General features: G+C 60.2%; 53 protein-coding genes and 5 pseudogenes (1 of these 58 only partly in view). 24 read left to right on the top strand and 34 right to left on the bottom strand.

Translation table 11 applies throughout. The annotated features are described in order from the left end of the window. Nucleotides 1–334 carry the beginning of a 3,4-dihydroxy-2-butanone-4-phosphate synthase gene (gene ribB / locus XH80_RS29815; protein ID WP_057753632.1) on the bottom strand. 743 nt of this gene lie to the left of the window's left edge, so 334 of the gene's 1077 nt are visible here — the first part of the coding sequence; the start codon lies at nucleotides 332–334; its stop codon lies off the left edge, out of view. A 287-nt stretch (nucleotides 335–621) separates the two neighbouring features. On the opposite strand from ribB, the gene XH80_RS29810 reads away from it, so the two are divergent. Both XH80_RS29810 and XH80_RS29805 read left to right on the top strand, forming a co-directional pair. Then, nucleotides 622–1152 carry a DUF3124 domain-containing protein gene (locus XH80_RS29810; RefSeq protein WP_271601954.1) on the top strand — a complete coding sequence of 177 codons (531 nt, stop codon included), beginning with the start codon at nucleotides 622–624 and terminating at the stop codon, nucleotides 1150–1152. A gap of 256 nt (nucleotides 1153–1408) precedes the next feature. After that, entirely contained in the window at nucleotides 1409–2641 is a 1233-nt protein-coding gene (locus XH80_RS29805) for an aminotransferase-like domain-containing protein (protein ID WP_271601669.1), read from the top strand. A gap of 250 nt (nucleotides 2642–2891) precedes the next feature. On the opposite strand, the gene XH80_RS29800 is transcribed toward XH80_RS29805, so the two are convergent. Continuing rightward, nucleotides 2892–3164: a helix-turn-helix domain-containing protein gene (locus XH80_RS29800; protein WP_271601668.1), complete on the bottom strand. Its 273-nt coding sequence runs from the start codon at nucleotides 3162–3164 to the stop codon at nucleotides 2892–2894. Between the two features lie 162 nt (nucleotides 3165–3326). On the opposite strand from XH80_RS29800, the gene XH80_RS29795 reads away from it, so the two are divergent. Continuing rightward, the gene (locus XH80_RS29795; RefSeq protein WP_271601667.1) at nucleotides 3327–3791 is read left to right on the top strand and encodes a hypothetical protein; all 465 of its coding nucleotides are present in this window, start codon (nucleotides 3327–3329) and stop codon (nucleotides 3789–3791) included. A 93-nt stretch (nucleotides 3792–3884) separates the two neighbouring features. Continuing rightward, nucleotides 3885–4103, top strand: a complete 219-nt coding sequence (locus tag XH80_RS29790; RefSeq protein ID WP_271601666.1) for a hypothetical protein — start codon at nucleotides 3885–3887, stop codon at nucleotides 4101–4103. A 230-nt stretch (nucleotides 4104–4333) separates the two neighbouring features. Here the strand turns inward: XH80_RS29790 and XH80_RS29785 are convergent, their stop codons facing one another. The 4 genes from XH80_RS29785 to XH80_RS29770 form a co-directional block, all read right to left on the bottom strand. Beyond that, nucleotides 4334–5152, bottom strand: a complete 819-nt coding sequence (locus XH80_RS29785) for an aldo/keto reductase (RefSeq protein ID WP_271601665.1) — start codon at nucleotides 5150–5152, stop codon at nucleotides 4334–4336. 423 nt (nucleotides 5153–5575) lie between these two features. Continuing rightward, complete coding sequence (locus tag XH80_RS29780; protein WP_271601664.1) at nucleotides 5576–6010, bottom strand: hypothetical protein; 435 nt, start codon at nucleotides 6008–6010, stop codon at nucleotides 5576–5578. Nucleotides 6011–6118: 108 nt separating this feature from the next. Further along, on the bottom strand, nucleotides 6119–7120 hold the full coding sequence (locus XH80_RS29775) for an NAD(P)H-dependent flavin oxidoreductase (protein WP_271601663.1): 1002 nt from the start codon (nucleotides 7118–7120) through the stop codon (nucleotides 6119–6121). A 65-nt stretch (nucleotides 7121–7185) separates the two neighbouring features. Continuing rightward, the gene (locus tag XH80_RS29770; RefSeq protein ID WP_057753882.1) at nucleotides 7186–7923 is read right to left on the bottom strand and encodes an SDR family oxidoreductase; all 738 of its coding nucleotides are present in this window, start codon (nucleotides 7921–7923) and stop codon (nucleotides 7186–7188) included. A gap of 162 nt (nucleotides 7924–8085) precedes the next feature. On the opposite strand from XH80_RS29770, the gene XH80_RS29765 reads away from it, so the two are divergent. Further along, a complete protein-coding gene (locus tag XH80_RS29765; RefSeq protein WP_271601662.1) occupies nucleotides 8086–8550 on the top strand; it encodes a winged helix-turn-helix transcriptional regulator in 465 nt (154 codons plus the stop codon). 183 nt (nucleotides 8551–8733) lie between these two features. Here the strand turns inward: XH80_RS29765 and XH80_RS29760 are convergent. After that, nucleotides 8734–9477 (bottom strand): annotated as a pseudogene (locus XH80_RS29760) (MFS transporter); the annotation flags it as partial. Here XH80_RS29760 and XH80_RS29755 point away from each other — a divergent pair. The 3 genes and pseudogenes from XH80_RS29755 to XH80_RS29745 form a co-directional block, all read left to right on the top strand. Then, nucleotides 9467–9841, top strand: a pseudogene (locus XH80_RS29755) (helix-turn-helix domain-containing protein); the annotation flags it as partial. The pseudogenes XH80_RS29760 and XH80_RS29755 overlap by 11 nt on opposite strands. A gap of 970 nt (nucleotides 9842–10811) precedes the next feature. Further along, nucleotides 10812–11813, top strand: a complete 1002-nt coding sequence (locus tag XH80_RS29750; protein WP_271601661.1) for a sensor histidine kinase — start codon at nucleotides 10812–10814, stop codon at nucleotides 11811–11813. 355 nt (nucleotides 11814–12168) lie between these two features. Then, a complete protein-coding gene (locus XH80_RS29745) occupies nucleotides 12169–12462 on the top strand; it encodes a hypothetical protein (RefSeq protein ID WP_225895068.1) in 294 nt (97 codons plus the stop codon). Nucleotides 12463–12522: 60 nt separating this feature from the next. On the opposite strand, the gene XH80_RS29740 is transcribed toward XH80_RS29745, so the two are convergent. From XH80_RS29740 to XH80_RS29715, 6 genes are all read right to left on the bottom strand, one after another. After that, the gene (locus XH80_RS29740; RefSeq protein ID WP_271601660.1) at nucleotides 12523–13821 is read right to left on the bottom strand and encodes a glycoside hydrolase family 130 protein; all 1299 of its coding nucleotides are present in this window, start codon (nucleotides 13819–13821) and stop codon (nucleotides 12523–12525) included. A 33-nt stretch (nucleotides 13822–13854) separates the two neighbouring features. Continuing rightward, the gene (locus XH80_RS29735; protein WP_271601659.1) at nucleotides 13855–16140 is read right to left on the bottom strand and encodes a glycosyltransferase family 4 protein; all 2286 of its coding nucleotides are present in this window, start codon (nucleotides 16138–16140) and stop codon (nucleotides 13855–13857) included. Next, the gene (locus XH80_RS29730; RefSeq protein WP_271601658.1) at nucleotides 16137–17075 is read right to left on the bottom strand and encodes a class I mannose-6-phosphate isomerase; all 939 of its coding nucleotides are present in this window, start codon (nucleotides 17073–17075) and stop codon (nucleotides 16137–16139) included. Before XH80_RS29730 ends, XH80_RS29735 begins: the two co-directional genes overlap by 4 nt. Before the next feature lie 197 nt (nucleotides 17076–17272). Further along, nucleotides 17273–17707 carry a hypothetical protein gene (locus tag XH80_RS29725; RefSeq protein WP_442869187.1) on the bottom strand — a complete coding sequence of 145 codons (435 nt, stop codon included), beginning with the start codon at nucleotides 17705–17707 and terminating at the stop codon, nucleotides 17273–17275. After that, nucleotides 17688–17936 (bottom strand): hypothetical protein, encoded by a 249-nt coding sequence (locus XH80_RS29720; protein ID WP_271601656.1) that lies wholly within the window; start codon nucleotides 17934–17936, stop codon nucleotides 17688–17690. Before XH80_RS29720 ends, XH80_RS29725 begins: the two co-directional genes overlap by 20 nt. A 10-nt stretch (nucleotides 17937–17946) precedes the next feature. Then, a complete protein-coding gene (locus tag XH80_RS29715) occupies nucleotides 17947–18126 on the bottom strand; it encodes a hypothetical protein (protein WP_271601655.1) in 180 nt (59 codons plus the stop codon). A gap of 820 nt (nucleotides 18127–18946) precedes the next feature. Here XH80_RS29715 and XH80_RS29710 point away from each other — a divergent pair. Beyond that, a complete protein-coding gene (locus XH80_RS29710; RefSeq protein ID WP_271601654.1) occupies nucleotides 18947–19174 on the top strand; it encodes a transcriptional regulator in 228 nt (75 codons plus the stop codon). A 1673-nt stretch (nucleotides 19175–20847) separates the two neighbouring features. After that, nucleotides 20848–21126, top strand: a complete 279-nt coding sequence (locus XH80_RS29705) for an amidase family protein (RefSeq protein WP_271601653.1) — start codon at nucleotides 20848–20850, stop codon at nucleotides 21124–21126. Nucleotides 21127–21385: 259 nt separating this feature from the next. Here the strand turns inward: XH80_RS29705 and XH80_RS29700 are convergent, their stop codons facing one another. Beyond that, the gene (locus XH80_RS29700) at nucleotides 21386–22543 is read right to left on the bottom strand and encodes a calcium-binding protein (RefSeq protein ID WP_271601652.1); all 1158 of its coding nucleotides are present in this window, start codon (nucleotides 22541–22543) and stop codon (nucleotides 21386–21388) included. A 60-nt stretch (nucleotides 22544–22603) separates the two neighbouring features. On the opposite strand from XH80_RS29700, the gene XH80_RS29695 reads away from it, so the two are divergent. Next, entirely contained in the window at nucleotides 22604–22891 is a 288-nt protein-coding gene (locus tag XH80_RS29695; RefSeq protein ID WP_271601651.1) for a hypothetical protein, read from the top strand. A gap of 657 nt (nucleotides 22892–23548) precedes the next feature. Here XH80_RS29695 and ppk2 read toward each other — a convergent pair. Next, a complete protein-coding gene (gene ppk2, locus XH80_RS29685) occupies nucleotides 23549–24337 on the bottom strand; it encodes a polyphosphate kinase 2 (RefSeq protein ID WP_271601650.1) in 789 nt (262 codons plus the stop codon). Nucleotides 24338–24704: 367 nt separating this feature from the next. Here ppk2 and tnpC point away from each other — a divergent pair. Further along, nucleotides 24705–26349 (top strand): annotated as a pseudogene (tnpC, locus tag XH80_RS29680) (IS66 family transposase). A 2-nt stretch (nucleotides 26350–26351) separates the two neighbouring features. Further along, complete coding sequence (locus XH80_RS29675; protein WP_271601649.1) at nucleotides 26352–26594, top strand: hypothetical protein; 243 nt, start codon at nucleotides 26352–26354, stop codon at nucleotides 26592–26594. Between the two features lie 791 nt (nucleotides 26595–27385). Here XH80_RS29675 and XH80_RS29670 read toward each other — a convergent pair. Continuing rightward, nucleotides 27386–27679, bottom strand: a complete 294-nt coding sequence (locus tag XH80_RS29670) for a hypothetical protein (RefSeq protein ID WP_271601648.1) — start codon at nucleotides 27677–27679, stop codon at nucleotides 27386–27388. A gap of 337 nt (nucleotides 27680–28016) precedes the next feature. Here XH80_RS29670 and XH80_RS29665 point away from each other — a divergent pair, with 337 nt between their 5' ends. Then, entirely contained in the window at nucleotides 28017–28193 is a 177-nt protein-coding gene (locus tag XH80_RS29665) for a hypothetical protein (protein WP_271601647.1), read from the top strand. Between the two features lie 121 nt (nucleotides 28194–28314). Here XH80_RS29665 and XH80_RS29660 read toward each other — a convergent pair whose 3' ends face one another. Next, the gene (locus tag XH80_RS29660; RefSeq protein ID WP_271601646.1) at nucleotides 28315–28668 is read right to left on the bottom strand and encodes a phasin family protein; all 354 of its coding nucleotides are present in this window, start codon (nucleotides 28666–28668) and stop codon (nucleotides 28315–28317) included. 426 nt (nucleotides 28669–29094) lie between these two features. Between XH80_RS29660 and XH80_RS29655 the strand changes: the two genes are divergently transcribed. Further along, the gene (locus XH80_RS29655; RefSeq protein WP_271601645.1) at nucleotides 29095–29301 is read left to right on the top strand and encodes a response regulator; all 207 of its coding nucleotides are present in this window, start codon (nucleotides 29095–29097) and stop codon (nucleotides 29299–29301) included. 550 nt (nucleotides 29302–29851) lie between these two features. Here the strand turns inward: XH80_RS29655 and XH80_RS29650 are convergent. The 6 genes and pseudogenes from XH80_RS29650 to XH80_RS29625 all read right to left on the bottom strand — a co-directional run bounded on the left by XH80_RS29650 (nucleotide 29852) and on the right by XH80_RS29625 (nucleotide 38968). Continuing rightward, nucleotides 29852–31795 (bottom strand): glycosyltransferase, encoded by a 1944-nt coding sequence (locus tag XH80_RS29650; protein ID WP_271601644.1) that lies wholly within the window; start codon nucleotides 31793–31795, stop codon nucleotides 29852–29854. Beyond that, nucleotides 31792–33057 (bottom strand): HlyD family secretion protein, encoded by a 1266-nt coding sequence (locus XH80_RS29645; RefSeq protein ID WP_442869186.1) that lies wholly within the window; start codon nucleotides 33055–33057, stop codon nucleotides 31792–31794. Before XH80_RS29645 ends, XH80_RS29650 begins: the two co-directional genes overlap by 4 nt. A gap of 271 nt (nucleotides 33058–33328) precedes the next feature. Next, nucleotides 33329–35230, bottom strand: a complete 1902-nt coding sequence (locus tag XH80_RS29640) for a putative bifunctional diguanylate cyclase/phosphodiesterase (RefSeq protein ID WP_271601643.1) — start codon at nucleotides 35228–35230, stop codon at nucleotides 33329–33331. Between the two features lie 96 nt (nucleotides 35231–35326). After that, the gene (locus XH80_RS29635; RefSeq protein ID WP_271601642.1) at nucleotides 35327–36331 is read right to left on the bottom strand and encodes a TRAP transporter substrate-binding protein; all 1005 of its coding nucleotides are present in this window, start codon (nucleotides 36329–36331) and stop codon (nucleotides 35327–35329) included. A 579-nt stretch (nucleotides 36332–36910) separates the two neighbouring features. Continuing rightward, nucleotides 36911–37946 (bottom strand): annotated as a pseudogene (locus tag XH80_RS29630) (fatty acid desaturase). An 83-nt stretch (nucleotides 37947–38029) separates the two neighbouring features. Further along, nucleotides 38030–38968, bottom strand: coding sequence for a slipin family protein (locus XH80_RS29625; protein WP_271601641.1), 939 nt, complete (start codon nucleotides 38966–38968; stop codon nucleotides 38030–38032). A gap of 656 nt (nucleotides 38969–39624) precedes the next feature. Here XH80_RS29625 and XH80_RS29620 point away from each other — a divergent pair. Further along, nucleotides 39625–39912 (top strand): DUF1488 domain-containing protein, encoded by a 288-nt coding sequence (locus XH80_RS29620; RefSeq protein ID WP_442869185.1) that lies wholly within the window; start codon nucleotides 39625–39627, stop codon nucleotides 39910–39912. Between the two features lie 337 nt (nucleotides 39913–40249). Here XH80_RS29620 and XH80_RS29615 read toward each other — a convergent pair whose 3' ends face one another. From XH80_RS29615 to XH80_RS29605, 3 genes are all read right to left on the bottom strand, one after another. After that, complete coding sequence (locus tag XH80_RS29615) at nucleotides 40250–40633, bottom strand: hypothetical protein (RefSeq protein ID WP_271601640.1); 384 nt, start codon at nucleotides 40631–40633, stop codon at nucleotides 40250–40252. A 407-nt stretch (nucleotides 40634–41040) separates the two neighbouring features. Further along, the gene (gene groL, locus XH80_RS29610) at nucleotides 41041–42690 is read right to left on the bottom strand and encodes a chaperonin GroEL (protein ID WP_271601639.1); all 1650 of its coding nucleotides are present in this window, start codon (nucleotides 42688–42690) and stop codon (nucleotides 41041–41043) included. A gap of 141 nt (nucleotides 42691–42831) precedes the next feature. Beyond that, entirely contained in the window at nucleotides 42832–43149 is a 318-nt protein-coding gene (locus XH80_RS29605) for a co-chaperone GroES (protein WP_271601952.1), read from the bottom strand. Between the two features lie 686 nt (nucleotides 43150–43835). Between XH80_RS29605 and XH80_RS29600 the strand changes: the two genes are divergently transcribed. Then, on the top strand, nucleotides 43836–44066 hold the full coding sequence (locus tag XH80_RS29600) for a hypothetical protein (protein WP_271601638.1): 231 nt from the start codon (nucleotides 43836–43838) through the stop codon (nucleotides 44064–44066). 254 nt (nucleotides 44067–44320) lie between these two features. Here XH80_RS29600 and XH80_RS29595 read toward each other — a convergent pair whose 3' ends face one another. Further along, entirely contained in the window at nucleotides 44321–44701 is a 381-nt protein-coding gene (locus tag XH80_RS29595) for a hypothetical protein (RefSeq protein ID WP_271601637.1), read from the bottom strand. Nucleotides 44702–44737: 36 nt separating this feature from the next. After that, nucleotides 44738–45061 (bottom strand): helix-turn-helix domain-containing protein, encoded by a 324-nt coding sequence (locus XH80_RS29590; protein ID WP_271601636.1) that lies wholly within the window; start codon nucleotides 45059–45061, stop codon nucleotides 44738–44740. Between the two features lie 551 nt (nucleotides 45062–45612). Here XH80_RS29590 and XH80_RS29585 point away from each other — a divergent pair. Next, nucleotides 45613–45897 carry a hypothetical protein gene (locus tag XH80_RS29585; protein WP_271601635.1) on the top strand — a complete coding sequence of 95 codons (285 nt, stop codon included), beginning with the start codon at nucleotides 45613–45615 and terminating at the stop codon, nucleotides 45895–45897. A 502-nt stretch (nucleotides 45898–46399) separates the two neighbouring features. Continuing rightward, nucleotides 46400–46939 (top strand): YfbU family protein, encoded by a 540-nt coding sequence (locus tag XH80_RS29580; protein WP_271601634.1) that lies wholly within the window; start codon nucleotides 46400–46402, stop codon nucleotides 46937–46939. A 268-nt stretch (nucleotides 46940–47207) separates the two neighbouring features. Here the strand turns inward: XH80_RS29580 and XH80_RS29575 are convergent, their stop codons facing one another. From XH80_RS29575 to XH80_RS44135, 3 genes are all read right to left on the bottom strand, one after another. Beyond that, on the bottom strand, nucleotides 47208–47594 hold the full coding sequence (locus XH80_RS29575) for a hypothetical protein (protein WP_271601633.1): 387 nt from the start codon (nucleotides 47592–47594) through the stop codon (nucleotides 47208–47210). 53 nt (nucleotides 47595–47647) lie between these two features. Next, nucleotides 47648–48757 carry an FRG domain-containing protein gene (locus XH80_RS29570; RefSeq protein ID WP_271601632.1) on the bottom strand — a complete coding sequence of 370 codons (1110 nt, stop codon included), beginning with the start codon at nucleotides 48755–48757 and terminating at the stop codon, nucleotides 47648–47650. A gap of 98 nt (nucleotides 48758–48855) precedes the next feature. Next, nucleotides 48856–48999 (bottom strand): hypothetical protein, encoded by a 144-nt coding sequence (locus XH80_RS44135; protein WP_442869184.1) that lies wholly within the window; start codon nucleotides 48997–48999, stop codon nucleotides 48856–48858. 864 nt (nucleotides 49000–49863) lie between these two features. Here XH80_RS44135 and XH80_RS29560 point away from each other — a divergent pair. The 5 genes and pseudogenes from XH80_RS29560 to XH80_RS29540 all read left to right on the top strand — a co-directional run. Beyond that, nucleotides 49864–50700: a DUF6946 family protein gene (locus tag XH80_RS29560; protein ID WP_271601631.1), complete on the top strand. Its 837-nt coding sequence runs from the start codon at nucleotides 49864–49866 to the stop codon at nucleotides 50698–50700. A 39-nt stretch (nucleotides 50701–50739) separates the two neighbouring features. Further along, nucleotides 50740–51156: an HNH endonuclease gene (locus XH80_RS29555; RefSeq protein ID WP_271601630.1), complete on the top strand. Its 417-nt coding sequence runs from the start codon at nucleotides 50740–50742 to the stop codon at nucleotides 51154–51156. Nucleotides 51157–51235: 79 nt separating this feature from the next. Next, nucleotides 51236–51730, top strand: coding sequence for a hypothetical protein (locus XH80_RS29550; protein ID WP_271601629.1), 495 nt, complete (start codon nucleotides 51236–51238; stop codon nucleotides 51728–51730). Between the two features lie 55 nt (nucleotides 51731–51785). Then, the gene (locus XH80_RS29545; RefSeq protein WP_271601628.1) at nucleotides 51786–52280 is read left to right on the top strand and encodes a hypothetical protein; all 495 of its coding nucleotides are present in this window, start codon (nucleotides 51786–51788) and stop codon (nucleotides 52278–52280) included. Nucleotides 52281–52301: 21 nt separating this feature from the next. Then, a pseudogene (locus tag XH80_RS29540) lies at nucleotides 52302–52667 on the top strand (ATP-dependent DNA ligase); the annotation flags it as partial. 809 nt (nucleotides 52668–53476) lie between these two features. Here the strand turns inward: XH80_RS29540 and XH80_RS29535 are convergent. From XH80_RS29535 to XH80_RS29525, 3 genes are all read right to left on the bottom strand, one after another. Then, the gene (locus XH80_RS29535; RefSeq protein ID WP_271601627.1) at nucleotides 53477–54193 is read right to left on the bottom strand and encodes a hypothetical protein; all 717 of its coding nucleotides are present in this window, start codon (nucleotides 54191–54193) and stop codon (nucleotides 53477–53479) included. Nucleotides 54194–54304: 111 nt separating this feature from the next. Then, nucleotides 54305–54526, bottom strand: coding sequence for a hypothetical protein (locus XH80_RS29530; RefSeq protein ID WP_271601626.1), 222 nt, complete (start codon nucleotides 54524–54526; stop codon nucleotides 54305–54307). Beyond that, the gene (locus XH80_RS29525) at nucleotides 54523–55623 is read right to left on the bottom strand and encodes a hypothetical protein (protein WP_271601625.1); all 1101 of its coding nucleotides are present in this window, start codon (nucleotides 55621–55623) and stop codon (nucleotides 54523–54525) included. Before XH80_RS29525 ends, XH80_RS29530 begins: the two co-directional genes overlap by 4 nt. Between the last annotated feature and the right edge of the window lie 1026 nt (nucleotides 55624–56649).

The raw sequence follows: 56649 nt of genomic DNA, 5'->3' as shown, positions 1-56649 counted from the left end.
TGGCGAGCGCACGGCAGCAGGAGGCGCGCTCCTCGGCCGAGATGCCGGTGCCGCCGTCCGGCTTGTAGTCGATCGAGACCGTAAAGGCGGTGGTGTGCGCGGAATCGTTGTGGGCGACCATGGGATCGAGCCGCAGCCGGCGCGCATCGTCGGGGGTAATGGGCGCGCAGACGATGCCGGAGGTGTGACGGATGATGAAGGCCATCTTTTCCGCCGTGCAGAATGAGGCGGCGACGATCAGATCGCCCTCGCCCTCGCGGTCCTCGTCGTCGGTCACGACGACGAGCTCGCCCCGGGCAAAGGCCTGCAAAACTTCCTGAACGGTATCGGGCATTTCCCAATCTCTTAATGGTGTGGGCGGGAGGCTTAGCCGGACTCCGATCCATGCGCTAGTGCCCCGGCCGCAACCGCATATGCGCCCGTACCGGCCTTGAGCCTTGTACCGGCGGATACCAGCCATATAGGCGTGGCGGGGGCGCGCGGAAGGTGTCCGAGCCCCCCTGACCAGACCCGCTCCGCGCCTGATAGAGCTGTGCAATCCCCGGCAATAGGGTAGTCAGGATCGTGGCTGCCGGGCAAACTACGCCAAGGGTGACAAGGGTGAAACGGGCAATGCACCAGATGAGATTCGTCGCTCCGATCCTCGCGGGCCTCTTGTGCCCCCTCGTCCTGGTCACGCCGGCGCTCGCACAAAGCAAGGTCGAGATCGAGCAGACCTTCGCCGGCTCGCTCACAGCGATGCCGAAGGAGGAGCTCACCATCTCCGGTGGCTTCTATGTGCCGGCCTATTCCAGCGTGGCGATGAGCCAGGGCAAGCTGCGGGTCGACTTCTCGGTGACGCTGAGCGTCCACAACGCCTCGGAGACGCAAGCACTGGTGGTCAGGCGCATCGCCTATTTCGACACCGCCGGGAAACAGGTCGAGAGCTATCTGAAGGCGCCGGTCGCGGTGAAGCCGCTCGCCACCATCTCGATCGTCATTCCGACCGACGATGTGCGCGGCGGGACCGGAGCCAATTTCATCGTCGACTGGGCCGCCACGGGCGAGATCGCCGAGCCCGTCGTCGAGGCCTTGATGGTTGGCGGCGTCGCCAATGCGCATTACGCTTTCATCAGCCAGGGACGTCCGACCAGGACGGTGGGCAAGAAGTAACGCGGCCGCTGCTTCGAGCGGGTGCCGTCGCGACCGCCCACCGAAACCACGAAAACAACCCCATGCACAGTAGCCGCATCAGTGAAATCAACGCATTGTTCCCATGCGCGATGAGGATGCGGATTTTACGAATTTCGTTTGACGCGTCGGGCAAAACACTGGCATGATGTCATGATCGACATCGCGGCGCCCGGTCGGCACCACGCCGGCCTGCCTAATAAAAACAACACTTAATAAAAAACAACGAGGAACCCCCATGACGTCCAGCTTTGACTTCGCGCCCCTGTTTCCCGCAGGGCTGCCGGCCCCTTCTGCGCGCTGGACGGGCCTTGCCAAATACAGCTTTGTCGGCGGCAACAACGATTCCGAGCAGCTGCCGCTCGACGAGCTGATCGAGGCGGCCGATCAAGCCTTGCGACGCGAGGGCCGTTCGCTTGCGACCTACGGGCTCGCGCACGGCCCACAGGGTTACGTGCCCCTGCGCGAATTCCTGGTGACAAAGCTGAAGCGCGATGCCGGCATCAGCTGCACGGTCGACGATCTCATGATCGTCTCCGGCTCGCTGCAGGCGCTCGACCTCGTCAACAACACGCTGCTTTCGCGCGGCGACACTGTGATCGTCGAGCAGGAGACCTATCAGGGGGCGTTGCAGCGGCTGACGCGGCTGGGCGTCAACACCGTCGGTATTCCCCTCGACGACGACGGCATGCGGATGGATGCGCTGGCCTCGACGCTGGCCGACCTCAGGAGCCGCGGCATCCGGCCGAAATACATCTACACCATCCCGACCGTGCAGAACCCGACCGGCAGCATCATGCCGGAGAGCCGCCGCGCCGAGCTGCTGCGCCTGTCGGCCGAACATGGCGTGCCTGTCTTTGAGGACGATTGCTATGCCGACCTGGTCTGGTCCGGAGAGCGCCCGCCGGCGATCTACGCGATGAGCCGGAACGGCGGGGTGATCCATATCGGCTCGTTCTCGAAGTCGATCGCGCCGGCGCTGCGCGTCGGCTTCATCGTGGCGCCCTGGGATGTGATGTCGCGGATGCTGGCGCTGAAGACGGATGCCGGCTCCGGCGCGCTGGAGCAGATGGTGCTTGCCACCTATTGCAAGCCGCATTTCGCCAGCCACGTGCCGGCGCTGTCCAAGGCGCTGCGCACCAAGCTCGACACGCTGATGGAAGCCCTCAACGATCAGTTCGGGACCGCGGCCGAGTTCAGGGAGCCCAAAGGCGGCATCTTCCTGTGGGTGAAGCTGCCCGACCAGGTCGATACGCTCAAGCTCTATCAGGCTGCGCTCGCTGCCGGGGTCTCGATCAATCCGGGCCCGGAATGGTCGACCAACAAAGGCTATTCAAGCTCGCGCCTGCGGCTATGCTTTGCAAGTCCGTCGCATCAGCAGATTCGCGAGGGCGTCGCCGTGCTGGCCGAAATCTGCCGCAAGGAGTTCGGCGTGCCGGCCCGCAGCGCCAATGTGGAGAAGCGCGCGTAGCGCGCATTGGACTCAGGTAGGATCGACGTATGAGATCACCTCTCCCCGACGGGGAGAGGTCGGATTGCTTTGGGCGCGCAATTGCGCGCCCGAGCAATCCGGGTGAGGGGGCTGCGGCACCCAGTGAGACCAGAACCCCTCACCCGGACCGCATCTTCGATGCGCTCCGACCTCTCCCTACGGGAGAGGTGAACTGGAGCGCTCGGTTCGCATCGATTTTACCAACGCAGGTTTCGCCTTTGGCGGCACATCAGGCCGCCTGAGGCTGGCTGCCGTGGATCGCGGAGGCCAGCCGCAGCAACAGGACAATCGAGACGTTGCCCTTGCCGGCCTCGATCTGGGCGATGTAGCGCTCCGAAATCCCGGAGCGTCGGGCCAGCTCCCGGCGCGACAGCTCGCAGCGGGCGCGGGACGACTTCAGGCGCTCGCCCAGCTCCGCCAGAAACGCGGTCTCGGAACTAGGCGGTGCGGCACAGCTCCCCGGCAGCACCTCACCCGCAAAATCCATGACTTGATTCAGCATCGCTCTCACCACGCATCGCCTTCGGGAGCGTCATCTTACCCCGTCAGCGCAGAGCCTCATTGACGCGGATCAAATTCGCGCGCGATCGGGACCTGCCGTGGACGATCGCGACGGGGATGCTAGAGTCTGTTTGAAATTGTTCGAGGCGGGGCCTTTCGGGACATGATGCGTCATTTGAGCCGCTGGACCAGCGCGGCGGTGCTTTGGGTTGCGTTCACTTCGCTCGCGCGTGCCGAGACGCTCGCGGCGACGATCGAGCAATGGGGCCTGCTCGGGTCATGGGCGGTCGACTGCGCTATCAGGCCCGACCGCGACAAGGGCGCGGTGCTGACTTACGAAATCCGGAAGGACGGCCGCGTGATGTACCGGCGCAATTTCGGCGACACCAAAGACGAGAACGAGGTGGTGTCCGCCTCCGTCGACGCCGAGGGCCTGCTCAACCTGATGGTCTACTTCGCATCGTTGCATCAGACGCGCGAATTCGGATTGCTGCATGCGAATGACGGCAGCCTGCGCGCGATCTATAATCGCAGCGATCGGGGCGAATACACGATCAAGGTTGGCAAATACGTGAAGACTGGCGCGCCGACGCTTCCACAGCAACGCTGCACACAGCCATCGTCCTGATCCTGAACATCCATTCAGAATTCTCTTCCCGTTTCGCCGGAACGTTCATGCGGATGCGCGGTTTAGATTTGCATTCGATTGGAGGAGGACATCATGAAGAAGCTTGGTTATGTCGTTGCCGCTCTGGGTGCGCTCGCGGTTGCGGCGCCGACGCTGGCAAGTGCTGAGACTGTGATCGTCAAGCACGGCCATCACGGCCCGTACGGCGCCCGCGCCGAATTCCGCGAGCATCGCGACTATGGCCTGCATCGCGGCTGGCGCCATCACGACCGCGTCGTGGTGATCAAGCATCGCCATCACCACTGGGACTAATGCGCAACGCAAATGGAATTGGCCCCTCGCGGGGCCATTTCTATGCGTTCTGCGTCCTCTCCCTTGCAAGGCGAGACGGGCGAGAGGCATCTCTCCGCAAGTCCGAAATCGTAGGGTGGGCAAAGGCGCACTCTTTCGCGCGACGTGCCCACGATTTTTGCCTTACTGAGAGAGATCGTGGGCACGGCGCAAGAGCGCCTTTGCCCACCCTACGATACTGTGCGAGCCCATCAATCCCACTGCGGCGCAAATCCCGGATTGACGCAGCGCTTGTCCTTCGGCAGCGCGGCGATCTTCTTGCGATCGGCGTCATCCAGCTTGATCTTCAGCGCATCCAGATTGGCCTGCTGGCTCTCGCGGCGCGACGCCTTGGGGATCGCGCCGACGCCGTCCTGGTCGAGCAGCCATTTCAGCGCGACCTGCGCCGCGCTCGCATTGTGCCTGGCGCCGATCTCGGCGAGCACCGGGTCGGTGGCAAAGCGTCCTTGCGCCAGCGGACAATAGGCGACCAGCGGGATCGACTTCGCCCTGAGATAGGCCAGCAGCTTCGATTGATCCAGCATCGCGTGATATTCGACCTGGTTGCAGGCGATCGGCGCCTTGATGTCCTCGACCGCGATCTTGAGCAATGCCGTAGTGAAATTGGCAACGCCGATCGCCCGCGTCCGCCCCTCCTCTTTCAGCTTCATCAAGGTCTCGAACACCGCGCCCCAGTTCGCCGATCTCGACGGCCAGTGCACGAGATAGAGGTCGACATGGTCGAGCCTGAGCTTTGCCAGGCTGGCGTCGAAGGCGCGGCGGATCGCATCCGGGCTGAGATTCTCGTGCCAGACCTTGGTCGTGACATGCAGCTCGCCGCGCGGCACGGAGCTAGCCGCGAGCGCGGCGCCGATGGCCTCCTCGTTGGCGTACATTTCGGCGGTGTCGATGTGGCGATAGCCGATCGACAGCGCGCTCTCGACCGCTTCGCGGCAGACATCGCCCTGCATGCGGAAGGTGCCGAGACCGAGCTTGGGCATGCTGATGCCCCGTGTTTTCAGATGGTCCATGGAACAGGCTCCTGAGATATTGCAGCCCGCCGGATGCACGCGGCGATGCCGCGTGAGCAGACTCTTCGGTGATGGAAAAGAGGTGGCGGGAGCGGGCATGATAGCGCGGCGGATGGGCAGCGGCCAATCAAGATCGGGTTAGGGCCGCCTCTCCAGCGAGCGCAGGGCCCGTCGTATATGAGCTCGGCGAGGCCCGAGCGAGCGCCTCGTCCTTCGAGACGACCGCTTCCGGCGGTCTCCTCAGGATGAGGCTAAACAGCAGCGTCGCCCATCGAGACAGCTGCCACACATTCCGCCCTCATCCTGAGGGCCCGCCGGAGGCGGGCGTCTCGAAGGATGGCCGCACGCGAGCTATCCGCCACGCTTCCTCATAGGCGATCGTCCCGGCGCAAGCGGCAGAGGCGGATGATCAGCAGCTACGCCTCAGTGCTTCCAGTTGCAGATGCCGCCGGAACGGCACGGCCAGGTCTGGATGCGGGTGTCCATCGCCTGCGCGTCGAGCGGGTTGCCGTGACGGTGCGCGAGCCTGGTGCGGGCTGCGCCGCGCGGCTGGGTGCTGTTGGTGTGAGCGATCTTGGTGTCAGCGATCTTGGGCTGGGAGACGTGCACGCGTTCGGCCGCGACCTTCTTCGGCACGTCAACCGGCTCGGCCCGGGCCTGCGCCTCATTGCCGCCCTTCGCTTCCAGCGCGACCGGAGCGAAATGCGTCTCGGGCCCGAGCCGCTTCGGCGACAGCACTGCCTTGGAGAGATCGAGACCGAGATATTCGTCAGGCTTGTAATCGTCAGCGCGCGCGATACCGCCCACTGCGAGCACGAGCGCAATGGCAACCACACTGGGAATGCTTTTCAGGACCACGGACGCCTCCTGAAATTGAATAGTTAAGGAGTAATTTACCCCTATTTAGGAGGCGCCGCGTGCATTTCCAGCGGCCAAATGTAACAGTGGTTAAGAAGTTTGGCGGTGTCAGGCGACCTTTCGCGTCGCACCCGTCCCATCCAGGAACCCGATCAGCCTGTTACGAATGATTTGTTCCGCCTCAGTCATGATGCGATCGATGAGTTCCTTGCAGCTGGGGATGTCGTGGATGAGGCCTGCGACCATGCCGCAGCTCCAGGCGCCGGCATCCATCTGCCCCTCCAGCATGATCCTGGGATAGACGCCCGCGACCTGGTCGTGGATGTCCGCGATCGTGAGCTTGTCGCCCCTGGCGTGCTCGATCTCGAGCAGGCGCTCGACATTGGCGTTCTTCAAGACGCGCTCGGTGTTGCGCAAGGCCCGCATGATCAGGCGGGTGTCGAGCTCGGTCGCCGCGACCAGCGCGTTCTTCACGTTCTGATGCACCGGCGCTTCCTTGGTGGCGATGAAACGCGTGCCCATGTTCATGCCTGATGCCCCCAGCGCCAGCGCCGCGACGAGGCTGCGGCCGTCGGCCATGCCGCCGGAGGCGACGAACGGGATCTTCAACTCCTCCGCCGCGCGCGGCAGCAGGATCATGTTGGGAATGTCGTCCTCGCCGGGATGGCCGCCGCACTCGAAGCCGTCGACGCTGACGGCGTCGCAGCCGATGCGCTCGGCCTTCAGGGAATGACGCACCGAGGTGCATTTGTGGATCACCTTGATGCCCGCCGCCTTCAGCGCCGGCATGTATGCTTCCGGGCTGCGGCCCGCGGTCTCCACCGCCTTGATGCCGCCTTCGACGATGGCGGCGATGTATTCCGGATAAGGCGGGGCCGAGAAAGCCGGCAGGAAGGTGAGGTTCACGCCGAACGGCTTGTCGGTCATGTCGCGGCAGCGGGCGATCTCCTTGGCCAGCAGCTCCGGCGTCTTCTGGGTGAGGCCGGTGATGATGCCGAGGCCTCCGGCATTGGAGACGGCAGCGGCAAGCTCGGCAAAGCCGACGAAATGCATGCCGCCCTGGATGATGGGATGCTCGATGCCGAACAGTTCGGTGATCGCGGTCTTCACTTCATTCTCCTCCCCGGAATTTGGCCTGATGTTGCGTTCAGTCTAGCCGGACTTTTGCGCAGGGGTCACCATGTCTCGCCGAAGGGGCGGATCTCCATTTCGAAGGTCCAGGCGCTCTTCGGCTGCTGATAAAGCTGCCAATAGGACTCGGCGACGGCCGACGGAGGCATCAGCAGGTCGGGATTGTCGAGCGCGTTGGGGCCGAGCGCCTCGAGCCGGCGCTGCCGCACCCATTCGGTATCGACGCCGGCATCGATGATGAGATGGGCGACGTGGATGTTCTTCGGCCCGAGCTCGCGCGCCATCGCCTGCGCCACGGCGCGCAAGCCAAACTTGGCGCTGGCAAAGGCGGCAAAGCCGCTGCCGCCGCGCAAGGACGCGGTCGCACCGGTGAAGAAGATATTGCCGCCACCGCGCGGCAGCATCAGCCGCGCCGCCTCGCGGCCGGCGAGGAAACCGGAATAGCAGGCCATCTCCCACACTTTCCGGAACACGCGTTCGGTGGTGTCGAGGATCGGGAAATTGACGTTGGCGCCGACATTGAAGATGCAGACCTCCAGCGGCGCATGCTTGTCGGCGTCGTTGAGGAAGGAGATGACCTCCTCCTCCTTGCGCGCGTCCAGCGACCGCGCGTGGATCTCACCGCCGGCGGCTTCGATATCCTTCACCAGCGGCGCCAGCTTGTCGCCGTTGCGGCGGCCTGCGTAGATCGAGAAGCCTTCGGCTGCGAATTTCTTGGCTATCTCGGCGCCGATGAAATCGCCGGCCCCGATCACGGCCGCGGTCGCGTTTCGCCTGGACATCGTCGCCTCCTCCGATGAGAGCATGATTGAGCCGGAGGCTATAGTTCTAAAATAGAACTGTCAAACTTGCGATCCGAATGCTAGCTTCAGGCCGAAATAGCCGTGTTCATTCAAAGTCAGTTCCTTTTTCTGACTGACTATGTGCGTGCCGGAGACAGGATCATGAAGTGGGATACGCTGGATGAGGAGCCCTGCTCGCTCTCCCGCACCGTCGCCGTGGTCGGCGACCGCTGGACGCTGCTCATCCTGCGCGAATGCTTTTTGCGGGTGCGACGCTTCGAGGCGTTTCAGTCGTCGCTCCAGATCACGCGGCATCTCTTGTCGGAGCGGCTGAAGAAGCTGGTCCGCTTCGGCATCCTGCGCCGCGTCCCCTATTCCGAAGCGCCCAAGCGCTACGAATACATTCTGACGCAGAAGGGCCTCGACCTCTATCCTGTCATCATGGCGATGGTGCATTGGGGCGACACCCACATGGGCGACGAGCGCGGCCGCCCGCTGCTGCACGAGCACAAGAGCTGCGGCAAGCTGTTCGACCCGGTGATGGTGTGCTCGGAATGCGGCGATGTGCTGCATGCCAAGCAGGTTCATGTGCATGCGGGGCCGGGGCAGGCAAGGGCGATTGCTTAAGCTGCTCCAACCACAGCCGTCATCGCCCGGCTTGACCGGGCGATCCAGTATTCCAGAGGCCAGCGTTGAAGGGCTCGCTCTCACCACATCCGCCGCGGCGTACTGGATCGCCCGCCTCCGCGGGCGATGACGCCGAGGGTGGGATACGATCTCACGCCATCGACGCACTGACCGCCATTGCGCTCAATGCCCGCGCGCCGGCGCGCCGAGATTGATCGGGCGCAGCACGGCCGCGGTCGGAATCATCAGCACGGCGATGATCGCGAGCGTCCAGAACACGTCGATATAGGCGAGGAAATCGACCTGCTGCTGCAAGGTCCTGCCGACCCAGGCGACCGCCTGCGAGGCGGCCTCGCTCGCATTCGAACCCTGGGCCTGGAAGTAGCGCGTCATCGCCTCGATGGTCTGCTGGTAGCCGAGGTCGGATGGCGCGGCATGCTCGATCAGACGGCTCTGATGGAATTGCTGGCGCTGCGCAAGAATCGTTTGCGCCAGCGCGACGCCCATGGAGCCGCCGATATTGCGGGCGACATTGATCAGCGCCGAGGCCTGGTTGGTCTTGTCGGGCGGCACGCCGTCATATGAAGCCGTCGTCACAGGCAGAAACAGGAAGGGAAGGCCGATCGCGAGGAAGATGCGAGCCAGCGCCGCGTAGCCGTAGGTGATGTCGCCATTGAGCCCGGTCAGATGCCACATCGAGAACGCGACGACCGCGGCGCCGAACATGATGAGATATTTGGGCTGCACCGTACTGACGAGCCTGCCAACCACGGGCATCAGCAACAATGTTGCGATACCGCCGGGCGACAACGCGAGACCGGCCAGCATCGCCGTGTAATTCAGCTCGGTCTGAAGCAGTTGCGGCAGAAGCTGCGTGGTCGAGATCAGCACCGCGCCGGTGCCGAGCATGACCAGGAAGCAGGCAATGATTTCAGCGCTCGAAGGCAGGCCCAAGTTCTCCCAATTGTTCATGGCGTACCTGCTCACGCGCAATAGCAGAATCGAAGAAGATCTGATCGACCAACTATTCAACTCCAGCGAAAAACGTCTGGCGCGGCTGTTGCTTCTGCTCGCGAATTTCGGCAAGGAAACCAGCCCGCAGCCTATTGGGGTCAAGATCAGTCAGGAAACACTTGCCGAAATGATCGGCGCGACCCGATCGCGGGTTAGTTTCTTCATGAATAAATTCCGCAGGCTTGGCTTCATCAGCTACAATGGAAAAATCGAGGTCCATAGCTCGCTCCTGAACGCCGTTCTGATTGAGAAGTCGGAGCTGGGCCGGAAGGACTGACCGGCGCGCGACCGGTCGATTGATCGACTGCAGATGCGTGGCATCGCCATTTGGAGGTCGGGCACGTCGGCCCCCTCGCCGGTCTTTGGCATTCGCCCTCTCGCTGGATCGCTGCGATGCTGATCGCGATCCAGTATGGTTGTCATTTGGTATGTGGCGACAGCATCGCTGCCGAGCGCGATCGAGATCAAGCCGAGGGAAGTCGTTTCAAGCTCGATCAAGCAAGGTGATGCGCGTGAATGCGTTCAGCATACAGATCACGCATCGAGACGATTCCGCCGAAAGAACACGGCGAGGACAGTCGGCCGACGTTTCAATTCGAAGGCCCTCAAACCAGTCTTACCTCGCGTGCCCGGCATCAGGGCGCGTCAGCAGGTGGGGACCAACAAGTGGCGCGTCGAAGTGTGAGCAAAATTGCACAGCGACCGCGAGCTGGATGTGATCGGATGACGCCGGGCGTCGCGGGCCACCCCCGCGCCGCTCGGGCGGCCCGAGATCTCGACCAGTGCCGAACTCGGGCCGCTCTTGTTTGGCTTGGCGCAGGAGCGCGAGAAGCAGGACGGCCCGCTGAAGCGTGATCGATCATGGAAGCGCGCGATCTGTAGTGAAATTGGGGGCCGCAGATCCGCGGAACCTGAAAGGTCGATATGACGCTAAAGATCAAAGAGCATACCTGCCCTGGATGCAGCGGAACGGGCTTCGCTCCGACGATGCAGCCGGTGGAACCGGGCCGAAAGATCTACCCAGCGAAATACCAGTCATGCAAAGGCAAGGGCAGGATCACGGACGCCGACTAAGGCAAGGCTCATTCCTACCCGCTCGCGGCGCGTATGTCGGAGTGCGCAGGCCGGCCGGCGCGGGCCGATCACGGAAATTGATTCCGCCAAGCCTCGTTCTTCCGCTCACATGCGCTGCCTGGCACAACCGCGCCCCTCAGCCGTTATCGGTGTACAAGATGGAAGCAAAGCGGATGTCGTCCGATAAGATATCGATGCCGGTTTGGAATGAAAAGCACTTGCGTGCTGCGACCGACGCCGCCGGCGTGGCCTTGTGGGCCTGGAACGTGGATACGGACGCCATTACGATGGACGAACGCGCCTACGACCTGTGGGACGTTCCGAAGAGCGAAAAACACATCACATTCGAGATCCTGTCCAGGAACATCCATCCTGCCGATCTGGAACGGGTCAGGTCTGCGTTTGCCGCTACTCGCGCAATAGTAGGTGCTTACGAGATTGACTTTCGCATCTTGTTCGACGGCGACATCCGTTGGATCTCCGCGCGCGGGCAAGGCGACGATGCGGACATTGCCGATCGAACCATGTTCGGCATCTTCCTCGATGTTACCCAACGCAAGCAAGCCGAAGAAGCGAACGAGTTGCTGGCCGGCGAGATGAGCCATCGCGTGAAGAACCTTCTGACAATCGCGACCGCGCTTACTCAATTTACATCGCGTTCGGCCGCAACCAAAGAAGACATGGCCCACGAGCTAACAAATCGGCTGATGGCCTTGGGACGTGCACAGGATCTCATTCGCCCCATACCGGGAAGGAAGAGCGAAGGAGCGCTTCTTGGTGACCTCGTCTCCATCTTGCTCGCGCCTTACGACGAAAGAGAGGCGAGCGTCCGCATTCGCGTTTCGGTGCCGAAGATGAATGTCGGCGAGATGTCGAGCACAACGCTCGCTCTTGTGCTGCACGAACTGGCAACGAACTCGGCGAAATACGGTTCGCTATCGCTGGCAAGCGGCACCTTGGACGTGTCGTGCAATGCCCATGGCGACGAAGTCGTCGTGACCTGGACCGAGCGGGGCGGCCCGCCTCTTAAGGCTCCCGCAATGCTCGATGGCTTTGGAAGCAAATTGGTGCAGCGGAGCATGGCGGCCCAACTCGGTGGCTCCATCGCATTCGACTGGTCGGAAGAGGGGCTGGTCGTCACGCTGATCATGAGCAAAGATCGCTTGGCAAGATGAGAAACCTTGAGACCTTCGAACAGTAGCGTCCGGCGCGACGCCGAGCCTTGAAGACGGAGATCAGCTCCGCGTTCCGGAGCGGCCGGCATTTCCGGGAGATTGCGTGGGTTGGCCTCGCATAATACCATCGGCTTGACCTCTAAGGCGAGCGCCTGCGCCTAACCCGGCAATCCGCCCGAAAGGCCTGAGCCCGGGACGCTGCGGACATGCCGCTTCCCTTGGACGACGCCAAGGCGTCGCCCACCATGCCAAGCAACTGCAACAGACCGCGCGGCTCGCGCATGCCGGAGAGCAGCCAGAACGCTTCGCTCCCGGGCGAGACCAAGTTGGAAAGAAGGGCGACAAGGAGATGCGCATGAATATGTTCGAGATTACGATCGCACGCATCGAGGTGATTCTGCCGAATGAACGTGGCGAGGACATTCGCCTGACGTTTCAGTTCGAAAGCCGTCAGACCAGTTTTACCTTGCCAATTTTCCTGAAGTCTTGCGAATTCGACGATACCGAAATCGTCAGGGTAGCCCGAAGCCAATTACACGACGTTTTCGCGCAGCTTTGCAGCCAGTGCGAGGATTGGCAGCTGACAGAGGACGAGCGTCGCGAGCTCGCAAGGATAAGCGTGCGGCCTGGCGTCAAGGCGCAGGAGTAGCCCGGGAACAAAAGCAGCTATTGAATTGGATGTATGCTCCTGAGATCAGCTGGCCGCCCCCTAGCATTTCATCGCGTTCATGAGCTCGGAAATCTCGATCGTTGCGAAATTCGAGAATGTGTCCGACACGGCATATGGCAGGATGATCTGGTTGTTGTGCCGCATCCCGCCGCACGTATAAACGACGTTAGGGACGTATCCTTCGCGCTCGGATGGTTCAGGCCGCAATAGCGGCTCGCGCGAACGCGCCAGCACCTTGGACGGGTCGCGCTTGTCGAGCAGCGCCGCACCGATCGAGTATTTGCGGACCGGGCCGACACCGTGCGTCAGCAGCAGCCAACCCTCATCGAGTTCGATCGGCGACCCGCAATTGCCGATCTGGACGAACTCCCAGGGAAACTGCGGTTTCAAAATGGCTTGACCGCCATCCCACGTGTGGAGGTCGTCTGAATAGATCAGATACAGGTTCTCATTGTCCTGCCGCGCGATCATGGCGAACTTGCCGCCGATCTTGCGCGGGAATAGTGCCATGCCCTTGTTCCGCGCAGCAGCCCCCCGCAAGGGCGTCAGTCGAAACGATAGGAAATCACTGGTCTCGATCAGTTCTGACCGGATGGCCCGCCCGCTGTAGGCGGTATAGGTCGCGTAATACGTCTTTCGATCGCCGTCGCTGAATTCGACAAAGCGCGCGTCCTCTATGCCATTCGATTGCGATTCTGTGACGGGAAAAATGACGCGCTCGGTCAGGTCTTCTTCGGGCTTGAAGATCAGCTCGACACACTCGCCGTCCGGCCCCGATATGCGATGGCAAATCCTCGGAATCGACGCGAGCCGAGCCGTCGGATCGACGGCCAGACCGCCGTCAGCCGCGATGGTCCCGGTTCGAAACGTCAGTGACGATACATGCCCTTCGCCTATGGCACGGAGACTGAGGATAAAGCGTACACCGCCCTTTGGCGCTCCCGATTGATCGGGGTGCGCCACGATGCTCGGATTGAACAAGGCAGAGGCTTCGAATGAATACTCATTGAGGAAATAGGCGCCGACCAGCTGGCGCTGCTTCTTTGAGAAGACGCCATGCGTCGCGAAAGCGTCCTCCATTTCGTCCGCGCGGGCCTCGAATCTTTCCAACAGGTTGCGATGTCGCCCCTTGAAATTGTCCAGCACGTCCGCGAGCTGAGCGGCAACGGCTTCCTGATCGAGTGCGAGAACTCGCTCGACGATATGATTTGCGCGCATCTTGTCGGTGGGGTTGAGATCGCGCGGTTCAGTCGCCGGCTTGAATGGCCGCACGATGACCCGCGCAGGATCGGGGCGCAGATGGAGCGCCTGCCGGTTCAGGAAGGTAGCTTGTGACACAGTGTCCTCGGCTCGCTGAATGAAAGGTGAAATTCAAGCGCCCACGGCGCGTAAGGCCGAGGGCCTCTTCAGGCTGGTGTTGACGCGCGCGAGTTGACGAATCTCCGCAAGTCCGAGGAGATAGCAGACGACCGACTCGCCTCCGCGGTTTTCGTTGGCGCGATCGGGGTGCAATCCATCACGGCAGCTCCCGGTGTGCGGATCGACCAGTGCCACGGACAGATCGTTGCTGCCGAGAAACCAGCCGAAGGCGCGCATCGCCATGGCTGTCCACTCGGCATCGCCGTCCGCACGCCACGCCGTCAGGCAGGCAGCGATTGTCGCCGTTGCTTCCACGGGTTGCTGATCGAAGGCGCGGGGATGTTGCCGCTGTTCGCCGAAGCTGCCGGTGCCCACCGGCCGGAAATGACCTGCCACGCTCGTCTGCTGCGTCATCAGCCAGCGCAATGAGCGCAATCCGGCATCGCGGTATTGCGGCGTTTGAGTCGTCATTCCTGTCAGTATCAAGGCTTGCGGCAATCGCGCGTTGTCGTAAGCGAGCCCTTCCTCGAACCACACCCATTCCGGCGTCTCTACCGACGCCAGACAGGACATCAACCTGTCAGCAAGCGCGTGCCGGACTTCCCTTGCGTGGAGATCATCCGGAGCAACAGTGCAATAAGCGTCCAGACCTAGCAGCATGAACGCCCACGCGCGGGGCGAGCTAAAGCTCTCGGCCGTCGACAAAGCCTGGGCGAACAAATCGGTGGCCCACCTGCGCCGCGACGAGCTTGCGTCTCCGCGCGCCGCCTCGCCCAATGCCCATAGCGTCCGCCCGTGACTGTCTTCCGAGCCTCTGTCCTCGAGCCAGGTTCGGTTGAAGCCCATGAAGTTGCGAAATCGCCTGATGTCGGGATTCCACGCATGCTGCACGAACGCTGCAAAGCGGGTCGTCAGGATTTCCGGCAACGCCTGTTCGCCGGGATTGTTGAGGGCGCAGGCCAAGAGTAACGCCCGGGCATTGTCATCGACGCAATAGCCGTGCGAGCGATCCGGCACCGACTGAACCGCGTGCTGGAACAAGCCGATATCGTCGCACATCGTCATGAAATGGCCGATCTGCATGTCGGGCGCAGCGGGGCCGCGTGGTTCCGGCGCGCCGGAATCGGGACGCGCAAAGACCTTGAGCCGATGACCCTGCCGCGCGGCCTCGAAGGCGGACATGTAACGCTCGGCCGTGCGTTCCCACGTCATCATCCGGCTCATGGCGTATGCGCGTTGGCCCATCTCTTGCCGGCGCGGGTCGTCGGTGAGCAGTTTGGCAATTTCACCGCCGATCGCCGCCGCATCGCCGAATGGTACCAGAACTCCGCATCCGTCAGTAAGCAGCTCGCGTGCGTGCCAGTAGGGCGTCGACACCACCGCCTTCCCAAGCCCAAAACTGTAAGCCAAGGTTCCAGAGGTCATCTGGGCCTCGTTGAGATAGGGCGTGACATAGACGTCGCACATCGAGATGAATTCGAGCAGCGTGGCCTGATCTACGAACCGGTCCAGGAATACCACGTGGTCCTCGACGCCCAGCGCGCGGACCCGCGCCATCAGACTTTCACGATAGGCTTCGCCCTGGTCTCGAACCAGATTGGGGTGCGTTGCGCCGAGCACGACATACACCGCATTCGCGCGGTGTTTCAGAATCGAGGGCATTGCATCGATCATGACTTCGATGCCCTTGTTGGGGGACAGCAGCCCGAACGTCAGAATGACCGACTTGCCGTCAAATCCGAGCCTGGCCTTCGCCGCATCGGGCCCGGCAAAGGCGACATCGGGAATGCCGTGGGCGATCACCTCGATCTTGTCGTCCGGCACGAGGTAGACGCTGCGCAGTAGCTCGCGAGCCTTGTTGGCCATCACCACCACCTTCGACGACGCATCGACGATGCGCTCCATGACCGCGCGTTGCTTGGCTGACGGGTTGGCCAGTACGGTATGAAGCGTCGTTACGACCGGCATGGTCAGGCGCGCCAGCAGCGGGAGGATATGGGCGCCGGCTTCGCCGCCGAAAATGCCGAATTCGTGCTGCAGGCACACGGTATCGAACCGGCCGGCATTCAGGAAATCCGCTGCACGCAGGTAGTCTTCGACATTGTCGTCCTTGATCTGGAAAGCGACCGCCGGCGGATAGTCGTAGGCCTGGCCGCGATCGGTCATCGCCACGATGCAGGTTTCCAGATCAGGGCGTGACGCCGATATCGCTCTCTGCAGGTCCGTCGTGAAGGTTGCGATTCCGCAGCGGCGAGGCAGCGAGTTGCCGATAAGGGCGATGCGGCGGAGCGACGTCATGTCTGTGCCTCGATGATCTTGCCCGATTTCCTGGAGCCCGTGCCGGTGGATACATCGGGAGACTTGGTCGCTGGTCCGGTGCAGTCCTGCAGCAGCAAAACCATGGGATCCGGCCCCGGATAGGCGACCAGGCCGGTCATTCCGTCCGGGCCAACCTCGATGCCGGCGCTGTCGGCCTCGATGAAGATCGCGTCACCGACGGTCGCATCCGTATGCCCGATGCGCCCCTTCCCCTCGATCACGAGGATCCAGGTTTCCCGGTCGGCATCGAGCGCCCACTGCGAATTGGCCTGGAAATCGACCCGCTCGAGCACGAATTGTGGGCTCGCGACGAGAATTCTTCGTGCGTCCGTGAGACGCCGCGGAGCGGATTGAGCCTGGGATGGCCCGGCGTCGGAAGCGGCCACCGCGTCGTCTTCGTGCAACTCGCGGTGCCTGCCAAAGTCGAACAGGCGGAATGTCGTATCGCTGCGTTGCTGAATCTCGGCGAGCACGATACCGGCGCCGATGGCGTGGATTGTGCCGCCGGGGACGCAGATGAAGTCGCCCTTCGCAACAGGGCGCCATTGCACGAGACCGGCGATCGAGCCGTCCCTGATCGCTGCGCGCAACGCCTGCGGCGTGAGGCGCCGCGTCAGTCCCAGCGCTACCCGCGCGCCCGGCGCTGCTGACAGGATGTACCATGCCTCGGTCTTCCCGTTCGGCAGATCGATGGCGTGCGCGAATTCATCGTTGGGGTGGACCTGGATCGACAGAGGTTGGCTGGTAAACAGGAGCTTGAGCAGCAGGGCGGAGCCTGGTGCATCTTTATCGATGCGCTCGAACCACAATTCCCCGACGGGGTCGCCGGAAACGTCGATGCGGCTCCATGGTCGGATATCTGCGCCCCCCCACGGCTTGCGCTCGATCTGCACGGAGGCATGTTCGATGGTCATGGATTGTCCTTGCCCTTGACGCGCATCTCGAAGCGACTGCATTGGTCGGTGCGGTCGGTAAGATCTGGCGTGGCTGAAAAAGCGTCGCGCTTCGCGACAGGCGCTGTCACAGCGATCCGATCGTGTCCTCCATCAGATGGCTACTCCAGCATCCGATAACAACCTTTGTGCGCTCAGAAAGAGGGGGCGAGCCTTCGTCAACGTTCGTTGCCGTTCGCGTCGTTCTTGTGCTTGTGCAGAAATCGGGCGATCTGCCCGCGAAGCTCCGCCGTCTCCAGCAACTTGCCGACCGAGCCGGCAGTGTCGAAGAGCTCCCGCTGCAACGTCGTCGGCAGAGCGTTCCATTGCATGATGACGGCCGCGCCAAGACACCGCAGAACGCGCTCTTCTTCGCTTGCAAGGGCTGCGCCGCGAGGTTGGTCCGGCCCTACGATATGAACTGCGTTGTGGTAGTCGTCCGCGAGTCCCTGCTCGCTGTCAGCAAGCGAGACGAGGCGGTCCTGCAGTTCCTGAAGTTTGCGGCCTTCATCCAGATCGGTCGAACCCTTGACCCGTTCGCCGTATTTGGCCGCTTCTGCACGATATTGTTTAGACTTGAACATGTCCGGCCTTTCATAGGCGCAGCCATCCATTACGATCAAACTCGATAGTCGACCAGAACAGACACGGCGGCGTTGCCGCAAAATCCGAGCTGCTGTTGCAAAGCGGCAGCGACGCGTCGACAGCGCGCTCCTCGACTAAGGTCGCCGTCTCTTTGTCCAGCTGCCTTTCCGCACAACATTCACGCCGATCATCCCGCAACGTTTTCTTTCTGCCGAGGCGAAAACCGTCTGCCCGCCGTTTGCTCTGGCGCGGCAGCACAGCTGTTCCCTCAGGCTTCGAGCTTGTCGAACTCGTCAGGCAGCAGGATCTGGCCTCGCGGCGTGCAGATCCGCACGTCCATATAGCCTTCCTGCAAGAGCTCCCGCGCCTTCTTCAAGGCGGCAGCCACCGTGTCGCGGCTTAGATTGACGCGGCCGGCTCCATTTTGGCCGCCAACCAGGTATTGCATTCGTGTTGCGCTATCCACGAAGGACAACCGCTGCAAATACCTGGAGCACAGGAGACAGCAGGAAGATCACCGGCGACACGATCCAGTCGACTGCCAAACGAGATCGAGACATCCACGCTCCTCTTCCTTTCCTTTCGGCGGGAGCGTTCGTTACCCTCAGTCACCGGTGGAAGCCGCAGGATGGGCGGTGATGAGCAACTCTACGCTTACGTCCTGGGAATAGCGAGCGCTAAAACGTCGAGGAACAGCAGCGAGATCGAATTTGCGGGGCTCTCCGCCTCGGAGTGCCGGGCGATGCTTCTTGCACAAAGCGACGAGGTCATCGAGTGATGCGAGTCGTTGGCTCGAATTCGAAGTCCGGAGCAGCTTCCACGAACGTCCCGAATGGCGATTGAGGTTCGCTCCACAACCAAGCAACTGTTCTGCGCCTCCCTGATCTATCGAAATAGGGACCCCGCAGCGTTGAGGCTGCCTCCGTTGGCGGTCGTCGGCCTCGCCGCACCCGCAGAGTTGAATTGAATCGTTCACTCCCCTGAGGCGGCGACGAAACAAAGTCAGACTTCTCAGCCGGCACGTGCTATGAGCAGGGATGAAGAGATTGTTCGTGGCGCTGATCGTTGCAGGGTCGCCACCACAGCCCAGACGCTCGACCCGACGACTGCTGGGACCGAGGCACCGATGGGCGCGACATTGAGATACGCCCGTGAAACCATCGGACGGGTTTGCAGAGCCCTAAGCGGTCGCCTTCCTGCCCTCAACCGAGCGCCTAATGAGGTCAGCTAACCGTTCCAAGACGCATGTCGAGGCCGGAGACCATAAGATGAGTGACGATCGGGAACTTCATCGCGCTGCCAAAGCGAACCGAGAGCGCCTTGCGGTCGCGCATCGCGAGGTGGTCTTGCAAGAAGAGGCAAAAAATGCCGTTGATATTCGCGAAAACATGGCGCGCCTCAAGGAACTGAGATTGGCCAAGGAAGCACAGGAGACTCGAACGAGAATCTCCAAAGCAAACCAGCGCCCGGCGCCTAAGCCGGGACGATCCAGATAAAGCTGATTCAGTTAGCGGGTCTTCCTGTTCAGGTTCGCCTTTCGCCGCCTTGCGTGAGCAGCCAGCTGCTGGCAGTCGCTCATTCTGTGCGACCCGCGCTTCTGCTTTTCCGCACCCACGACGCGCAGTAGCTCGCGCGCGCCACGGTGCCCCCGTGAAAAGCCCGCCAGCGGCTGGTGCCAGGGCTCGAATTAGCTCGCGTTTGACTTCCCTGGGGCGCATAGTTGCACCATCACCGGTCCCACACCTCGGCATTACCGGTGACCGAGAGTTTTGTGCTCCCGCCTATTTGTGGGGAAGCACCCATGGCCCAATCTCAGCACCTGTCGTCCGCCGTTCTTCCGGCTCCATTTGAGCGCCCCGCCTGTCCGAAGTGCTACGCCGCGATGATGCTCGTCAGCATCGAGCCAGACCCCGCCGGGGACGTCGACTTGCATAAGTTCAAATGCGCTGTCTGCAATCAGGTCTTTGAGACCCTTGCTGCATATGAAGACCCCATGAAGTCCAAGGCCCTTGGCCGCTGGCTTCAAGGCGATTTGCACTCATCGAGGTGATTTCGTGGGAAAGAAGAAGCCCGCCGGAAGGAGGCCCGCCGCCGACCAGCAAGGGTATCCAAGTTGGCGAGCGCTGGCACCCTGCCGAGCTTACGGCGATCGATGCTTGGATCGCATCGTCACCCGACAAGAACATTACCCGAGCCCATGCGATTCGCCGGCCGGTTGCGCTCGGACTCAGGGTCAAGACCGAAAGCCCGCCCAAAAGCGAAGACACAAAACGGCGCCGAGATACCAAACAACGCGCTCGCGAATTAGCGGTCGATGCGATCGACAATATAACCGATACAGCGGCTAGCCCGGAGGACCAAGCAAACCGTAAGCAGCGGCTCGTCAAAGGGCCTGAGGAATTCCAGAAAGTCCGACGCGACCGGCCAAATCGGAAATGATAAGTGCGCGGTCGAGCTTGGGCTGGACTGCCAGGACCAAGTCAAAGAGGACGGCTTCGAGAGGAGCGCGTCGATTTGCCGGAGGTGAATGGAAAACGAGCGAGCTTGAGCCGACGCCGGACCTGCCGGATAACATCTCCCTCCGTGAAGTCCGCCCAGCGCGCCGGCGCAGGCTTACTGGGTTCGAAGATCGCATTGTCCTGCCTAAGTCGAAAGCAACGAGGGAGGATTGAAACAGTGTCCAAAAGGCCGAGGATTGATCACGAGTACCACGCCGGCAAGGACAGGTTGGATATAACGATCAAGGGTTACTCACCGAGCAAAAAGACTCGGAGCGCGATAATCAAAAAGCTAATGCAGCAGCTTGAGGGCAACTCCGATCGTCTCGTCGCCAACGTCAAGAAGTCAAAAAAGGTGCGGAACAAGAGGCCGCACAATCCAAAGAAAGAGTCCAAGCTGATTGAGATTGGTGACTAGGCTGTTGCGAGCCGCTCTCACGCATCATCGAGCTCGGACTGAAGGCCAAGCCATGACCGGGTTGGAGTCCCCCGCGAACACGAGACGAAAATGCGACGGCTGCTACGTCGGTCCGCGAGGCGGCCCACGGCAAAAGAGATTCTACGCCATTCGCACTTTCAACCGACAACATGAACCCATGGGTGGGGGCAGTTCTTCATGGGGCAATTCCGGATGGCGTTTGACAAACCTGCAGCGGCGCGAGACGCCCACATTGTCAGCCCCTGCCCTGCGGCTGGGCTACGACCCGCTCGGGCGGGTCGAGATCGCCGGCCGCGACGCCGGCACGATCCGCGGCGCCTGGTACCCCTACACTTTCCCGTTTAACCTCACCGGACATCCGGCCCTGTCGATGCCTTGCGGGCTATCGGACAGCGGCCTGCCGATCGGCTTGCAACTTGTCGGTCACTGGCACCAGGATGCCTACCTTCTGGACGTCGCCAAGCAACTGGAAACCGCAATCGGCGCTGGCCCCGCTCCGAGCCGATCATGATCGGCTTCCGGCACGTCACGGAGCCCGGCACTCCGTGTCAGCAGGTAGTTTGACAGGGCCTGGCCTCGTTCCTCAACAAGCTCGCAATCCAGCATGTTCGCTCGCCGCGGATTTGGTCGGCGATTGCACTCAGACCATCGATCTGCGCGGCATCGAACCGCGTGGCCTTAATCTTGGCGAACGGATGCTCGAGCGGCGCCACACAGCCCTCAAGCAACTCGTTCACCGGGTAAACGAAGCCACCCGATCGTCAATCTCGTTATGAATCCACCGAATCTGCGGAAGGGAAAGCTTTCTCAGGCTTGGCGCAGCTCCATAGCGCTGAAATGAAGTTGATCTTGCCGTTAGTCCCCGCAACCTCATAGACGTTGGTGCCGAACGTGGTGCCGGTGACGTTGAAGTTCGCCACGTTGCCGAGCCAAGTGAAATTCGACGGACCATGACTCATATCGACGGTGGTCCCGTTGTTAAATTTCACGGTCTTGATGGCACTGGTCAGAGCACCATTGACGACATGGAGATCGCCCCAAACGTTGATGCTGTCAGCATCGTCGCCGCGAATTTTCAGGATGAGATCGCCATAGCCGTTGCTCTGCCAATACACGTCTTGAGCCGAGATGGTCGCGCCGAAATCCAGTTCGCCGGTGAAGTTGTTGGCCTGAACGTTGAGCGCCTGGCCACCCTTGTCGAACTTCACGATATTGACGCCGCCGACTGCGCTGGCATCGGCAAAGTTGATCCTTCCATTAGCGGCCGTGACCTCATAGATATTGGTGCCAAACGTGGTGCCGGTGAGCGTGAAGTTCGCGGTGTTGCCGAGCCAATTGAACTGCGAGGGGCCATGGCTCATGTCGAGCACGGACCCGTCGGCGAATTTCACCGACTTGATCGCACTGGTGACGATGCCGCCCGCTAGTTGCAGGTCATTCCAGATGGTGATGCTGTCGGCACTGTCTCCCCTCAGCTTGAGGTACAAATGGCCCCAGTTATCGGTCTGCCAGTAGACATCCTGCGCCGAAATCTGCGGCCCGAGCTCGATATTGCCACTGAAGCGATTGGACTCGACAATCAGATTCTGGGCGCCCTTGTCGAACTTCACGATGTTGGCGCCTCCAACCCCGCTCGAATCGACAAACGTGAACTTGCCACCGATCGTCGCCTCATAGACGTTTGTACCGTAGCCGGAACCGGTGATATCGAAGTTGGCCGCGTTACCCAGCCAAGTGAATGTGAGTGGCAGGCCCTGTCCTGCGCTCGGCTGCCCGACTGTCAAAGATGTACCGTCACTGAATTTGAGCAGCGATAGTGAACTCGACACGCCCCAAGAGTTGACTGTGAGGCCGCCCTGCACGTTCAGGCTGTCTGTCGTTCCCCGCAACTTGATGACCAGATCAGAACCGTTCGCCTGGAATATCAAGTCGCTGGCCGCGATGTCAGAGCCTAGGCGAATGCTGCTAATCGATCGGTCGATCGTAAGTTGACCATCGCCCCGATCAAAGTGGTAGAGGTGGTCCAGCAGATCGACCAGAAGCGCGCGCGCCTATCCGTCATCCGGAGGCGTTGGCGTACGACAGCGCACGTCAGCGGCGGTTTGAATATTTCTGGACACAAGGGCGACGGAGAGATTTTTCGCGAATGCGCCCGCCACAGTGAGGCATCGCGCCGAGGCTGGTCTGCTAATATCGCGAGCAAATTCCGCAAGCGTTCGCCGCTGTTCACCAGCGTCTTATTCAACTATTATTCAACGAACGCGGCTGATGGCTAGCTAAGTGGCTGAGTTTGGCTGGCGCGCCACTCAGAACAAAACTGCGAACTCGTATGTAATTGAAATTACTGTGTAATTCAGCCATACATTGCTTGACCTGCCGCTTAAGGGTTGAGCCTATCTTCGATAGGACAAGCGCGCCGGCTGGAAGGACATTGGGCCAAGAGAAAGCGAGTGGCCTCAAGTGCCGTCATGCAGCCGAGACCAGCGTGACAGCTTGCCGATAGACGCCGTCCCCCACGTCGCCAGCCGCAAAGAGGCCCGGCTTGAGCGTCGCAAATCGGTGAGGGCTACGCTCGCCTGCGCTGATCGTCGGAGGAACGAGAATACGTTTTACTCCTTCAAACAGGATATTGTGCACTCCAGCGCATTGGCAGCGTACCGCAGCGGCTCTAGGTAAAATGATGATATTGTGACGATCGTCGAGAAGCGGGAGACGAGGCAATGATACGGGATGAGAAGCTCCAAAGGATCATCGAACGCGCTATCCAATCAGCTTTCGTTGATTTTCCGGACGCGGGAAACGGGACGGCGTGGCCGAAAACTTACAAAGAGCCCAACGAATGCAAGACTATCGCAACAGCCGTCCTCGCCGCTCTCGAAAATGCAGGCTACACAATTTCGCTCGATGCAAACTGAGGCATCAATGTAAGCCACCTAAGCCTCGATCAGGCCGCGCTCATAACAGGCTTTATCGTAAGGAAAAACGACCGCCGGATCGGGCCTGTGGAGACGACGGTGCTTTCCGGGATAGTGCAGCCGCCACAGAACATCGCGAATGATATTAAGTCGCGCATGTTCCTTGTCGCCGGCCCGGACCACGGTCCAGGGCGAGGTGACGGTGTGCGTCCGTTCCAGCATCTTGTCCCGGGCTTCGGAATAGGCCTTCCAAAGCTTCTGCGCCTTGGCATCGATGGGGCTCAGCTTCCATTGCTTCAGGGGATCCCTTTGGCGGTCGGCGAGCCGTCGCTTCTGCTCCTGTTTCGAAATATCAAGATAGTACTTGAGCAGGGTAATACCCGAACGCTCAATCATTGCTTCGAAACCCGGCACGGTCTCGAGGAATTCCTCGGTTTCCTTCTTGGTGCAAAAGTTCATGACACGCTCAACTCCAGCACGGTTGTACCAACTGCGATCGAACAGCACGATCTCTCCTGCCGCGGGCAAGTGCGAAACGTGACGCTGGAAGTACCATGAACACCGCTCCCGATTGCTCGGCGGCCCCAGCGCTACGATGCGGGTATCACGCGGGCTTAGATGTTCGACAATCGACTTGATCGTGCCATCCTTGCCGGCGGCGTCGCGACCTTCGACGATGACAAGGATTCGCTGGCCGCGCTCAATCACGCTGCGCTGCAGCTTGACGAGCTCGATTTGCAGCCGGACCAGCAGCGCGTGATACCTATGGCGACTCAAATGTTGCGGAAGCGGTGGCCGGTTCTTCATGGTTCGATCCCTCCTAGTCGCCTCACTATCCAGGGTTGTCACGCCGACACGACGCTGTCCATCATTTGCGGCCCTCCGACCAGCGGTCACGTCACACTTGTCGGATCCTGTCGCACCGCGAAACTGATGTTGTGCTTGCACTTCGACACCCGTCAACATGACCGTATGAATGAATCGCAGCGTTCTTGCTCGGTGCCTCGTCCGCAAATCCGCCCGGGTTTCGGTCGTCTGGATTGACATTTGCATGGGCACGTTCAACTCGGCCATACTTCCCGAGGGGACCACCGGATAAGGGCCTGTCAGTCCGACCAGTGTGGGCTGAGACTTTGTTATTTGAGTTTGGCCGCGAATGTGATTCCATCTGGCTATGGACTCCAGCGCCGACCTGCCGCCCGATCTTGTCGCCGCGCATGCGATGATCCTGGCCGAGCTCGCGGCCAGGCTTGCGGCAGAAGCCAGGCTTGCTGAAGCGGCCAATGCCCAGGCGAAGCAATCGAGCAATGAAGCGCTGATTGCGCATCTCAAGCTCGAGATCGAGAAGCTACGACGCACGATATATGGCGCGCGCTCCGAGCGGTCGGCGCGGCTGCTCGATCAGCTGGAGCTTGAGCTTGAGGAACTCGAGGCGGGCGCGACCGAGGATGAGCTCGCTGCCGAGAGGGCGGCCGGGAAGACGCAGACGGTGCGTTCGTTTGAGCGCAAGCGACCAGTGCGTCAGCCCTTCCCCGACGACATCGAGCGAGAACGCGTCATCCTGCCGGCCCCGACGCAGTGTCCCTGCTGCGGATCGGCCCGGCTGTCGAAGCTCGGCGAAAGCGTGACCTCGACGCTGGAGGAGATCCCACGCCGGTTCAAGGTGATCGACACGGTCCGGGAGAAGTTCAGTTGTCGGGATTGCGAGGCGATCACGCAGCCGCCAGCGCCGTTCCATGCCACACCCCGGGGCTATATCGGACCGCAGCTTCTGGCGACGATCCTGTACGACAAATTTGGTCAGCATCAGCCGCTGAATCGACAGAGCCAGCGCTTGCGAGGGGATCGACCTGTCGGTCTCGACGCTGGCGGACCAGGTGGGCGCCGGAGCCTTTGCGGTCAGGCCGATCTTTGAACTGATCGAAGCCTATGTGCTCTCCGCCGACAGGCTCCACGGTGACGACACCAAGATACCGATCCTGGCGAAAGGCAAAGCAGATACCGGCCGGATTTGGACCTATGTCCGCGACGATCGGCCATTCGGCGGGCGAGATCCACCGGCGGCGCTGTTCTACGCCTCACGTGATCGGCGCGGCGAGCATCCCGCGCGGCATCTTCAGAACTTCGCTGGCATCCTGCAGGCCGATGCCTATAGCGGGTTCAACGCTCTCTTCGATCCCGGACGCAAGGCGTTGCCGGCCACGCCCGCCTTCTGTTGGGCGCATGGACGGAGGGCGTTCTTCGAACTTGCCGACATCGCCCAGAACGCTCGCCGCGGAAGATCGGCGACCGCGATCTCGCCCATTGCGCTGGAAGCGGTTCGTCGGATTGACAAATTGTTCGAGATCGAGCGCGACATCTATGGGCTGAGCGCTGAGGAGCGGCTGCAGATCCGCCGGGAGAGAAGCGCGCCGCTGCTGACCGACCTTGAGGCTTGGCTCCGAGCGGAATCTGCACGGCTCTCACGTTCGTCCAATGTGATTAAGCCGATCAACTATTTGCTCAACCGTTGGGAGGGCTTTGTCCGCCTTGTCCACGACGGAAGGATCTGCATGACGAACAATGCAGCGGAGCGAGCGTTGCGCAGTTTTGCGCTGGGAAGAAAGGCATGGCTGTTCGCCGGTTCTGATCGCGGCGCCGAGCGGGCTGCCGTGATGGCCACGCTTCTCATGACGGCGCGTCTCAACGACATCGACCCGAAAGCCTGGCTTGCCGACGTCTTCGCGCGCATCGCAGACATGCCGCAGAACCGCCTGCACGAGTTGCTGCCCTGGAACTGGACGCCTCCTGCGTCGAGGTCCTCCGCCCAGGCGGCGTAGCCATGCACGTCAACAAGGTTCACGCCGTCTTCACCATCGCTCGCGTCGCAAAAGACCTCGGCGAAGACGAGGACTGGCTCTGGGACGTGGCCAACGGAATGGACACCGAGGATGGCGTCATCTGGGTTTACGGCATAGGTGACGACCAGGTCATGGCGTTCACCGACTTCGGCATCGAGAACCTGACCGAGCTCATCAGGATACACAAGGACGACCCCGAGCTCCTCAAGCGCTGGGATCGGTGAGCTCCTGTCCGCGGTCTAGCTCGGATGGATACGATCAGGACGGCTCGGGACGGTAGGTACTGGCCTGTTTCAGACGACAGTGGCCTAGTCTTAAAAATGGCAATGATCTAATTTGAAAGTGAGCAATTTTGAACAGACGATCGCAGTGCATATCTGCTGTTTTGGTGGTCACCGGGGGATTGCGCTGTCCGGACCTAATCCAACGCCACCAAGCATTATTGGGCTTGGTGGCGTTGTGCTTTCCCGGGTGTCCTAATTCGTTGACTTTTCGAAAGTGAGCAAAATAGAACGGCGCCGGGATAGCGATGATTCCATGGTGCCTCCATCACCGCCCCCATCACGGCATCTATCGGTGACTGAGAGTTCTGTAACGCTCCCGCCTGAGTTTAGGTGAGCATCATGTCATCCTTAGCAGTCTTGTTCGACCCAAGCCGCATAGCAGTTCAGCCCCATACCTGCCCCCAATGCTTGGGTCCAATGACCCTGACGCACATTAAGCCCTCTCGGATCGGATTCGAGATTCGTACGTTTCAGGGCGTCAATTGCCATCACGTCGATAAAGTCGTCAGCGAAACCCATTCGATGAAGTGGATTTCTTCCGGGCTGCGGGCTCCGGTTTAGATCCCAACACGCTCCCTAGATGGGGATCTGGGCGACGACACAACCTGTCAGAAGAGAATAGTTTTCAACAAACATCTGGCGGCGCTATTTGCTCAGCCGTGCGCCGACGTTCAGCGCGCTCGCCAAAAAAGCCTCTTTCGCTTCTGCGCAGCCTTAAATTCAAGGACATATCATTGAACAGCGTGCTTGGCATTGGAGCTCCAACGACGCATGAGTTGCCATGCCTGCAGGGATGCGACCCAGTCCTGGCCTTGACAAAACCTGTCGTAGCACCAGGCGAAAACAGGAATTGACATAAGCTTATCGCGGCTAACGCTGAAGAGACGCTCAATAAGCAGGAGCTTGAGAAGCTCGCCAACGATGAGGACCATAAGCCCGTCAACGACGTGGCCTGTCGCCGTCAGGTAAGCTGCGACTGGCTTGACAGGCTCCAGCAGAACAACCGGCACGATGAACAAAGCCAAGCGGATACGGCCCCAGCGACACAATCCACGCCCGCACGCTCTCAAAGACCCAGCAATCCGCCAGCCAGCGAAGTACAGGCTTGGCGAGAGCGAAAAGCACGACGTCCACCAAGAAGTAGACGGCGGCCATCAGAAATACAAAGGATTTGAATATGCGGCGCAAGCTGGCTCTCCAACGAATCAAAGCGCGAACCCATCATCAGTTCACCAGCCAAAGCGGTGATTACAAAACCACCATGGGACGTTTGCTCGGCCCGCTGTCGGAGCTTCGCTGCCGGTCGGTGGATCGTTCGGTCCTTTAGGTGCTATGCTGCCGGTAGTCGAGCGAGGTCAGTCCATGGATGGCACGCTCGCACAGCTTGCCGATATCGCGCTCGCCGTCGCCCGCAGCCTGCACAATTCTCCTGGCAATGATTTCCCGATCTACCTCCAGCTGGCCGATGTGTTGAAGCGTTCGACATGCCAGGTCGTACGCTGCGTTCACGGCGGTTACCTGCCCTGGGTCAACGGATAAGCTTTCGAAAATCGGATTGACACTGGCCATAATGCTCCTCAATGCGAGCTCGTTTGCCAAGCTCAGTTATGCCTCGCGATGAACCAGAGTCACTTTGCTCCGTCACCGCGGGGCAGACATGTTACCGATTTGTCGGGGTCATCTTTGCGACAAGCTCTGCGAATGGCTTGTACGACTGCTTGGCAAGATCGCCGTAGAGCAGGCCGATCTTCTGCGACTCCGCAACGAACGTGTCATAAGTTGCCTTGGCGAAGTCGGCTTGAACTTCAATCGCCTTGTCGAGCGACTTTACGCCCGAGAGCTTCTCAACAAACGGTTTCGTGTCCTCAAGCGACTTCTTCGTGTAGTCCCCGTAAGCACTGGCAATCGCAAGGAAGCCCCCAGGCAAGGCGTTGGACGAAGCTCCTGTATTGAGTTGATCATTGCCATTCGGTTGGTGCGGCAAATTCTGGTCTGTCCGGATCTGATCTGACATTTATGTTTCCTTGTTCGTTTGGTGGTGGATCAACGTTGCGCGCCACCAATGGTTGCTTCAAGGCCCTCAGTTCTCGCTGGTCTGTTCCGCGGCGTGTGTTCGTACGACGAACGGGCCGCTGCTCGCGCGCAGCGAATTTCTCATCGGCCGGTCGGCTAGCCATCTGCCGGCGGCGCGTCGGCGCAGACAGGCCAGCCAGGGCCGGTAGGACGCCTATCCATGGGAACGATCTGACAAATTGCGTATTCGAAAAATGAGTCGAATCGTGAAAGCGCGTGTTTGGGATACCCGACGCTAATTCGGGAGGTGATCAATATTGGTCAGCGGCAGCAGCATCCATAGTTCCACAATGGTGCATCACCGCCCCCAGTGGCATCCACCGGTGACTGGGAGTTTCGCGCTCCCGCCCTGATCAAGGCTAGCTCCATGACCATCCAGCGACCGATGTGTCCCAAATGCCAGATAAGCATGATGCTGGCGCGCATCACGCCCGGTCACGCCGGCTTTCGCATTCATACCTTCGAATGTCCCGCTTGTGATCTCATCCACCAGCTCCTCGACGAAGCAGTCGACCCGATGAAATGCGCAAATACTTTAGCTTGGTTTCAGGGGGAGCTGCGGGCGCCGGCATAGCGCGCGCGCAACCGAAGCGATCAGGCGCTGAAACCACCGATGTAGGCATTGCCGCGACGAAGCCGAGGGTGCGAGCCTAGCTTCGCTACGGCCGTGACCCGCTCAACGGACATCTGGCTCAGCGCATCGTTTCGCGAACTCAGCGCCGCCCTTCGACATATCGAAGGATGGTCTCCGAAAGGCGGACGACCAGCTCTTTCAGCTCTATATTCTCTTTTTCGAGAGAGCGAAGGGCGCCAATCATTCGCATGTCGTCGTCCGGACTCTGAGGCCAAAAGCTGGGTGGCTTTCGCTCGGCGATCATTCCTTCCTCCCAACAGCCCGCCCCCCAAGGATACACGCTCTTAGAGACACCGATTCGCTGGTCAATATTGCTCAGTTTCAACGACAAGCGCGTTGGTTATCAACCGGCCCTGATCTGCGGCGACGCTCTCCGTTGTGGCTCCTCTTGCCGCCCATCAGCACGACATCTTGGTGGGACAGCCATGCTGCCCAACCCGTTCCGTGCAGCGCCCGAGCAGCGGCGACGCCTATCGCCCGCAAATCGTAGTCACCCGAAAATCCGCATCATGATTGCTTTGCCGAGGGGGACGGTGCGCATGCCGGTGAATGCGGTGACGTAGTCACCGGAATAGAAAGCTCGAATGAGATCAACGCGCGTGTTGAGGGTCTCATCGAACCGGACCGCAAATCCATCCCCAGTGCGCCGCACGACCAGAGCGGCGACAGTCCTCTTCCGAAGAGTGCAATGAACGGCAGTGCCAACAGGTGGGGGATCGTTGCTCACGAAGCGGGCACCCGTGATCGACATATCGGCCAGACGGTAGATGCCGGACCGTCCACCGATATTGAAAAGAACCGGCTCAGTTCGCTCGAACCGCTCGGCCTTTCGCCGCCGCGGCTGCTCGATGGACACCAAGCAGACGATCGTCAGGATGACCGCATTATATAAACTCCAGGCCAGCGCCAGGCCGCCATAGGCGATAACGTCGCCTTGCGCATGAAGCACGAAGGAATAGGCAATTCCGGCGAGCGTAATCGTCAACGCGCAGCCGTAGACCCTAAGCAGCGGCCATTCGATGAAACCTTGATCGCGATCCCCGCCCTTTGCCGTGACCTCGAATTTGTGCCCCAGCGGCTTGAACAGTCCGGTCGCGGCCGCTTTGAGAACCGACGGTAGAGCAATGTATTGAGTGACGTCGGACATGACCACCATTGACCGTCCACGAGAAATCCAGGCCATGGTGAGCGAATACCAGACATAAAACGGCAGGAAATATTCGAGGAGTATGGAGAGATCCGCCTGAACGGCTTTGATGCCGAACAGAAGATACAGGCTCGGAACGACAAGACCGAAGACCTTGACGACATAGGTCGAGGTCCAACTCATGAATGCCTCGACGAGGGACAGCCGGTCGACGAAATCCAGCCGCGATCTTCGGGAAAAGGGGCCGCTGGGCCCCCGAAAGATCTGCATGAAGCCAAGACACCATCGGCTGCGCTGAGTGATGTATTCCTTGAGTCCCTCGGGGGCCAACCCCAAGGTCAGACGCTCGTTCAGGTACACCGTGCGCGCGCCAATTTCCTTCAGCCGCAGCGTCAGGAGATAATCCTCCGTCACGGAATCGGTCGGAAAGCCGCCGATTTTCATAAGTGACGAGTGTCTGATGACCGACGACGTGCCGCAACAGAAAGCCACGCCCCACGCGTCCTTCGCTGGCATCAGAATATCGAAGAAGAAGCGCTGCTCGTCCGGCCAGACCTTGGCCGCGGCCAGGTTGGTTTGGATCGGATCCGCATTGATGAAATGCTGGGGCGTCTGCACCACGCCTACGCCGGGATCGCGGAACAGGCACATCGCGCGAGCGAGAAATTTGGGCATGGGAACGAAATCGGCGTCGAGGATCGAAATGAAGTCGGGAGGATCGGCGAGCCCTGTCACATGCCGAAGAGCGTGGTTGATGTTGCCGGCCTTGGCGCCCTTGTTGTCGGCCCGTGTGAGATAGCGGCAGCCGAGCTCGCCTGCAAGCTCTTCGAGCCAGTCGCGCCGCCCGTCGTCCAGCACCCAAACTCGATAGTTAGGATAGTTCATTCCGGTTGCGCCGACGATCGTGCGCTCGAGAATTGAAACCTCCTCGTTGTAGGTGCAAATGAACACGTCGATCAGGGGAGATTCCTGTCCGGCGAGCCATCGCCTGTTGGCTTCGACTTGCGGTGTTCGATCGGTCGTGCGGCTGAGAAACAGCAGCGACAGCGCAGCCGCCGCGAGTGATGCAGCCTCGACGACGAGGAACAAGGCTCCAACGACGAAATCAACGGTCCAGCCGACGGGCGGGAGCGTGGATGTAGCGCGCCATCCAAAATAGCGGGCCATGAGCAGCAATGCGATTGCGATCATCAGCGAACGCGCCGCAGAGCTCCCGAGCCGGAGCCAGGGCAGGATGGCAAGGCAGAATCCGAGCGCAAGAAGGCCCGGTGTCAACGCGGCGATCATGGCTTTCTCGCACTATCTGTCGAGAAGATGACGCGTCCGGTTCGCCCGACCGGACAATCGTTAGAGCCATCGTTGAGGGCGGGGACCGAAATCGTGGCACGATATGGTTCCTTGCTCAGCGCATCGGGATTGATGGCCAGGTTGGCCGCGGCTCCTGCGGAGCCCGTGAGATTGACCACGGTGCCGGCCAACTCGGGCCCTTCGGCGCTCGGTCGGAAATGCGCGACCGATCCAAGTTGCAGGCTGTTATACACACTCTCCCTGACGTTCGCCGTCACCACCGCGCCGGAACAATCGAGTAGGCGAACGAGCGGTTGGCCGGCCTGGACGTCCTCACCTGGCGCAGTCAGGATTTCCCAGACGCGGCCGGCGACGGGGAATGTAATCTCCGCTTCGGAGCGGCTGATGTAGCGAGATCGCTCGGATTCAATCTCACCCTCGAGCCACGCGATCTGCGCATCCGCATGCGCGACGTCCGCGGTGAGCCCCTCCGCCCGCTGCCGCATTTCCTCCTCACGTTGCACCGAACTCGGACGATCGTTGTAGCTGTCGCCGAGAAACGTGCCTTCGCGCGCGGCGGTGAGCTCGACCTGGGTCGCATCCAGGTGGCGGCGCGCGCCGATCTCGGTCTGCAGGGCTATGGTTTGATCTCGCGTCAAGCGCCCAAGCTCGACGGAGGAAACGCTGCCTGACTTGATGAGCGACAAGGCTCTTTGCACGGCAGCCGCCGCCTCTTCGCGACGCGCCGCAGCCGCTTCGATCGAGGTCTGGATCTCGGCGATACGCGCCTCGAGCTGACGAATACGCCCCTCCGTGAACAGGGCCGCCTGACGCGCCAGATCCTTCTGCGCTGCGCGGGCCGAAGCTATCTTCGAAACGAGGCTTGGCCTTTCGTTTTCCAGGCGAGACATCTGGCTGCGCAGATCATCGAGCCGCACGCGGTCACCGCGCGGGTTGACGACGCGAAGGATGAACGTGCCCTCGGCGACGATGCCTGGATCGCCCGACAGGCCGGCGCCGGATGAAACCTTGCCGTCAATCGGCGACCTCAATGTCACCAGCCTCGCGTTGACGACGGCTTCGACGCTTGACGTCTGGAAAACCGCTCTCAGTGGGAGCCAGCCGAATACTGCGACGATGGCGATGCCCGCGGCTGCCTTCACAAATCGCAGTGGTATCCGGCTCGGCTTGGATTGCGCATTCGCGATCGGAGCGTCAGTCTCCGAGACCTCGGTCTTGCCGGGATCAAGATGGCCGTCCAACGCGTGCCCTGGACCGGACCCGCCCTTTGTTGCGCCATCGATCGGCGTCGTGAGGGGGCCACCTGTGTGTGGGCTGCCGCGTGCGGGCGCGGAGGTGCAACGCGATTGATTTTCCATGGTAGGCATGATCACCAATTCGCAACCTCGGCGAGAGATGCAGGCCACTGAAGAAAAATGTCGTGTTAGTGAGACAAGCGCTCACCGAAACGCGAGAATGGTCTACAATGGCGCAGGGCCGGGAGCCGCTCCGCCCACGGAGGTGCGGTTCGTGCTACCGTTCAGCCGTGGCGTTGACGACGTGCAGCTTGGGCACGGGCGAAGCCGGCGGCATTGGCCTCGAGAAGCCGGCCAGAATGCTGGCGCCGAGTTCCGAGGCCGGGACCGGCCGGCCGAAGAAAAACCCTTGGACCTGATCACCGTCCGCCGTATCGAGAAACGCCGCCTGGCTGGCGGTCTCGACGCCTTCGACCGTTACGCGCATGTGCAACTCGCGTCCAAGCGCGATGATCGCTTTGACCACCGCTCCGACCTGGCGATGGGGGCCGTCGAGGCCCTGCATGAAGGTTCGATCGATCTTGATCTTGTCGAACGGAAAGCGCCACAGATAGCTGAAGCTCGAATAGCCTGCACCAAAATCGTCCATTACGATGGCCACGCCCATCGCCTTGAGAGTCAGGAGCTGCGCCATGATCGTTTCGGTGTTGCCGAGCAGCAAGCCTTCGGTAATCTCCAGTTCGAGCCGGTGCGGCGCGAGTTCCGCCTCCTTCAGTGCGGCAGCCACGATGTCGCTGATGGTGCCCGCCACGAACTGCTGGGGTGACAGGTTTACTGCAACGGTCAGGTGCGCCGGCCAGGTTGCGGCGGTGCGGCATGCCTCCCGCAACACCCACGCCCCGATCTTGTCGATAAGTCGCAAGTCCTCGGCGACCGGGATGAAGGCCAGTGGCGGAACGAGGGTCCCGTCCGCTGCGTGCATCCGGATCAGCGCTTCGAAGCCGGCAAGGCGGCGCTGAGATACCTCGAAGAGCGGCTGGTAATGCAATTCGAAGCGATCATTCTGTACGGCCTCGCGAATCGCTCTCTCGAGCTCGATGCGCGCTTGTAGCTCGGTATCCATCTCGGGCACGAAGAACCGGATGCAGTTGCGGCCGGCGGCCTTGGCCGCGTAGAGGGCGAGGTCGGCACTCTTGAGCAATCGCTCCGGGGTGGTGTCCTCCTCCATCGCCAGCGCCACGCCGATGCTAGCGGTGGTGAGTATCTCGTGCTGCTTGAACTTCACCGAAGCATTTGCGGCGGTGGCAAGATGGCGCGCAAAGGTCTCGGCCTGCATCCTGCCGCCGACGTCGTTCTGCACGACGACGAACTCGTCGCCGCCGAGCCTGGCCACCACGTCATCGATCCGGACCGCAGCGCGCAGACGTTCGGCGATGGACTTGAGCAGAAAGTCGCCGCCGTCATGACCAAGCGTATCGTTGACCTCCTTGAAGCGGTCGACGTCGATGAAGTGCACGGCAAGGCTGCCGCCCCGCGTCGGCAAGTGAGCGAGCGCTCTCTCCAGCTTTTCGATCAACTGGGGACGATTGGCCAGCCCGGTCAACGCGTCATGGTGGGCGAGGAAGCGGATGCGTCGGTCAACCTGCTTCACCCTTGCTTCACGATACCACGCAACTGCGGGAATGGAAAAGGCGAGGCCCGACAGCAGGCAAAGGAATGCGGCTGCGGTCAGGAACGTATTGTGAAAACTCCTGCGTTGCTCCGTTTCATCCACGTAGGCCGCAACGACCGCAATGTGACGACCGTCGGCCTGGACCGGGACATAGGCGCGCGCGAAGAATGCCGGTCGGTCGACCGAATTGCCCTCCCTGACATCGACGATAGGTTGAGCCTCCGCGACCGATCGCGCCGCATCGGGGCTGTATACCGACAAATCGAGGAGTGCGATCTTTTCTGGGGTCGACACGAGCTGCGAATAACCATTGCGGTTGAAGATCTCATATTGAAAGACCTCACCGGAATTTCGCGCCGACAGGAAGAACGCTAGGCTTGCGGCGGACGGCTGCTCGCCGCCGGCAATCTGCTCGAGATCGGCAACACTGGCTGCTAGGAACCGGGCCCAGCTGCGAGCGGTCGACGTCGCGTCTTGACGGAGAAGATGATCGGTCGTGATCTTCAAGGTCGCCCCGGTGCCCAGCAACAGAATGGCAAGCGCGGCGCAGATGATGACGATGTTTCGCTGAGGCCGGATGCTGGCGAATGACTGCATCCGCGGCTACCGGGTCGATCGCATTTTCGTGAGCTCGGCCTTGACCGTTTTCAGCAGCTCGGCATTGCGCTGACTTTTCGAAGCCCAATCATCGGCAATGGTCGCGAACACGGCATTTGCCGCATCCAGGTCCGACGGCGAGGGCATGATCACGTGACGGTTGGGATCGGACTTTAGCTCCCCCATAATGCTGCTTTCCACAGCTTCGTAGGTATCTACGAAGCGTCCGGCAGACCACGCACCACTGTATTTGAGGATGATCGACTGCGCTGTTTTCGGTAGCCGGTTGAATGTCTTCCGGTTCATCAACACCATCAGCGGCGCGCCGCTGATGCCAAGAAGGTAGTGATAAGTCGCAACGCGTTTGACACCGTAATCGACCACTGAAGCAGGGTTCACGAGGGCGCCGTCGATGCTCCCGTTGCCGATGGCTTCGGAGATCTTGTTGACCGGCAGGAGCACAGGTCGCGCCCCCAGCTTTTCGAGCGCTGCGGCTTCGCCAGGATTGTTGACGCGAATTCTCTTGTTCTTCAGATCGTTCAGCGACGTGATCGGGATATTGCTGTGGAACGTCTCGGGTTCGCTGACATAAGCGCCAATCACGATGTAATCATCGTATCCTTGCAGCGCGTTGGCTGCCATCAGCCGGGTGAGCACCGCAACGGACTCCCGCATGCTCGCAAACAGGCCGGGCAATTCGAGGATTGCATTGTCCGCAAATCGATTGCGCGTCAGCCCTGTCACCACGTAGGCGATGTCCGCCCTACCATCGAGCACGAGCTGGGGCTGCTCAGCGGGGTCCTTGCCAAGCGCGCCGCTGAAATAGGTTTCAATTTCGATCTGGCCTCTGGCCTCGGCGTTGACCGCGTCGACGAACGGCTTGACCGCGGCGAGATAACTCGTCGAGCGGTCGGAGCTGAAGAACGCCAATTTGAGCTTGACCGGTTCGGCGGCGAGCGCCGAAGTCAGCACAAAAGAGATCACCGCGCATCGTGCCAGCAATTTAAGCATCGGTTTTCCGATCGTGGCGGCGGCGCGTCACACAATTATGCGAGACACCGATCTTCTCTGGTCTCTAGAGAACTCCCATAGATAGAAACGCTGAAGATAACTCTCATACGTAGAAAATGCCAGAAAATGCTGACCGCGCGGCGATCAAATCCACAGCGTGGTTTGACGCGTGCTAACGCGAGCGAGACAATTGTCTGAGAGGGCCAATGACTTGGCCCAACTTCAGCGGCTGTGCCCGCACGGCAAATGGTGCGAAACCCGAGGCTGGCCTTGTCCGTCCGCGAAGTGAGGCGGCCCCGCTCTTAAGCTTTAGGCGTCAGGTCTTCTGTCCTGAAGCAAGTAGGATCGCGGACGCCCGCTCTGCTTGTTCCTTCGATAAACGATCCGCCACATCGGTTCCAATCAGTGCCGGCCCCCTGCGTTCTCGATCGTAGACCATCCAGCCGACACCTCCCGCGCGAACGAAAAATCTACTCTGCGGCGCGTCTTCAACCATTAGGAGACTCCTAGAAAATGAACCGCGACCGCTTCCTGACCGCATCGCACATCGCTGCGGAACTGAAATGCGCGATGCCGCGCTCACTGGTCAAAATTGCTCACATTGGAAATTTTGCCGGAGCGGGCCTCTCGGAACGAAATGAGTCGCCGCCCTTTCTCATCCCACAAGGCCCTCGGCACACACTGCAGGCTTTGCAAAAGCGTGATCCGTCCCACGGCAGCGAGTTCCGGATGATCCCGGAGTACGTCCGGCAACCGATAGCAGGGAATTCGACTGCATAGATGATGCACGTGATGGACGCCGATGTTCGCCGTAAACCAGCGCAAGACAGCCGGCAAGTGATAGTACGAACTGCCATGCAGCGCAGCTTCGTGAAAGCTCCACGCCTCATCACGGGACCACGATGTTTCCTCGAACTGGTGCTGAACATAGAACAGCCAGACACCGATTGACGCAGCCAGAACCACGATCGGCAGATGCACCAGCAGGAATGGCCCAAGGCCAACCAGCCCAATCATGCCGGCGATCAGAACCGCGATGGCGACGTTCGTACCCATTGTACTCAGCCAGGGCCGCCAGCCGCTGAGCATCGACCCTATCGGCAAGCGATGCCGCAAAATGAACAGATATGTGGGACCTGCGCCGAACATTACGATCGGATGCCGGTACAGACGATAGAGGATCTGTCGCCATCGAGGCCGTGCGGCAAACTCTCTCACGGTCAATGTATCAATGTCGCCGGAGCCCCTATGATCGAGATTACCCGAACTCGCGTGATGGCGCGCATGGTTGCGTCGCCAGTAATCGTAAGGAGTTAGGGTCAAAACGCCGATGCCTCGGCCGACCCAATCGTTCGCAAGACGGCCGCGGAAGGAACGAGCCATGGCCGCAGTCATGCTGGATCATGAAGAGACGAACGAGCAGGCCCGCCGCGGGCGCTGCCAGCAGCAGACCAATCCAATGGCCGCGGGCAACGACAACTAGCATCAGAGCCCAGGTGATAAAGAAAGGTACCGCTGTGATCAAAAGCTCGAAAATGCCGCGCGCGTTATTGGGCTGGCGATAGTGGGCAAGCAACTGCGCCAACGCGCGGGTTTCTGAGGGGCCTTGAACCATGTCTAGACTGCTTTCGGACATGTGCGTTCGAGCGTGTCCACCGACGGTCCCTTAGTGACAGCTCCAAAACCGCGTTGGGTGTGTCAAGTTGGCGCGAGAGCAAGCGAAGTCTCGTCAACCTTGGAAGCGCTTTTCTGTTGTGTGAATGGGGTGCTCAGCGGCAGCGAGCCGGTTGTCTCGGCCGACACGGTCTTGTCCTGGCTCGCCAAAGCCAGGGCCACGACGGGGTTCATGCTGTCGACCATCGATGTTGGCATCAGGATCGTGGTGCCGCGCTCCTTGGTTGTCTCATAGATGATGTTCATGGCGCGAAGTTGCAGCGCCGCCGGCTGCCCCGCATAGATCGTGGCCGCCTCGACGAATTTGCCGGCTATAGCGGCTTCGGCTGATCCAAGGATCACACGTGCCTGCTTTTCCCGCTCGGCCTGGGCTTGACGAGACATCGCATCCTGCAAAGCCACCGGGATCGCGACATCGCGGATCTCGACCGACCTCACTGAGATACCCCAGTCCGCCGTTTTGCGTCCGATTTCGCTTCGCAACAGCTGGTCCGCGGCGGTTCGCTCCGACAAGAGCGCGGAGAGCATCGACGAGCCGATCATTTCGCGCAGCGAAGTCTGGGCGACACGATCGATGGCTTCCCGGTAGTTCGTAATGTTCAAGGCCGCTTTCTGTGCATCATGGACGAACCAGAAAATAATGGCATCCATGTTCACTGGAACGGTGTCCTTCGTCAGAGCCTCCTGGGCGCTGAAAGCGGTAGTCTGAATGCGCTCGTCAATGACGGCAACGACACTATCGACAACCGGAATGATCACGAAGAGTCCGGGCCCTTTTACGCCGCGCAATTTGCCGGCGCGGAGGATAACGAACTTCTGCCAGGTGTTCGCCATCTTCAGAGCAGAGCCGATGACGATCGCCGCGATCAACGAAGCGGCGCCTAGCACGAAGTAACCCATTAGGCCAAGCACCGCGCCGATAGCGACGCAGGCTATCGCAAGAAATGCGGTGATCGGATTCATAGTTGGCCCTTCCTCCGAGTTCGCCCCTGCGAACCAGCATATTGATCCAGGTCGGGATGTTTTGCTGAGCAATATTGCTCAGTCCACAAAGCCAGCACTTCATACGGCGGACTGAACAAGGCTGCAGGCCTACGCTCAGGATGCACCGGATGCGGGTCGAACTCCTTGGCCGCACCTGGCGCCCATTCGGCCCTGCAAGATCAGCGCTGGACCAGCATCGTTGGATGGGTCATCTACGGGAAACGGCTGTTGAGTGGTACGAGAGATCGATCTGGGACAAGCATCTGATGACGCTCGCCTGCTGGGTGCAACTACCACTGAATAAGCACTGCAGCAGCGATCAGCAGCACGAAAAAGATCGGCAGCAATACGGGAGGTACCATCCACTCGCGAACACTGAACTTGGAGATATTCGACATTTGACCGCCTCTTGGCCGCGGCGGGAGCACAATGCTCTCAGTCACCGATAACAGCCGAGGGCGCGCGGTGATGAGCAAGATATAGTGCCCATTCGCAGAATAGCGAGGCCAAGGGCTACTTTCTTGCTGTCGTCAGCATCAAGCGGCATTGTAATACGCTTCCAGCGTAACCACTTGAGGGTTGACGCAACTGGATCGCTCCAACCTCGGATGCAAATCGTGCTAGGCACGAGTCTCGTGTATCGGCAACTGATCGGCTCAACCATGATTGAGTTTCCAAATCACAGTCGCTCTTATGATCGCACGCGGCGCGCCGTGCGATTTTGGGGACACGACAGCGCTATTGAGGCGTCGTTCTTCATAAACGAAGGTGCGCTGAAGCGACTTAAACCAGATGCCAGCTACGATGAACCAGGCTTTCTGAACGCGTTTGATTGCAATCGTGACTTGATCTGTGCCGCCGCTGCCAAGATCTACAGCCGCGGCAGCAGGGGTTCTTACGATTTGGTCGCCGCAAACTTTTGAATCGGTCCTGCTCGCGCGAGCTGGGCCCGATCGAAATTGCGCGACGAATAGCTAAACGTCGAGGCTTTGATCTGCCCACCTGGACAATAGCGCTGGGCTGACACCCGTGTGCCGGAAGATCCCATCCGACACTGCGCGGCGCGCGAATTAGCTTCCGTCGTGTGTAGGAATTTTCCTCTTCGCGTTCTGGCTCACGGAACGGTTGCGTGGAAAGAAACGACCCTCACCCGGGAAGTGGCGATAGTCACATCGAATCGACGGTATAGGCCGCCTGTTCTGCAAGAAGAGGCCGGGACCCATCAATGGCGGCGGTCTTTCCGCCGCACGAGTTTCCTGACTATCCGCGCAGCTCCGCGGCATTCTTGCTACCAAGCGATTCGGCACAAGCTTTTGCAACGGCCGAGTTTGGCTCGGTGCTTCCCGGCATGGTGGCCCAACCGCCTTTTTCAACGAATTTGCTCTGGTCCCATGCATAGGTCGCTTTCTTCATTTCGACCAAGTTTGCCGACGCGTCTGCGGCTTGTCGAAACTTCTCAACGCAGATGGGTGTGAGAGCTGCGACGACAGCCGTCGCAGCACCATTCCTTGCGAGCGTCTCGGCGGTCCCACCCGTCACCCAGCCGCCCCAGCTGAAACCCACGATTGCCAGAGCGATTGCTCCGGTCACGGCTCCCCACAGTGCCGGCCGCACGGCAGCTTTTGTCTCCCTGGAGATTTCCATCGTTTTCACCTTGACTTAGAGGTAAGTCGAGCCTCACCCGTTAAGGAGGCTAGACACATCGAGCGATCGGCGTCTGTACCAAATTGCTCACGCAATCGCGTACGGACACTCTTGGGATGGTCCCGATTGGGATGGCCCGATGCGCCCGTTCGCCGCAGTCTGGCGCCAACGTCCCGTGCCTACAGCGAGTATCTGCCCCGCGGGGCCCGAAGCGGGGCTCCCGGAAATGCAGCGCCTTTGTGAGCTCTACCTTTCGCAGTTGAGCGCAGGTGGTGCCAGAATCGGTTCGAGTGTTCCTATTTGAACAGACGGCGACATCTTTCCAAGAGTTCGCCGGACTGCGGTGTGCGCAGGCGATCTCAACTCACGTGCGCTCTCTTTACATTCTGCGTCATGACCCGGCTCGCTTAGAAATCCATACCTCCCATGCCTCCCATGCCCCCGCCACCCGCGGGCGCGCCGCTGCCTGCGTTCCTCTTCGGCACTTCGGCGACCATGGCTTCGGTGGTGATCAAGAGAGCCGCAACCGAGGCCGCGTTCTGGATCGCCACCCGAACCACCTTGGTCGGGTCGATGATGCCTTTGGTGACCAGGTTGACGTATTCGCCGGACTGGGAGTCAAAGCCGTAGCCGTACTGATCCTTCTCCAGGATCTTCCCGACGATCACCGAGCCATCCTCGCCAGCGTTGATCGCGATCTGGCGGGCCGGATAGGATAGTGCCTTGCGCACGATCTCGACACCCGTCTTCTGGTCATCGTTCTTGGTGCGCAGCCCCTTGAGATGCTCGGAAGCGCGCAGCAGGGCGACGCCGCCGCCCGGCAGGATGCCTTCCTCGACCGCCGCGCGGGTCGCATGCATCGCGTCATCAACGCGATCCTTGCGCTCCTTCACCTCGACCTCGGTCGCGCCGCCGACGCGGATGACCGCGACGCCGCCCGCGAGCTTGGCCAGTCGCTCCTGGAGCTTCTCACGGTCGTAGTCCGAGGCGGTCTCCTCGATCTGCGCCTTGATCTGATTGACGCGCGCCTCGATGTCGGCCTTCTTGCCGGCGCCGCTGACGATCGTGGTGTTCTCCTTGTCGATCATCACCTTCTTGGCGCGACCGAGCATGTTCAAGGTAACGTTCTCGAGCTTGATGCCAAGATCTTCCGAGATCGCCTGGCCGCCGGTCAGGATCGCGATGTCCTGCAGCATGGCCTTGCGACGATCGCCGAAGCCCGGAGCCTTGACGGCAGCGACCTTCAGACCGCCACGCAGACGGTTCACGACGAGAGTAGCGAGCGCTTCGCCTTCGACGTCTTCCGCGATAATCACAAGCGGCTTGCCGCTCTGCACCACGGCTTCGAGCAGCGGAAGCAATTCATTCAGGTGAGACAGCTTCTTCTCATTGATGAGGACGTAGGCGTCGTCCATCTCAACGCGCATCTTGTCTGCATTGGTAACAAAGTAGGGCGAGATATAGCCGCGGTCGAACTGCATGCCTTCGACGACCTCGAGTTCAGTCTCGAGCGACTTCGCTTCTTCAACCGTGATAACGCCCTCGTTGCCCACCTTCTTCATGGCGTCGGAGAGGAACTTACCGATCTCCTGGTCGCCGTTCGCCGAGATGGTGCCGACCTGGGCGATCTCGTCGTTCGAGGTGACCTTCTTGGAGTTTTTCTGGAGGTCCGCGACCACGGCTTCGACCGCGAGGTCGATACCGCGCTTCAGGTCCATCGGGTTCATGCCGGCGGCAACCGCCTTGGCGCCTTCACGGACGATCGCAGCCGCAAGCACGGTGGCGGTGGTGGTGCCGTCGCCGGCGGCATCAGCGGACTTGGAGGCGACTTCGCGCACCATCTGGGCGCCCATGTTCTCGAACTTGTCCTCGAGCTCGATCTCCTTGGCGACGGTGACGCCGTCCTTGGTGATGCGGGGAGCGCCGAACGATTTGTCGAGCACGACGTTGCGGCCTTTGGGACCGAGCGTGACCTTGACCGCGTTGTTGAGAATTTCGACACCGCGCAACATCTTGTCGCGGGCATCTACGCCGAATTTGACTTCTTTGGCCGACATCATGATCTCCGTTTTCGACTGGTCAGATCCCCATGATCGCGCCTGGGCGAGCTCTCAAGGAGCGGGATTTGAACTTGCGGGCCTCATCCTGCGAGACGCCGGCTGCGCCGACGGCTCAGGATGAGGAAAACTGATTAGTGCTTAGGCAATCTTCTTCTTCGCGGCAGGCAGATCGACGAGAACGCCCATAATGTCGCTCTCCTTCATGATCAGCAGTTCCTGACCATCGAGCTTGACCTCAGTACCGGACCACTTGCCGAACAGCACGCGGTCACCGACCTGGAGGTCTATCGGAATCAGCTTGCCGGCTTCGTCGCGGCCGCCTGGACCAACCGCCGTGATCTCGCCCTGCGAGGGCTTTTCCTTGGCAGTGTCGGGAATGATGATGCCGCCAGTGGTCTTGTCTTCGGCTTCGATGCGCTTGACCACAACGCGGTCGTGAAGCGGACGGAATTTCATGCTGTCCTCCCGTTTTCTCGTTGTTGTTGCTTTGGACGAAATAGCAGTCGTGGCCAGCAAGTGCCAATCAGCACATAAGCCGCCGCCGGTGGCGTACAAGACCGTGCTGAATCGATATTCTGAGAGCATCACAAAGGCCAAGGCCGCGGCGGCTAGGGAGCCGGGATGCAAAGGTGTGAGTTCTACAATCTTCTGCTCTTCTTTGAGCTGCAGGGCCTTTTCAGAGATCCGCAGCAAGGCTGTTGCTGAAGTCTTAGATAGAGGGCTCAATGCTCGGGATGAGCTACGTTTGAAAGCTTGAAGCCAAGCCAAGCGCAAAAAGGGCGCGCGGCAGGCGATCAGCCTCGACGACGCCGGTCCGCCATCCGGCCCAATGGCGTCAACTGGCAAGGCTCCCCACTAAGCTCACAACCCCAGCCCGCGCTTTCATCCCAAGCTCCAATCGTGCCGCCCCTATCTAACTCGGTGCCGGAGATACGTTGGCCAATGCGCTTGTCGAAGACCGGTGGCAGGGGACGAGCGCAAAGCCGAGCCCCCAATCGGCGCTCAGGATTTCGAGCATGGCAAAGCGACCGCTTGCGATTGGTCGAACCCACCAGAGCCCCGGTTGTATATAAGCTTCGAACTTTTCACCGCCGATCCTCGAAACGGCGCAGAACGCGCTCGCGCGGGACGTCGGACAGGCCGTGGTGAATGCCGATTGGGACTTCCTGCGGGACACGTTCGATGTCGGCGCGCTGGTCGATCATGTCAGCGAGCTCGCGGCCAAGCCGGACTTCGTGGCCAAGCTGCACGCGTCCGCTGACAAGGCCCGCAATCAGCAGCCCCAGCGTGGCCGGCCGCCGAGGCCGAGCAGCGCTGCGAGCGAGTTGAAGACCATTCAGTTGAACGGCGGCGCCAGGGCCACTGCGGTGTAGCCTGAAGACAGTTGTTCCGGCCGGTCTTCACGACCGTTCCTGAGAGGTTCGCCTGTATCATTGATACATTCCTCGCGCGCAACAGCGGACGGGTGAGACTAGGATTTCCAAGGATTTACCGGGAATGTGGTAGCGGGGGAGCGCTACCTACGTTCCCCTCGACAGTTTTCGGCTGAGTTTATGGTGTCTGTAGCCTAGCTTGCGGGGCACTTGGCCAGTCAGGCGACAATCCCCGCTCCGGTTAAGATTTTGCTTCACGCAGGGGCACCTTCTTCCTGCATTTCCCCTTCCGCTGGACCGCTCGCCACCAGCGACGGGAACACATCGTTTCCTACGAAGCCCGCCTTGAACGCCGCAGCAATGTTGAGGATGGCGGAGCGTGCGTTACCCGGTTGCCACCGCCTAGTGTGCCCGGGCGGAAGCGGGGTTGAGAACGCAAGTTGCTGCTTCACCGCGTTGATCGATGTTGCGCCGACCAGTTCAGCGAAGCGCTCGCAGAAGGCGTCGAACTGATCGTCGAGCCCGCGCCCGGGGCGGTGGTACGTCTCCCATTCGCTGTGCGGGCCAAATTTGGCAACCAGCATCGAGTAAAACAGATCGCGGGCCTCAAAGGTCCATTTTTCATTGCGGCTCATTCAATACCTCCAATTAAATGGCGTTCAAATTGCTTTTCAGATGATGGTGATTGTCACGCTCACCCGGCGGGGCGTCGTGTTGCAGCCGGCCGCCACGATTGCCTTCACACGGTCGATCGCATCGTCGAGGCTCGCTTCGTCCCCATAATCCGCTTTGTCGTCCGCTGAGACCTCGACATCGGTGCCGTGCAGGAGCTGGTCCGTCGTCCACCGGAGTGCCTTGGCTACCGCCGCCGCATTCTCGGCTGTGGGGCGCGCCTCGGGAAGTCTGCGGTAGGCGCGGATCGTGTCTTTGCTCAAGCCCGTCCCGTCGGCGACATCTTGGTCGTCGAGGTTAAGCTCGATCATGCGGGCGGTCATGCGGCGTCCCATCGCCCCAGTGTCGGGGCGGATTGTCAGTCTCAGTTTAGCCATATCGTGCTCCGTTCCTATGTTGGTGGGGATGAGAACTCACAAATTCCACTGCCGTAGGGATCTCGCCCCATCCATTTGGGAGTATATTACCATATTGTTCGGGTCACAACCTCATTCTCTTGAGAGTGTAGCCCCCAAATTCTCCCCAAGCCAGCAGCCCGCGCGACTGGATCGACGGACACGTGACGCGCTCAATCCAATGCCTCAACGGTGCGTGTCCAACGCAGCCGACGTGCCTCGACATATTGCCGCACACCGCCCTGGTGGCGCGTCGGTTCGGGCTCTGAAGTGTACGCGGCGCGGTCAACATCAAACCGAACTGGCATGACATGCCATGGCGACCGGCGCCGTTTACTCGGGGTTGGAGAGCCTAGCGTCTCGGCTCAGCCACCCTCTGCGCCTAGGTAGCGTGACGCAGGACCGAGAATATCCTTGGTTCTTCGTCGCCGGTCGTCCCTACTTTTGGGAGATACGTCCACAACTGAAGGGACTTCCCGGTGAGTGCCGTTGAACGTGATCTCGAAGCCTATGAAGACATGCGCCGCGCTCTGACCAGTATCGCCATCGAAACAGGGGCGATCAGGATTGGCGAGGACGGCGAAACGCTGGCGTCCTGCTTCAAGGGTGAAGCCGAGCGACACGCCTACGCCAAAGCAACGTTGCTATCCCTTCGGGGGCGGTGGCCGTGCCCTATTGAGGATGTCCGCGAGACACTTCGATCAGTTTTGGACGAAGCCAGATGGGGTGATCGGTACGTCGAGCGCTATCAATACACGTTTTAGCTGGCGTCGAATGTCACGCGTGAATGAAAGCACAAACGAAGCGAAGTGGCGCGCGGAGTTCGAGGCGGACGGCGAACAGTTGGTTCGCGATACAATTTATCACGGGCCCGGCATCTACCCCGACCCAAGCGCCTTGCCGCTCTCAGGTTCCTGCGGGACAAAGATGCTGAGCGCGCAACACGGGAACGGCGCAACTCTAGCTTCGCGTTCTGGACGCTTTTGTTCGCGGCCATAGCCGCATTGGTCGGTATAGCGACGCTAGTCGTTACGGTCTGGCCCACTGCCCCCGAAGCCATTCGCCAACTCCTACGGATGTAGCGAAGAGCAATCGCCCGGCCGCATCCAAGACATGTTGCGCGTTGCGATGCGCGGATAACTTCCTTAGCAACTGATGTTCTCGCAAGGCTCGTACCGTCCGGTGGATAATTGCGTGCCTCCGCTGTCTTGCACGTCCAAATTGTGCAACATGCGGGCCTTATAAGGCCAACAACGGAGACGCGCCGTGAAGCTGTCGGACGGAGAGCGGCTGATAATTTTGATGCTTGCTGATCTATCAAAGTCCCTCAAGATCAAGGGCGAGATGGACCCTGAGTTCATCGAAAAGATGGTCATCAACAACGACCTTTGGGCCATCAACTGGAAGTATCATGGCATCCAATTCGAAAAAGGCGAAGACCCGCCAGAAGTCCGCGAGACCTGCGACATTCTCGACATGTGGTCCTTTGTCGAGGCCGGGTACAAGAAGCTCTCCGCAGCGGACAAAAAGAAGGTCAAGACGGAAGCAGCGCCCTACGGCGATGACGTTAAGTTCCACGGGTTCGATGGCAACCACGAACCGCATACGTTTATCGCAGGCGTCTTGATCAAAGACCTGGAGAGATGGTCGGAATTTAAGGGCCGTGCGCTCAACGCCCATACGCGCACAGTGGAACGTTACCCCCGAATGTGCCGAGCGTTTGAGGGAATTCGGCCGAGCCTGGATATGCGCCACCCAAGCGCGGACGAAATCACGAAGATACTGCTTGCCCAAAAGCACGGTTAAGCCTGCGGCCCGCGCCTATCGCGTTCTTTTCTCCGACCGGCACGCGGCGGCTCCATGGTGCCCCCCAAGGTGCCGTGGCATCAGCATGGGCCTTCACTTTCTCGAAGCGTTCGCGCGCGGCCTGCTCATCCTGCCGCGTCTTATCGAACGTGTCCTTAAACTGCATTGTCGTGCGTCCGCTTGTTGTTGTAGCGCGCACATTGTACGCGAGCCGGGCGCGTCGCTCAATGGAGGTGCTTCTATGCGTATACGCCATATCCTTACCGCTTCAGCCCTCCTCTTCGTCTTCCTCAACGTCAACGTCTGACCAGATAGTGCCGAACCCAAAGCCGGTAACAAGACCTATTGGGTAGAACCATACGCTTGCTGGATCAGCGGCGTTGTATCGCAGCAATGCTACCGCACCGGCCCCGGTTAGCACCGCGACTGATGCCGTCATTGCCTGCCGGCTCCACACCTCTGCCTCTTGCGCGTAGAAGCCCACAAGCATGCCGATGACGGCACCGAGAAACGTGCCGCCGATCGCCGGGAGCAAGTCCTTGCTGAGCAGCGAGGCCGCAAAGCCGCACAGACCGATCAATATCAGAGCCGCCCCAAACCCCACGGTCAGCCATCTCGTTTGCCTCGCTTCCTTCTGCACTTCTTTCCTTGCCATGTTGTTCCCGCAGCTCCTCAAGATGCTCCACCGCGATCAGCGCGGCGGCGGCATCACAATTCAAAATTTTGCTCTTTCATCTGCTCGCACGCGCCATCAAGGCCCGGAAAGAGGGACCCGGCCGTGATACCCATCATCGCGAGCTCTTGCATCGCCCGAATTCTCTCGTTCGTCGGCAGGTCTATGACACGCAGATAAGACTTGCTGCGCTGCCGCTCTTCCCATTCGATGAAATTTTCTATGTCATTCAAATTCGTCACAGACGATAACGCCTGCTGCGGAATCATCCGGGGATTGTTCAGCGCAAGCGCCTTAAGGAACGTTAGATGCGGAGGCGTCAGGGTCAACATCTGAACGCGCGCATGGTCGGCTTGCCATTCGTTAAAATCGAACACGAATATGCGAACAAATTTGTCAGCGCTTTGATCCGCCTTTCGAACGCCTCGGAAAGCAAAAAAGGCCGCGATGTAGGGTGAATGGGTCCAGTCCAACAGTGGCGTCGGATACCCATGATGTTGGGCAAGGCTGTGAAAGGCCGCGTTCTCAAGATCATTTTCGAGGTAGAAGCGATGAGCAGTCAGGCCACTTAGATGGCCGTGTAACAGAGGGATGTCCTCGCTTGTAAACTTCATCAAGTCGTAGCGGCCGTGTCTGTGAAACGCCGTTGCCAACTTCCATAGACTGCTCTGCTGCCCCCGGAAGACGAACCGACGCGGCTCCAAAGAAGCCGCAAACTCCCTGAATGCGGACCAGCTCTTGACGTCTGCAATGGGTTTTCGCTGGCTCGGGTCGGAAGCCCGAAGTCGGAGTAGTTGCGCGGTCCCATTCGTGCCGAGGGGAGTTGTCCAAGTAAGTCGAAGATCATCGCCGCTGAAGTCCCAACTCGTCTTGAGCTGCGGACTTAGAGTAACGCCCGGAAAGCCTGCCTTGATCTGCTCCCAATCTTCCATGCGCCCGTTCACGAAGGGGCGAACTATCAAGTCGAGATCAAATTTGGGGTCCTTGTTCGGTGTGCGCACCCACGCGACCAAAGAGGGCAGTTTTTGCGGGTCATCAGAAAACGCGTACGCATTGCCCTCGAAATGATCTCCTTTGTCGTCAAGCTCGACGATGGCCCGCCCCCTATTCGTACCTGAGAAATTACCAATCCATTGCCCCGACATAAGTCCCTCAACTCGGCGACCGGCGCCGCTCCTCGAAAACCTCTCTACATAGATCATTTGCCGCCAACGCCGCTACTCTGCAAGCCAGACCAGCATATCTAGCGCTCGCCGACCACCACGTCGATGGCGGATCGCTCGCTGAAATCTTCGCCGGCCGCAGCGCAACTAGCCGGCCGCAGCGCAACTAGATGGCTCCGCTTGTACGGATAGCCGCGCACCTCGGAGCAGTCTTTGCAGCGCATATAACGCTTCAGCTCATGGATTGATGTCGTCTTCGGCCGCCGCACGACAGCGAGCGCAACGGTCCCGATGCGTGTCGCAGTCTAGGTATTTGACCTCTAGATAAATGTACCCGGCATTGAGGCGTCCGCGAGTGCTGGCGATGGCTGAGCCGGTCCTTGGAAGGCGAGCATGCGCTTATTCCAGGCTTCGCAGGCAAGCCGGTCGGCTACCTTGCGCGCCTCCGTCGGTTGCTCTGCCGACGCCCGGACAGAGCCGCCCGTAGATGGTCTCTCGTGACTTGCTACCCATGCTCAATGAGAGCGCGGTGGCCGTCGATACGCAAATTATCATCCATTGGGGAGGGGTCAGTAGGCGAACTACCCGTGATCGTGGGTGTGGATAAAGGACCACGTGGCAGGACCTATCATCTGGCTGCGCGGAGGCCCACCCGTAAATTTCCCAAGTGTCGGCGGCTAGGCTCACTGGTTAACTGGTGCAGGTCGAGCGCCGCATCATGAAAACACCGAAGCCAAAGCAATGGGCCGAGCAGGAGATCCAACGATTGGTCAGGCTCGCCCGGCAGGGGGTTGGCGCGTCGAGGATAGCCGCCGAACTTGGCCGCCACGCCGGATCGGTGAGGCGAATGGCCCGGTCGGTGGGAATACTGTTGAAGAAGTAGCCGTCGCCCGAACGCGCGGGCGAAGGGCCTAGCTCATGCAATCCACACCTTCGGTTGGGTCGCCATAACTCGCGCCCCGTGCTGCACTGCGAACATAGCCCCGCGGTTACGTAGCGTCCGTAATTCTACTGCCATTGCGCATTCGCTTTCTTTGGCATCTACTTCAGATTGATTTTATGACGATCTAGTTTTCAGACGAGGGCGCATGAGCGTCAAAGCCACGATGGCTAACATTCTGCAAGATCAGATGCGATTGCGCGGCGTGAATTCGCTGTCGTCCTCCGAGTACGATGAAATCGCAGAACTGCTGATCCAACAGATCAGAGAGTTGGAGCTTAGCCTGGCTGCGCGAGAGATAGCCGACAAGCAGAAGCACATGAAGCGAAAAATCTATGTGCCGACGGCCGGCGCCCAAAGCTGGCAAGCGCTTCTGGCCGACCCGATCAAGCATTGGCGCAGAGGCTATTCTGCTCGAACACTCGCGCATTGCTGGGAAGCCGTTGACGGGCTGCCGCCCGAAATCGGAGCGCTATTCGGAGTGGACACCGAGTTGCTGATAGCGATGCCGGAGCACAAAGTGGCATTGCGCGATGCCGGACGCGAAAGCCAAACGGACGTTTTCGCCTTGGTGAAGTCAAAGAACCGAACTATCGCCGTCGCCGTAGAAGGCAAGGTCAATGAGCCGTTTGGTGAGACCTTGCGCGACTGGTACGTGGACCCATCACCGGGAAAGCGGCAGCGGCTCGCATTCTTATGCGATCTAATGGGGGTTCAGTGTCCGCCCCCTGATCATGTCCACTATCAACTGTTTCACCGTACTGCCTCGGCTATCCTCGAAGCTGATAGGTTCGAGGCCGACGATGCTGCCATGATCGTTCATTCCTTCTCGCCCGAGAACAGGTGGTTCGATGCTTATGCGGCGTTTGTTGAACTCTTCGGATTAATCGCCAACACGGGACAACTAGTGAGCAAAAGGCTGCCTAACGGCCGAACGCTGCATTTTGGTTGGGCGAAGGGTGACCCGCGATTTTTATCGATGTGATGCGGCAGGCAGACTGCGGACTTTAGCAGGGAAAGAGCAATGAAGGTGTTAAAAAAGCCTCGCAACCAATCTGAAGCACGACGAATTGCAGATTTAAATTACCCCTATCCCGGTTGCTGCCTGTGTGGGCAGACGGTCGGGAAAGAACTGGCCCATCTGGACCATGAAGCGTCGAACAATGACCCAGACAATCTCGCGTGGCTATGCACTCACCACCACTGGATGTATGACGTTGGTCTGTTTTCGCTTGCCGCGTTGAAGGTACAACGCGCTCACTGGCAAGAGATGAAGGGTAAGCGAACAAATGCTTTCATGAAAGACGCTGGCAAAAAGGCCGCTGCTACACGAGCGGCAAACGCCGCAGCGAAGTTGCGTAGCGAGGCCGCTCGCAAGGCTGTTGCGACCCGTAGAGCTAATGCCTTGAAGGCTGCAAATGTGCAGCCCCCCAGCTCCTAGCCTTACGCGGCTCTTCAAAGCTGTTGCAGTAACTGCGCTGCGCGAACAATCGCCCACAGTTTCGAGACGCGGCTAGAAAATGATAGACGTTGAGTTTATCCGGGCGAGCTATCGTCCAGAGCGAATTACCACGCTGTTTGTCGGCGAGAGCGCGCCTGCAAGTGGCGACTTCTTCTATTTTGGCAACAACGCCATGCTACAACACATGAAACGTGCCACAGAAGCCGTACTGGGCGAAGGCGACGATTTTCTTGGTCGCTTTAAAAGCTTCGGCTGGTTCCTCGATGATCTCGTGCTCACGCCGGTGGACAAGTTGGCGCCTCCTGAACGTAGAGCAAAATGCGTCGCCGCGACGAGTAGCTTGAGAGATCGCATTGTCGCGTATCGCCCGCTCGCCATCGTTTCCATGCTCGTCAGCATCAAGCGCATTGTTGAAGCGGCGGCAAAAGCGGCTGGGAGTAACGCCCCGGTATATGGCGTGCCATTTCCGGGCATGGGTCAGCAACGGCGTTTCCATACCGAAATGATCAAAATAATCCCCTTGCTTCCGCGAGAATTCAACCGGAGCGGATGATCGTCAACTCTGATTTTAGCGCTCCTATAATTATACACCTTCACCGAGGCGCACTGTGAACTCAGACAAAAGCGCGCGAGGCAACGCCAGCCAATTCTTTGTTGCGGGCGAACTATGTCGTCGCGGCTACTGTGCCGTTGTCACCCTTGGCAATACTCCCAATACCGACATCTTGTGCAGCAACCTTGCTGGCACTCGGTTCGTCCATATTCAGGTAAAGACGTTCGTCCCTGGCCGACGCACCTGTAGCGTTGGACAAAAGGCCGAACGAAACTTCGGCGATAATTTCTTTTGGGTGCTTGGCGGAATTCCTGAGCCGGGCTCAGCACGACCATTCGAGTATTACGTAATTCCTGACAGAGTTATGGCGGAGAACGTTACCCGAGCGCACCAGCAGTGGCTCACTACAGCGGGAGCGAAAGGCCAAATGCGCAATGAAACCACCGTGCGGACAGTGCATTTGCCTCCGTTCAAGTCGTTGAGCGGATGGGACGTTACTGAGTTTCGTGATCGCTGGGAGCTGATCGAAGCCAAGCTGAGCGCGCCATGAACGCAGGCCATTCACCCAATGGAAGCCGTCGTGCCGGGCGTCGATGGCATCTCGGATTTCAATGCGCTGCACTCCGGCAAGCACGACCATGAGGTGCAGTTCTGCGCCTTCGATATTCTCGCCGAAGGTGGTGACGACCTTCGCGCGCTACCCCTGTCGATGCGGAAGACGAATTTAGAGCGTCTGCTGGCGCGGCGACCTGAAGGCGTCTTCATCAATCCCTTCGAACGAGGCGAGCTTGGGCCTGATCTGTTTCGCGCCGCTTGTCGCATGGGGCTGGAGGGACTGGTGTCAAAGCGGCGCGACCGGCCGTATCAAGCCGGTCGGAGGAAGTACTGGGTCAAGGTCAAGAACCGGCTGCATCCGGCGATGAAGCGGGAGCTATAGGCCGCGCCGCAGCCTCCCCACCGTGCGCGTCCTTTGAACAGCTCGCAGCGTTTGTCGAACAACATTGGACTGCACGACGCCGAACTTCGAGTTAGCTTTGGCAGCCGCGAGCGGACAGAGGTCACGGTGTAGGGGACCAGCCACATCAATCGTGCTTTGTTCGGAGACACTTGGTCTCAAGCAACCGCTCTTGTTTGTTCGCATCTTGTGCGGGGTGCTTTTCTACGTTTCTACAGAATTTCAAAAGAGCCGACGAGTATGAGCGAGCGCGCCTAAGTCAATTGGCCCTGAGCTTGCCTTTTAGCCCGGTGGACAACCGAGGCAACGCTGGCGGCAGACCGCGCGTTGGTCCTCCAGTTGCTGCAATCCGCGTGCCCCAGTGAGTAACTGATCGAAGTTGCCGGTGCCGCGAGCCGCGTTTATCGAAGCGATATAGTATTGGGCTATCTGGTTGTACGCGTCATTGCAGACTGCCCAGCACACATCGACCCGTGTCGTTTGTTGCGCTTGTGTGCTGGACAGTGATGCGAGCACAGCCATGCTGATTATCCTAGCAGCGATCATTTCACTTCCTCCTGCTTGAAACGTCGAGGATCATACCATGAAAGCGCGGCAATCGGCCCAGCCCGTGTTAACCAGCGCTCGGTGGGGGGCTGCCGCGCAGATACTGTTAAAGGAAAAGGCCCCGACGATTGCTCGCCGGGGCCTTTCAAGATCGTCGGACTGGTTACATCCGCCGTGCCTTACGATCCTTGATACTCGCCGATTACCGCATCTGATCTGGTGCAGATCATGGCAAGGCTGCGGCATCAGCGTGAACACACGGCACGAAAGCGGCTCGCCGCCAGCTCGGCCTTGCGCCACTCGGCCCGCCGTTGGCGCTCGGCCGCCATCTGTAGGCCGGCGACCGTCGTTGCGATCACGTCATCGATCTCAGCGCCCGTCAAGCTCCGACGAATTTTGAGCACGATGCTCAACGCCATGATGACAGGGCCGTGTGGGCGCAGCAGGTCATGGGCCTGTTGCTCGCAAAATGCCAGGAAGCGCTCGACCGCCTCAGCCGACTTGCAGACCAATGACGCGAGCGAAACCGCTTGCTCGACATCACTCACGGACGGCGCAGGCTCACCCGGCAGAAGCATGCGCTCTGCAACAGACGCCGCAGCCAATTCGATGCAACGGTCGAGCACATGCAAATACATATCCGCTACATCACCCCGAGCCTCGCCATCCTGCGGCATCAATTCCCGCAACTTGTCGCACAACTCTGGCACGGTGTCGGTGTCGTCATCACTGCCGAAGGCGACGCTGTGGCGCGGTCCCCACACGAGACCGCCATACTGTCCGTTCGGGTCAGGATTGATTGTCGCGCCACCGAGCGGTTTGCCGAGCAGGCGCGCGCCGACGGCGTGACCGGCTTCATGGACCGCAATCCGCGCGTCCTCTTCCTCGGTGCGGCCAAGCTCGGCGAGCAACACATCGTACTCGTCATGCTCGTCGTCGAAACCAGCGTTCTCATTGTTCATGCTTACACTCCTGCGGCCAGCTCATCGGACGGGATGAGCTGGCCGCCTTCCACCGACGCCACCGACGCCGCGCTGAAGATCGCGACGCCGCCTCCGGGCGAACGGGAGCTGCTACCCATTTTTGAGCTTTGAAAGTCCATCGGACATGCGTTGGCGAGCGAGCATCCGTGCACGAACATCGGCAACTGAATAGCCGCGCAGACCCGGCATGGCGCGCGCGATCAGGTTCGCGACGGCCGCCGGGATGCGACCGTTGTCATCCGGATCGACGACCCAGCCATCAACTCTGTGCGTGATCTGGTGGGCCTGCCAGCCCGGCGGTGCTGCTTTCATGAGCGTGGCACGTCGATCAGGATGGTACGGGGTGCCTTGGTCGGCAGCGGAGTGAAGCTGGCTTCGCGCACCACCGAATTGTTGTGGGGAAGGCTCTTGGCCTCCTCGACCGCGTCGAGATCGATGACATCAGGCGCGCGCGGGTTGAAGTCTCCGCCGCGCGAACCACGGAGCTGTGCACGGCGCGCGTCTGTGACCGGGACCGCCACGCCCTGGCGCAGCGCACGCTGCGCAGTGGTCACGGGCATTGTCGCATCCTCCCATTGACCTGCGAACCGCTTGCGGCCGTCATGGTCGCGGTAGTGACTGCTTTTGAGCATGAACACCGTCATGGCGGGTGACGGTTCAGGCGCCGAGACGGAAGCGGAGACCGGCATGGCAACCGGGATCGGCGCGATGCCATCGCGGATCGCGTCCACCCTGCCGCGCAGCTCAACGAGCGCGAAACCGGCAGCGACTTCGACCTGCGTCGCGGTGTTGCCGATAAAAAGCGCCATTGCGCCGCTCTCGGGGTGGAAGTGAAGTTTCTCCAGGGTGTCGGCAAAGCGCTTGCCAGCCGCCAGATAATCCGGCAGTGCCCGCTCGACGGCATCAAGGTCGCGCGCTAGCGTTTCGCTCGCCGCCTTGCGTTCGATGGTGGCGCGCTCGGCCGCGAGCTTCTGCTCGGCGTCGGCGATCTTGGTCTTCACCTCGGCGAGCGCGTCGGTGTAACCATCACGGGTCACCGCGCAGTTGGAGACCGCCGCCTCCAGCTTCGCGCGAGTTTTGTCGTCCGCGTCGAGGTTTGCTTCGAGGTGATGACGCTGGAGCTTTGCTTTGGCATCATCATGGGCCGCTTCCGCAGCGGAATGGCGGCTATTCAGGGCAGCGGCGCGTGTGCGCAGCGAGGCCAATTCGGTTTCGAGTTTTTCCATAAGTGATTGTCGTCGGAAGAATGGTGTCATGCTCTCAAGCATAGTGAGGGCAAAGTGATCTGCGAACACTCCACCTGTGGTGCGCACCACACCGCACTGCCTCAGAGGGGAATTTTTGTGGCGGCGCCCAATGATGGCGGGATCGGAGGGGCCGTGAATTCGAAAGTAGTCGCCTCCGATCATGTAGCTGTCCGCTCAGCCCAAGGGGCAGCGGCTGCCTTGGGCGGCTTGCATGGCTCTGTTCGGGTCACCCTCAGGAAGCAGACGTTGCGGGGCTCTGAGCAAAGGTCAGACACGGGCCAGCAGCGGAAGTGAACGTGGGCTGGAATGGAAGATGCCGCCAACTGAGGTAGCCTTACTGCAAGCGCTCGATGTCGAACTGGAACCGAGTGCGCATGACAGGGCCATTTTCGTCACGAACTTCAATGACTCCTGTGTACACTTTCGTACTTTCGTTCGCCCCCACGCAAGCGCTAGCCGCGAGAACCTTCTGGATCTTCATTCGTTACCCAGATGATGACACAGAACGCACCACGGAAAAAGAACGAGCTTCGAGAGGCGCTACTCCTGTCGCTTGGTTTGGCTGCAGCGATGTTTGGTCTGGCTATATTTGCAAGTGCACATCTATGAAGACTTTTACTACGCCCATCGCCTGATCGGTCGAAGATTGATATGCGGTGGCGGCGGGGGAGAATGAATGAGCGGCCAAGTGAGGCGGCCTCAAGGCATCAGCATATAGACCGCGACGCCAGCGATGACCGCCAGATCAGCGAGAGGTAGAAATAGAGGTTATTGCGGTTCATCGAGCTAACATTTGTTCCCTCGCGATATAAAGACCTTGATCCATGTCACGGTCTATCCCCGTGCCGGTGCTGTCCTACTTCGGACAGTCGCAATTTGAATTTTGGATACTCCAATCCGTTAAGGACCACGTGTGATACTGGCGGTGGTTAGCGGGTTCGCCTCCACCGACCCAGTTGCTAAGGCCCCAGCCCGATCCCAGAAGGCTGGGGCCTTTGCTTGGCCCGGCCACTCCGCTCAGGGGCCACCGCGACGATATGGCTCGGTTTAACTTAGGCCCGGTCTACCCCTGACAGCCGACATATCCTCGGCCGTGGGATACCGCAGCGATGGGCCAATGCACAAAGTCGCTGCGCTCCAGCCCGCTGCGCGGGAGCAAGAGCCGAGAGGCCGGTAGCCAGTTGAGAC

Origin of the sequence: Bradyrhizobium sp. CCBAU 45384, from assembly GCF_028128665.1 — a bacterium.
GTDB classification, from domain to species: Bacteria; Pseudomonadota; Alphaproteobacteria; order Rhizobiales; family Xanthobacteraceae; genus Bradyrhizobium; species Bradyrhizobium manausense.
This window is presented reverse-complemented; position numbering and strand designations above follow the sequence as displayed.

What these genes read in the sequence shown, in the direction of transcription:
- XH80_RS29615 (WP_271601640.1), bottom strand. Translation starts at nt 40,633, where the DNA reads ATGGAAATCTCCAGGGAGACAAAAGCTGCCGTGCGGCCGGCACTGTGG.
- XH80_RS29655 (WP_271601645.1), top strand. Translation starts at nt 29,095, where the DNA reads ATGACCATCCAGCGACCGATGTGTCCCAAATGCCAGATAAGCATGATG.
- XH80_RS29560 (WP_271601631.1), top strand. Translation starts at nt 49,864, where the DNA reads ATGAGCGTCAAAGCCACGATGGCTAACATTCTGCAAGATCAGATGCGA.
- XH80_RS29550 (WP_271601629.1), top strand. Translation starts at nt 51,236, where the DNA reads ATGATAGACGTTGAGTTTATCCGGGCGAGCTATCGTCCAGAGCGAATT.
- XH80_RS29660 (WP_271601646.1), bottom strand. Translation starts at nt 28,668, where the DNA reads ATGTCAGATCAGATCCGGACAGACCAGAATTTGCCGCACCAACCGAAT.
- XH80_RS29535 (WP_271601627.1), bottom strand. Translation starts at nt 54,193, where the DNA reads ATGAACAATGAGAACGCTGGTTTCGACGACGAGCATGACGAGTACGAT.
- XH80_RS29590 (WP_271601636.1), bottom strand. Translation starts at nt 45,061, where the DNA reads ATGACCGCCCGCATGATCGAGCTTAACCTCGACGACCAAGATGTCGCC.
- XH80_RS29555 (WP_271601630.1), top strand. Translation starts at nt 50,740, where the DNA reads ATGAAGGTGTTAAAAAAGCCTCGCAACCAATCTGAAGCACGACGAATT.
- XH80_RS29745 (WP_225895068.1), top strand. Translation starts at nt 12,169, where the DNA reads ATGAATATGTTCGAGATTACGATCGCACGCATCGAGGTGATTCTGCCG.
- XH80_RS29750 (WP_271601661.1), top strand. Translation starts at nt 10,812, where the DNA reads ATGTCGTCCGATAAGATATCGATGCCGGTTTGGAATGAAAAGCACTTG.
- XH80_RS29785 (WP_271601665.1), bottom strand. Translation starts at nt 5,152, where the DNA reads ATGGACCATCTGAAAACACGGGGCATCAGCATGCCCAAGCTCGGTCTC.
- XH80_RS29810 (WP_271601954.1), top strand. Translation starts at nt 622, where the DNA reads ATGAGATTCGTCGCTCCGATCCTCGCGGGCCTCTTGTGCCCCCTCGTC.
- XH80_RS29725 (WP_442869187.1), bottom strand. Translation starts at nt 17,707, where the DNA reads ATGGATGGCTGCGCCTATGAAAGGCCGGACATGTTCAAGTCTAAACAA.
- XH80_RS29675 (WP_271601649.1), top strand. Translation starts at nt 26,352, where the DNA reads ATGCACGTCAACAAGGTTCACGCCGTCTTCACCATCGCTCGCGTCGCA.
- XH80_RS29665 (WP_271601647.1), top strand. Translation starts at nt 28,017, where the DNA reads ATGGATGGCACGCTCGCACAGCTTGCCGATATCGCGCTCGCCGTCGCC.
- XH80_RS29795 (WP_271601667.1), top strand. Translation starts at nt 3,327, where the DNA reads ATGATGCGTCATTTGAGCCGCTGGACCAGCGCGGCGGTGCTTTGGGTT.
- XH80_RS29625 (WP_271601641.1), bottom strand. Translation starts at nt 38,968, where the DNA reads ATGAATCCGATCACCGCATTTCTTGCGATAGCCTGCGTCGCTATCGGC.
- XH80_RS29530 (WP_271601626.1), bottom strand. Translation starts at nt 54,526, where the DNA reads ATGAAAGCAGCACCGCCGGGCTGGCAGGCCCACCAGATCACGCACAGA.
- XH80_RS29650 (WP_271601644.1), bottom strand. Translation starts at nt 31,795, where the DNA reads ATGATCGCCGCGTTGACACCGGGCCTTCTTGCGCTCGGATTCTGCCTT.
- XH80_RS29575 (WP_271601633.1), bottom strand. Translation starts at nt 47,594, where the DNA reads ATGGCAAGGAAAGAAGTGCAGAAGGAAGCGAGGCAAACGAGATGGCTG.
- XH80_RS44135 (WP_442869184.1), bottom strand. Translation starts at nt 48,999, where the DNA reads ATGCGCTGCAAAGACTGCTCCGAGGTGCGCGGCTATCCGTACAAGCGG.
- XH80_RS29770 (WP_057753882.1), bottom strand. Translation starts at nt 7,923, where the DNA reads ATGTCCAGGCGAAACGCGACCGCGGCCGTGATCGGGGCCGGCGATTTC.
- XH80_RS29605 (WP_271601952.1), bottom strand. Translation starts at nt 43,149, where the DNA reads ATGAAATTCCGTCCGCTTCACGACCGCGTTGTGGTCAAGCGCATCGAA.
- XH80_RS29715 (WP_271601655.1), bottom strand. Translation starts at nt 18,126, where the DNA reads ATGCAATACCTGGTTGGCGGCCAAAATGGAGCCGGCCGCGTCAATCTA.
- XH80_RS29710 (WP_271601654.1), top strand. Translation starts at nt 18,947, where the DNA reads ATGAGTGACGATCGGGAACTTCATCGCGCTGCCAAAGCGAACCGAGAG.
- XH80_RS29805 (WP_271601669.1), top strand. Translation starts at nt 1,409, where the DNA reads ATGACGTCCAGCTTTGACTTCGCGCCCCTGTTTCCCGCAGGGCTGCCG.
- ppk2 (WP_271601650.1), bottom strand. Translation starts at nt 24,337, where the DNA reads ATGAAGAACCGGCCACCGCTTCCGCAACATTTGAGTCGCCATAGGTAT.
- XH80_RS29570 (WP_271601632.1), bottom strand. Translation starts at nt 48,757, where the DNA reads ATGTCGGGGCAATGGATTGGTAATTTCTCAGGTACGAATAGGGGGCGG.
- XH80_RS29800 (WP_271601668.1), bottom strand. Translation starts at nt 3,164, where the DNA reads ATGCTGAATCAAGTCATGGATTTTGCGGGTGAGGTGCTGCCGGGGAGC.
- XH80_RS29730 (WP_271601658.1), bottom strand. Translation starts at nt 17,075, where the DNA reads ATGACCATCGAACATGCCTCCGTGCAGATCGAGCGCAAGCCGTGGGGG.
- XH80_RS29790 (WP_271601666.1), top strand. Translation starts at nt 3,885, where the DNA reads ATGAAGAAGCTTGGTTATGTCGTTGCCGCTCTGGGTGCGCTCGCGGTT.
- XH80_RS29735 (WP_271601659.1), bottom strand. Translation starts at nt 16,140, where the DNA reads ATGACGTCGCTCCGCCGCATCGCCCTTATCGGCAACTCGCTGCCTCGC.
- groL (WP_271601639.1), bottom strand. Translation starts at nt 42,690, where the DNA reads ATGTCGGCCAAAGAAGTCAAATTCGGCGTAGATGCCCGCGACAAGATG.
- XH80_RS29595 (WP_271601637.1), bottom strand. Translation starts at nt 44,701, where the DNA reads ATGAGCCGCAATGAAAAATGGACCTTTGAGGCCCGCGATCTGTTTTAC.
- XH80_RS29765 (WP_271601662.1), top strand. Translation starts at nt 8,086, where the DNA reads ATGAAGTGGGATACGCTGGATGAGGAGCCCTGCTCGCTCTCCCGCACC.
- XH80_RS29635 (WP_271601642.1), bottom strand. Translation starts at nt 36,331, where the DNA reads ATGCTTAAATTGCTGGCACGATGCGCGGTGATCTCTTTTGTGCTGACT.
- XH80_RS29525 (WP_271601625.1), bottom strand. Translation starts at nt 55,623, where the DNA reads ATGATCGGAGGCGACTACTTTCGAATTCACGGCCCCTCCGATCCCGCC.